Raw genomic sequence first — 55,550 nt, forward strand, 5'->3', positions numbered from 1 at the left:
CATCACCCTCCCACCCCACTCCACTCCACTTCCCACTCCCCCCAACACCATCCACCTCGCCCTCACCGCCGAAACCCACAACGGGTTCCTCCACCTCTTCCTGCCGCCCCTCTTCACGGCCAAAAGCTTTCTAGTTCTGGTTCACGCGATCGAAACCGCCGCTGCCCACCTCCAAAGCCCCATTCACCTCGCAGGCTACGCCCCCCCTAGCAACCAAGGCATCCAAGGCTTCCAAATCACCCCCGACCCCGGCGTTATCGAAGTCAACATCCACCCCGCCACCACCTGGGAAGAACTCATCCACATCAACCAAACCATCTACGAAACCGCCGCAGACTGTCGCCTCGGCACCTGCAAACAAGACTGGGACAACCACCCCATCAGCACCGGCGGCGGCGCACACATCACGATCGGTGGCCACCGTCCCGCCACCAGCCCCCTGTTGCGCCGCCCCGATCTCCTGCGCAGCATCCTCACCTACTGGCAACATCACCCCAGCCTCACCTACCTCTTCTCCGACCAGTTCGTCGGCTCCACCAGCCAAGCTCCCCGCAGCGATGAAGGCCGCCCCGACAACCTAGCCGAACTAGACATCGCCCTCCACCACCTCCAGCCAAACCTCGACCCTGCCGTGATGGATCATCTCCTCAGCCATCTCCTCACCGACCTAACTGGCAACACCCACCGCGCCGAACTCTGCATCGACAAACTCTTTCCCATCGCCAACCCCCGCAGCCAATTCGGCATCCTGGAATTTCGCAGCATTGCCATGCCCCAACACCACCAACTGCGATCGCTGCAAATGCTCCTCATCCGCGCCTGCATCGCCTGGTTCTGGCAACAGCCCTACACCAAACCCCTGATTCCCTGGGGCCATCAACTCCACGATCGCTTCCTCCTGCCCCACTTCCTAGAACAAGACCTAGACCACATTCTCCGTGACCTTCAGCAAGCCGGATTCAGCTTCGATCGCGACTGGTTCCAACCCTTCTTCCAATTCCGCTTCCCCCACTACGCCACCTTCACGATGACTGCTGGTCAGTCGGAAACTAGCACGCAACCCCAACGACTCAATCTCGAATTTCGCCGCGCGATCGAACCCTGGAAAGTCCTCGGTGATGCCAGCGGCGGCGGCACCTCCCGCCCCGTCGATATCTCCCTAGAACGGCTCCAAATCAAACTCACCAGCCCAGACCCTATCGACCCCGATCGCTACCACCTGTACTGCAACCACCACCCCATCCCCTTCCACCCCAGCGACACCCACACCCTCATCGCCGCCATCCGCTTCCGCGCCCGCAAAAACACCTGGCTCGACCATCCCGCCGTCTCATCTCACACACCCCTGCAATTTGATTTAATCGACACCCACACCCACCAACCGATGACCTACGGTCGGTCGAAGACCATCGCCCACTACTGCTACCAAACCTCCCCCGACGGCGTCCAAATTCACCCCACCGTCCCCACCCTCAAACCCCACCATTCATCCCAACCCAAAATTCACACCGGGAAGACTCTCACCCTCGATCTACGACGAATCAGTCATAAAGCCTAAAGGCTTACTAAATGGGCACTACAACACTTCTCACAACAATTGAATAACTAAAAGACAGATTGCTTAAAAGCCCGATCGAACAATCAAATCCCCCATCATCCAAACCAACAACCAGGCAACAACCAGACAACAAGCAATGCATCCCTTAAATCAAAATCTCACCATCTCATACAAGACCTATACAAGACTCAAAGCTAGTCTCAAATAAGACTCAAATAAAACAAAAGTCTCAAATAAGACTCATCTTGATTCTATTAATGAGTCTCAAAAGAGCGAACGAGACGAGATGAGACTGAATTTTAAACTGCAAAATTGAGCCGCAAAAACTTGTCCCTTGCGATCGTTTCGCGATCGTTTTTTCAGCAACGTCGATCGTGATGGCATGCGATCGCCATTTCCCTCCTTCAACAAGTCTCAAATACTCAAAATAGACTCGCCAAAAGACTCACTTCGAGACTCAATCTATTCATATTAGACTAATTATCTCAAAGAAGACTCAATATAAGACCTAGATCAAGTCTTATATAAGACAATGCGACAAATTAAATCTTGAGATCTTATAAGAGTCTCTCTATAAGACTTAAAGTGAGTCCTAAACAAGATAATGAGATGGGATTTTCCACCATCCACCACTGACACCCCAAAAGCATTTACAACAATCCCCATCCCCGGTATCGTACAAACCGAGTTCATCCACCCCAGTCCCACCATGAGAAAGCTCTACTTCCTCCTCCCCGGCACCAGCGGCAAATTTGCCTGCGGAGGACTGTGGGCCGAACTCAAAACCCTGCAATTCGCCCAACAGATTTGCCCCGCCCAAGTCGTCACCTACCGCCAACGGGAACCCCAACACCTCTTCCTCGACGACCTTTTGCAACAACCCCACCACCCCGACAGCATCTTCGTCATCAGTTGGGGCTTCGACATCCCAAAGCTCATCCGCAAACTGCACGGCAACCCCATCCTCTACCACGCCCACAGCGCCGGATACAACTTCCGCCTACCCGCCCACATCCCGATCGTCACCGTCAGCCGCAACACCCTCGGCTACTGGGGCCAACACGCCCCCCACTCCCCCATCTATTACCTACCGAACCAAATCTCCGACAACTTCCAAAACCGCCACCAACCCCGCGACATCGACGTCCTCGTCCAAGCCCGCAAATCCTCCACCTACCTGCTCAAGCAACTCATCCCAGCCCTGCAAAAACAGTGCCGCGTCGAAATTGTGGACTACTACGTCGAAGACCTCTCCATCCTCTTCAACCGCAGCAAAGTCTACCTCTACGACTCCGCCGAATACTGGGCCCAACGCAACGTCACCGAAGGCTTTGGCCTCCAACCCCTAGAAGCCATGGCCTGCGGTTGTCACGTTTTTTCCAGCGTCAACCACGGCCTCTCCGACTACCTCGACCCCGGCTTCAATAGCCAAAAAATCGCTAGCTACTCCACCCACTACGATCGCGATCGCATCCTGCAAACCCTCAACCAACCCCCGATCGAACTTCCGTCCCACTTCCTAGCCGAATACCGCACTGAAAACATCCTCTCCCGCCTCCAGCACATTCTTACTGAAGTCAATACTTTCTTTGATTACATGCAACAGTCCCCTAGCGACATCGCACCCCTCACCCCCAGCCGCATCACCCAACTCCGCCTGCAGAGCTTTTTACAAAAGTTACAGAAAAAGTTAAAACACTAAATTATTAACATCAAAAAAACAGTATAAAAAACAGATTTTTACAGTCAGATATACAGTTAAGAAACTGCTCTAGAAATTGATTAGACAGTTTCTTAATCACCTTACAAACTAACCAACAACAATCATTGGTTCATCAGAGATTCATAAACTCATCCTAAAAAATAAAAATTTATCCTACATGGGAATCCACACACCTTCCGGGGAACACTAAGCCAACCTGAGCCTGTACCACCCATTCTCAGGTCATTTCCCCTGAACCATTCGCCGAGACAGTTGGTGCCATGCATATTCTTGTCCTTGAGAAAGAACCCACCTCCCGCCGAGGAGGCCAAGAACGCAGCCTCTTTGAACTGTCCCGACAACTGCATCAACGGGGGCATCAGATCAGCCTGCTCTACACCCAATCCGGCGATCTTCTCTCTCAATATCAAACCTTCTGTCAATACACCCTCTCCATCACCGCCCTATCCCTTTCCCGTCACCGGCCCCTGCAAACCTTCCTCAACCTTCCCCGCGACCTCAATCGCGCCAAAGCCCTCATTACCCCCAACGAACCTACGCTAATCTACACCAATCAGATCTACGACATTCCCTTCGCAGGGCTGCTGTCCCAATTGACTCAGCTGCCCCTCGTTTGTCACCTCCGCCTACCCGCCCCCGACAAACTTGACTTGCAACGATCGCACTACCTCTCCGCCGTCCATCAATTCATCACCGTCTCCCAACACACCAAACAAACCTGGTTGCAAAAACCCTGGTTCCAACGCTCCGGCCAAACCGCCGCAATTGATGTCGTCTACAACAGCATCGATACCCAATATTTCAGTCCTGCGGCCCCCCAAAATCCATCCCCACGCCAGCAATTACAACAACAGTGGAATATTCCCGCCGATCACACCCTCCTAGGCTACGCAGGCCGTCTCGATCGCCGCAAGGGACTGGAAAACCTGCTCCACGGCTTTGCTAAATTCCACGCCACCCAGCCCAAAACCACCCTCCTAATTGCCGGGAAACCCCTTCTCGATCGACCCGACTATCTCAAAGAACTCCAAGTCCTCACCCAAACCCTCAACATCCAAACCAACGTTCGCTTCCTAGGACACCTCTCCGATACCCAGAGCCTCTACCAAGCCAGTGATCTCGTCATCATCCCCAGCATCTGGCCCGAACCCTTCGGTCGCGTCATCATCGAAGCCATGGCCTGTGGCACCCCCGTCATCGCCAGCCACACCGGCGGCATCCCGGAAATTCTCACCGGGGAATTCGCCCAAGCCCTCTTTCCCCCCCGCAACCCCGCCGCCATCGCCGATCGCATCCAGCACGTCCTAGCCTGGAAACAATCAGACCCCCTCCTCTCCCAACGCTGTCGCCAACACGTCCAAACCCACTTCAGCCTACCAACCAACATCACCCAAATTGAAGCGATCTTCCAGCAGACAATCTCTCCCCAAAAACTCCTCATGCCCCCGCTTCCCATCTCGTCCTAACCCTCCCTACCCTCCTACCCCACTCCCGTCTCCTCAATCCCTACCCAGTTCACTTCCACCATGTCCACCCTCAGCCAAACCATTGCCAAAACCTTCATCATCGCCCACCGCGAAGACACCCAAACCCTTACCCAGTTCCTAACCCAGGAAAACCTCAACCCCGAAGTCTGTCGCCAAGCCCCAGACCCCAACCTGGCTGATGCTTCTCCCAGTTACCGTTGCCTCCTCAATCATCGCAGCACCTGGGAAAAAATCCTCTACCTCGATCGCCCCGCCCTGATCATCGAAGCCGACTTTGTTCCCGTGCAGGGCATTGGCCAACTCCCCCTACCCTGCCCGATCGATCTCTCAAACACAGGCGTTGCATGGCTCTACACCTGCGCGCCGCAAATTTACACCGTTTCCCCCGAAGGCTACGCGGAAGGATTTTCCGTCTCCACCGTCGCCTACCTCGTCACCCCGATCGCCGCCCAACACCTTATCACCCTCGCCGATCGTATTCACAACAACCATGGCCCTCAGCTATACACCTCCTGGGACTCCCAAATCGAAGAAACCCTCCGCAAACAAGGACTAAAAAACTACGTCGCCTTCCGTAACTACGGAGAACACGGCGGACGCCCCAACCTTGAGCATCGCAACCACGGCCTCAGCACCGCCCACCGCGCCGACATCCTCTATGGTCGCCTTGCCTTCCGTCCACCCTACGCCCAAAATACCTTCGACCTCCTGCTAACCCGCAGCCAAGCCCGCCTAAAAGGACTTCTGCGCCTGTTATCCGGTCGTTACCTGCGCGTCCCCGTCCTTCGCCGCTCCAGCATCCCCCTCCGCCTCCTCCGTTTTGCCCTTCAACGACAATTTACCTTAACGCTGTAAATGCAGAGAGATTGGTTCACGCCAAAAAATATAAGCAGCAATTGACACTGATTGCTCCTAACAATGGTTTTTCCGAACAATCAAAAAGGATGAAGAATAATCAGGATTTGTCGAAAGCTTTGTAGCAGAAACCCACCAGCTTAAGGTTATTTTTCTCTTACATCAGGGCACACCCCCTATAGGCTTCCTAATGACTCACCAACCTTAAGCAAATTTTTTTTGCATTACACCCGGTCTTCACCTCACTACTTATGGTTTCATAAACAACTTCTGCATAATCCGGATGGCTAGTATCAAGAATCTGCACAGTCGAATCGGAAGCGAACAGCGAGTTCAGTCTGAAGATTATGACTTCCTGCCGTTGGCTCTCCATATCTTTATGACTACGAAAAACTAAAGATTTTTTAGTGGGATCAAACTGAAAGTTATCAAGGTTTTTTAAGTCATGGTAAAAAGCATTTCCAGACTCTGCTTTCGTATAGGAAACCCGAAATGATTTCAACTCCTCTTTCTCCACCTCTTTACCCACCTGAGTTACATCAAAACTGAATGTGCCTTCTACCACACCACCTTTATCTCTCCAACCTGAAAAGTTCTCCAGACGGAAGGTGTAACTGTCCCCTATCGCCGCCTGGGACGTTAATAGTGTCAAACTCAAGGTCGTCACCAAGACTACGGAGTTCATTAGCATTCTTCTCATGACAATGCCCTCCTCTTGAGGCTGTTGCCGCAAATGCAAGAATGTTACACCTCTAGTGTGGCAAAACCATCCATGATACCTGATGTCTTTTACAGTCTCTTTTCTAAAATTAATCTTTTGTCATTTAATTCACAACATTCAGCATCAAGATTTGACGTTGAGTATTGCTCCAGACAAGGAGGAATGGTACACGGGGCTTTGATTTTACATCAGTAGCCTACTTCAATAGAGATCGCAGTAAAAGACTTTTCAAAGTTATTTTGATGAGCTGTTGAGCAAGCATATGGCCTACATGGAGATAACGATCATCCAACTATCGCCCCTGTACTGCGATCTCTGCATACCATGAAGGGAGACATGCCAACTCTACCATCAAAACTAGCTTAAAATTCTACGCCATTCCTTTAAACGGCCCTTTTTCACCTAATCTTCATACAACAAGTTTTCCCAAACAAAACCGATCGACGCGGGAACAACTTAACCATGCCAATTGACAATTTCAACGACAACTCCAACAAGTGTCACGACACACCATACACGATCGCCATTCCCTGGGGTTCATGACTATACTTGCCACTTTTTTCTGGCTGATAGGTTTCATTGTAGAGACACAGGCTATGGGGATGACGCTGGGTAAACTGCACCATCTCCCGGTGGGCCGCCCCTCGGAAAAACCCCATTAACTGTTCCTCAGACTCCCAATAACTCACCATAATCACTTCCTTCGGGCTGCAAATTCCCGCCTTCACTTGCAGACAGCCCGCAGCCTGGGACGTCGATCGATAAATGGAATTTAAATTGCGCCAAAACCATAAGAATCCCGCCCGATCGCGAGCAATCATCCCATTGACAAACACCACCGCTTCAGGACGCTCCGGCAAGGCCGCCTGATAGAGCTTATATTTCAGCATGGCAATCTTTCTAGATAAAAAATACTCAATAAATTGAGTATGTCAACCAGTGTATACTCAACAAATTGAGTATGTCAACCCGATCGTGCCCTACCTTCCTAACCAAACTTGCAGCAGCAACCAACGAGAAGGCATAAAATCAGACCCCTATGCCCCCAACTGCACTATCAGATGGTCAATCTCGTACTTCAGAATCACTAGCTTCTTAAAGTAATTAACATTACGTTGTACAGACTGTACTGCTCAGCATTCCCTCTAGACTATCTCTACCGTCTTCCCATCAAGATCACAGTAAGATCACAGTAAGATCACAGTCGCAGCAAAATTGCGCCTATAGATAGCTATTTAACTTGACAAAAAACTGTAGACTACAGATTTCCCGTCTGCCATCTTGCGACGATCGGACGATCGTGAGTTCCTATGAATCTTTCTACCCTTATCCTACTAGCGCTAGGACTCGGCATTGCCTTTGGCGCAACCCTCCACGAAGTGCTTCCCACCTGGGTCATCCCCCTAGACCACTACTGCCTTGCCCCCTTGGGACAAGCCTTTCTGCGGCTGATCCAATTCGTCGTCGTTCCGATCGTCTTTTCCTCCCTCATCCTCGGGCTCACCCGCGTCCAAAATGCCGCCCAAGTAGGACGCTACACCGCCAAACTCCTACTGAGCTACTTCCTGACCAGCACGATCGCCGTCGCCCTAGGCATGGGTACCGCCGCCGTCCTACAACCGGGTACAGGCATGACTAGCCTCACCTTAGAAGCAGTCAACACCAGCACCACCGCCCCCAATTTGATTGACTGGATGGTCAGCCTCATTCCTACCAATCCATTGCAAGCCCTCAGCAGTAGCAACCTCTTGCAAACAATCATTTCCGGCGCATTAATCGGCATTGGCATTCAACAAGCAGGTGAACAAGCCAAGCCCTTTGTTGCCTTTGTCGAAAGTATTTATACCATTAGCGAGAAAATCCTATTTTTCATTCTCTATTTAGCACCCATCGGCGTTTTTTCCCTTATGAGTTCTGTCATTGCCATTCAGGGTTTCGGAATTTTAACTCGACTGTTAACCTACATGGTTGGCACAGTATTGGCGATCGGACTAATGATCGGGGTTTATGGATTGTTGTTAGGAATGATTCAGGGCAGACCCATTCACTTCTTTCGCAGCTTTTTTCCCACCCTTTCCCTCGCCTTTGGAACCGCCAGTTCCAACGCAGCCCTACCCATCGCCCTCAAAGATGCCCAGGAAACCTACGGTCTTTCCGCCTCGATCGCCAGCTTTGCCATTCCCCTCGGCACAGCCCTGAAACGAGATGGCATGGCAATTGGGCAGGGATTTAATGCCCTCTTTGTTGCACAGTTATACGATATCCCCATCACAGCTAGCCTTCTATCCGCGATCGCCCTGAGCACCTTACTCGTATCCTTTAGTACCGCAGGTGTGCCCGGTGCAGGCATTGTCATGATGACAACGGTCTTAACCGCAGCAGGTTTACCCGTAGAGGGAGTCGCGATCGTGGCAGGCATCGATCGTTTAATGGACAGCTTTCATACCATTTTAAATGTGGTTGGCAATACAGCAAATGCCATCATTCTAGAACGCTGGGAACAAGACAGTACAAAGGATTCAGTGATTGAGTCTATATCTTCTGTCCCTGACCCTATGGAATAACCACCCCGTTAACTTTAACACTGCCAGAACCACAGGTTTTTCCATCAATAGGTCGATCGATCGATTGAGTCCCAGGCGTTTCTGCCTCACAGATAATGGTTTCGACAGTTTTTTTACCATTGATCTTTCCTTCAATGAAAACTCCTCCCACGTAACTTTTTAGATTTTCTTTCCTAGAAAAGGCATAACTGAATGCACGGGGAAAAGCCGACTCCAAATCAACAGTTTGACAAACCAAGATATACAACCAATCCTGCTGAAAACATTTTTCCCGCTCAAAGCTAGAGATCAGCTTTTTATCGGTTAACAATAAATATTGTTGAGTTTGATTAATCTGGTGAATCCGAGCATTTGCCCATTGGTGATTACGGAGGACTGGATTGAGGCAAATGCTAGACGGACAATTATTGTTCACCAGGACGAAATAGATGACTAGCAATGCAATCCCTAAGATTCCCAACCCCAACCCCAATCTTTTTTTAACTTGATTTGACTGCACAGTTTCCTGAATGCCGAAGAGGCGTAATCGATCGAAAAGAAAGAAGTCATAGAACCGCTATAACGACCTAGATTACTAACAAACTAGCGGCCCAAGCAATTCGTAATTTGAAGTTCCTGGAAGTAGCCTTAGACACCCGTAGGCACAATCGATCGCCATAACACCAATCTTCAGAACAAAATCCCCACGCCGAGACTTAAAACTCAGGTGAGGATTTACGAGATATTTACGAGATATTTAGACGATCGGGTGAAAGCCTATTGAACTAAGGTGGGTTGAGAAGCCGAAGGTTGCCGACGAATCACTTGATCGATCAGCCCATACGTCTTCGCCTCCTCAGCAGACATAAAGAAGTCGCGCTCAGTATCTTCTTGAATTTTGGACAGGGGCTGCCCAGTGTGACCTGCCAAGAGTTCGTTGAGGCGAGACTTGATATAAAGGATTTCCTTAGCCTGGATTTCGATATCAGTCGCCTGACCTTGGGCACCACCGAGGGGTTGGTGAATCATGATCCGCGAGTGGGGCAAGCTCATGCGCTTCCCAGGGGTTCCGGCACTGAGCAGGAAGGCTCCCATGCTAGCTGCAAAGCCCACGCAGATAGTACAAACATCCGGGCGCAGTTGCTTCATGGTGTCGTAGATGCCCATGCCTGCGGAGACAGACCCACCCGGGGAATTGATGTAGAGGTAGATGTCTTTTTCGGGATCCTCAGACTCTAGAAACAGCAGTTGCGCCACAATCAGGTTGGCGACTTCTGCATCTACGGCGGAACCGAGGAAGACAATGCGTTCGCGCAACAGACGCGAGTAAATGTCAAAGGCGCGTTCCCCGCGACCGGATTGTTCAATTACGGTTGGAATCATAGCGTCTCTCTCGCGATCGTTGAACTGTTCTCTATTGTAGCGAGGGAGGGGAATTTGGGGGTATGAAGGAATGCGGGATTCCCGATCCTACGGAGAGAAGGGGGACTAGGGCTGGGTTGGCAGGACAATCGCGCCTTGGCGTAGGACTTCCCAAGTAGTGCCTGTCCAACGAATGACCGTAGAGGGGATGCCGGAAGCCGTGAGATCAGCAGGGGTCGCTTGCAGTTCCCCAAGGGCTTCTGGAGACGGCAGAAAGACTTCAGGAAATTCCTGGGTGATCGTCGCCAGATCCAGTAGAGCCGGTTGACCAGATTTATTGACACTCGTGGTAGCCAGGGGGCCAGACTGGCGCAGAATCGCACGGGCGATCGCATTATCGGGCACTCGCACCCCGATCGTGCCAGGGCTACGGGGATTCATCTGCGGGGGCACACGATCGCTAGCGGGTAGCACCAGGGTGAGGGCACCAGGAAAGTAATGCTCCATTGTTTGCTGCCAAGTCGCGCGATCGGTATCGGAACCTTGCACATAGGGCCAGAGGTCATCAATCTCGCCTGCCATCAGGATCAAAGGCTTGTCAAAGCTCCGTTCCTTAGCTTGGTAGATCAAAGAAGCCGCTTCAGGTTTGGCGGCGAGAGCGGGAACGGTATCCGTGGGAAAGCTGATCAGGTGTTGACCCGATCGGGCAGCTTCTAGGAAAGTGGCAAGAGAGGCTAGGGGCATGGGAAGACAATATCAATGAATAATCTTGAAGAAATTCATTGTAGCGAACACTAGAGGTTATTTTAGATAAATAATTTCAACGGTTAATCATGATTTGAGTTGATAATTACAAAAACTCAAGATCTGAAAATAAGAATAGCTTTGTTCATAAATTACATTCAAACAACAAATTATTTATCTGAGATAGTCACTCAATCAGTATATTTTGAAGAATTTGATTATAGTAACGCAAGTACAATACAAAGAACTTCAACTAAGCAAACAGTAACATCTAAGACAAGCAAAAGATATAAATTTAGAAATTTACTAAAAAATAGGTAACGGTAGATAATATTTTCTAGTGTTTAACACTCTAGCTCACAGAACTATTATTCTGGGTAGAGTTCAGAAATTTGGTTGCGAATTGCTGATGTAACGCGATGGTGCTTGGAATCATACTGTACATATGGCTGATGCATCATAAGGGTTGATTTAGCCGATGAGCTTTCTTTTAACTTTTTTGAGCAAAGTCAATACATCATTTTTTATGGTGGGATGGGATGAAGATTCAAGAGTTGCAGGGGCTACAGCGGTTAATGGAGTAACAGGCGGTAAATCCTGGTTGACGGGAACCACTGGAGCGTGACAAGAGTGGGGGTAAATAGTGTCAAATAAACCTTTCTGAGATTGATAGATTACCAACTCATCAGTTCGTTTTTGCGGCAACATTTTGGCAACGGCTAGGCCGCCATACATCGATCGGGGTTCCGCCGTATCAAAGGGCTCGTAATGATAAACACCGGGAATAAAGTCGATTTCAACGTAATGGATATATTCACACTGCTGCCAGTCTGCGGCTAGGATACCCTGACGGCAGGGAGGATGAAAGCTATCGTGGAAAACAATGTATAACGGTTGAGTCGGAACGTATTGCAGGACAGCATTAATATCTCGACGAACGCCTTCGGTGGAGTGATCGCCATCAATGAGAACAAAGTTAAGGACTTCATTATTCTGTTGAATCTGTTGCAAGAGTTGGGGGAGGAGATCTTGTGAGCTTCCTGTTAGAAATTCGACATTGCTGAAGTGTGGACTCAGTTGAGCTTTGCAGTCGGGAGATATGTCGATCGAGTAGACCTTTTGGGCTTTACGTGAAATAACTTGTAGGCTTCCCCCTTGATAGGTACCAATCTCAATGGCAACATCGGGTTTGGCCGCATCCAGCAGAGAGGCGAGGGCATATCGTTCGCAGCGGGTCATTTGCCAATGGAGGGCAAGGTCGTCAAAGAGAAAGGTGGGAGCGCAGGGATTGGATGCAATCATACTTGCAGTCATATAAAGTTAGCTGGAATGAAGACGCAGGGCTATTCTATCAGGCACAATACCGGAAAGGGGCATTTGAGCCAGTTTAATCCTAAGGTTAACGATGAGGCTATGGAGGCATTGAACTTGGAAAAGCAACGGGGGCGCTTAGTAGTGTTTACCAAGTATCCAACAGCAGGAGCCGTTAAAACTCGCTTAATTCCTGCCCTAGGGGCAGAGGGGGCCACAAAATTACATCAACGGTTAGCGGAATACACGATCGCCCAAGCCCAGGAATTTCTCCAAGCCAGAAAGAATATTGACGTTGATCTAGAAATTCGATTTGCGGGCAGCGATCGCCAGGAAATGGCAGACTGGCTAGGGACAGAATATCGTTATGTCCCCCAAGGAGCCGGAGATTTGGGAGATCGGATGGCCCGATCGATCACCGAGAGTTTTGCCCAAGGATACTCCTTCATCGTTCTGATTGGAACAGATTGCCCTGCCATCACCCCAGATCTACTATCAAATACCTTTTCTAAGCTATCAACCGCTGATGTTGTAATTGGCCCAGCTCGTGATGGAGGCTACTATCTCATTGGTATTCATCAAAGAATTAATGATAGCTTTTCTAGGCTATTTCAAAATATTCAATGGAGTACTAGCAAAGTTTTACTTCAAACATTAGAAATTGCCAGTCGATTTCTATTTAAAACGGAACAATTACCTATACTTTCTGACATCGATCGACCTGAAGATTTACAATACCTTCCCAAATCAATCATTCAATCATCTAACTCAGATATTTTTCATTGACAATGGTATTAGCAAAGTTGCTAAAAAAGTTGCTACGAAAGTTATTATAAAAGTTGCTACAAATGTTTTGCAGCCATAGTCAAAATTGTTAGCAGATCAGAATTTTTAGTCGCTGGTAAAGGTGATCGATCGGCAAAAAACAAATCCCCCATTGCTTTGCGACAGTCTTCGCCAAGCAACAGGGAACCTGAGAAAAAATTGGAAGAAAATAGGAGAAATATCAGAACTATTCTCAAATTCTCTCTGAAACAGCATCACCAACTCATTGAAAGAGATCGGCCATCCTAAAACGTCCCAAACCCCTCCACATTCCGCCGGAAACCTTCCACCTTATCGTTGTACTTAATACTCAAAACCGCCTCCACATTCTCATGGGGACGGGGAATCACCACCCAAGTCACCAAATGGGCACCCGGCGTATTCTGAGCCGCCTCGACCCCCGCTTCCATGGCCCGCGCCACCTCCGACACATCCCCTCGGATGTTAATCGTAAACCGTGCACTCCCGGCCCGCACATAGCTCACCAGCGTCACCCGGCCCGCCTTCACCATCGCATCGGACGCAGCCAGTACCCCCGGCCACCCGATCGTCTCCAAAGACCCAACAGCTTTTTGGCTCATGATTGATTTAACTCCAGCCCCGCTTAAGACGATTGCTGCTGACTCTGCCGAATCAGACTGTAGCCATTCACCGCCTGCCGGAACTCTTCCACCGCCTCGGTGTACTCAATATCCATCACCGCTTCCACATTCTCGTGGGGCCGGGGAATAATCACCCAAGTTTCCAACACGCCACCAGGAGTCGTTTCAACCGCAGCAATGCCCGCTTCCATGGCCCGCTTCACTTCCGACACGTCGCCCCGAATATTGACCGCAAACCGGGCACTTCCCGCCTTGACATAGCTCACCAACGTCACCCGACCCGCCTTAATCATCGCATCCGCCGCAGCGAGAATAGCGGGAAAACCCTTCGTCTCCAGTGATCCAACGGCCTGAGGCATAACCAACTCCTAAAAAGATCCTTCCAATTCAGCATTCCAGTCAAAATCCCGCGTCTCAAATCCGTAGACTTAAATGCGGAAAGGTTCAGCAGCAGCCGTATAGAAAATCGGCAACACTGCCTCAATATTATCCGGGGGATTGGGGATGATTACATGGGTTACCACTTCCGCATCACCGGGCATCTTCTCCACCGTTTCCAGCCCCGCCTCGATCGCCGATCGCACCTCCGAAATAGGCCCCCGAATCGAGACCATATAGCGACCGCTGGCACAGCTTTCGTAGTTGACCAACGCCACCCGACCTGCCTTCAGCATCGCATCCGACGCTGCCAACACAGCCGGATAACCCACAGTTTCAATCATTCCAACGGCCATTGCCATGAGACGACGCTCCCGCGCAACGATAGATTGCAAGGTACAGTTTTACCTGCAATAGATCAATATATCGCGAATAGTCACGATCGATAGCGAGTCCTTATGTTTTCGTTTCTGAACAATGGCATAAGCAAATATTAAGTCTCTGCCGGGTGAACGGAGATTTCCCCATCTGCTGGTGTAGATCAAAGTGGGGTAGCTGGGTAACTGGGTAGCTGGGTAGCTGAGCAATAAAGCCCCCTGTCAATTTTTTGGAGTTATTCTATGCGTCAGGCTTTCGTGGGAACGATCGTGGGTCTCAGTCTTTTACCCGTAGGAATCGCGATCGCCCAGCCCCCTAAACAGCCACTCAAATTAACTGAAGCCTCCCAAGTGGGCACCAACGGCCTCGGCCCGGTACTGGTGGGAATGACCGTTGCAGAAGCTGAAAAAGCTGCCGGACGGAAATTCAACACCGACAAAGAAGGCCCCAACGGAATTGCCTGCCTCTACAGCCAACCCCAAGGGCTACCCGGTGTAGGATTCATGGTGGTGGATGGAAGAATTGCCCGCATTGACGTTTGGAGCAACCGCAAAATCACAACCTTTCGCGGCGCAAAAATCGGCGACAGCGAAGCCCGGATCAAACAACTCTACGGCAAGCAAATCCAAGTCCAGCAGCACGAATATGACCCCAAAGGTCATTACCTAGTCTTCGTACCCAAGGACAAAGCCGATCGCAACTTCCGCGTTGTCTTTGAAACCGACGGTCAAAAAGTCACCCGCTTTCGATCGGGCAAACTCCCAGAAGTCGAATACGTCGAAGGCTGCGCCTAACCCACATCTCTAAACACCTCTACCCTCCCACCCTCCTACCCTCCTACTCTCCTACTCTCCTACCCCTTTCCCAACAACTCCACCAACCGTTCCTGCAACGCCGATCGATCGAACAAATGCAAAGCCTTCTCCCGCAGCATCACCCCATTACAGCGAGGATCCTGCCCCGCTAACATCTCACAACAGGCGATCGCGACAGCCTGCGGATCACGATAGGGCACTCGCCAGCCCAAATGCCCATCCTGCAAGGGATCCGCCGACCCGTCCCCATCCCCCGACAGCACCGGAACGCCGCAGGCCATCGACTCCAGATAAACAATGCCAAACCCTTCCTGGGACGGCATCACGTAGATATCCGCCAAGTTGTAATGCTGGGGTAACTCCGCCGTCGGCACAAATCCTGCAAACACGACCCGATCGGCCACGCCCAATTCCACCGCCAACTGTGCCAACCTCGGCTGATCGTCCCCCCGCCCAATCACCAAATATTTCACATCGGGATACTGCGCCAAAATCTGCGGCAAGGCCCGAATCGTCACATCCACACCCTTGTAGGGATCCCCCGACCACAGCCGCGCCACCGTCATCATGACCCGGCTGTTCGCCAAACCATATTTTTCAATCAGCGATCGCTCTGGCTCCATCGGTCGAAACACCTGCCCATCCACCGCGCAGTAGAGAAACTCCACCCGATCGGGATTCACACCATTGGCCGCGCAGAGACGATCGCGGGAATATCGGCTAATCGTCCAGACCCGATCGGCGCTTTGCAAAGCCTTCTGTTTCTGGGGGGGCAATGGTTCCCAGACTTCCTTCCCGTAGGTCAAAATCGTTAACGGAACCTCCAACGCTTTGCACAATGGCGAAATCAACGGCGCGAGATGGATATGACCACAGAACACCCGCTGCGGACGATAACGGATTAAATACGCTAAAAATTGCACCGCAAGCCGCAGCCGCCCCAAACTTGCAGGCTTCGTTTTCAGGTAATGGAAGCGCAGGCGATCGCTGACAAAGGGATTATCCACCTCCGGCCCATCCCGCAGCAAAAAGACATCCGCTGGCACCGCCCCAGGATAGGCCCGCAGAATATCGCGCACGTAGGACTGGATACCGCCTTCACAGCTCAGAATTTCCAAAAAAACAAAGGCATAGCGTTGCATAGGACGACCAGCAAAAAGCTTGGGGCAGGATGGAATCCCCCTCAGGATACCCATTCCCACCCCAGAACTCGCGGTGACAACGATCGCGCAATTCACGAGCATCGATCGACCTACCGTTAGACGAGTATCCCCCTATCCCTTCTGCCGCGCCTGCTTAATCATGGCAATCAACGTTTGGTGGGCATCTTCCGAATCCGCCAAAGTATGATCAAACGCCACCCGCACAGGTTGCTCCTGACCATTCACCTCTGCGCTGATGTCCATCCCCTCCGGATCGATCGCCAGCATTTTAGCCGCCGTTGCCTCTGATGCATCACCAAAAGCCTTGGCATAGATCAGCACCGCATCCGCATGATCTTCATTCATGTGGGCACAGATACGATCGCTAATCGCAGGGGTAATCACATCTCCAGCCATTTTATCTCTCCTTATCTCGCTCTTTGTGATGATACCAGAGCCCTCTACAGACTGCCACGTTATTGCGAAAATTTGTCAAAGCGTAGAGCAGTTTTTGGGAAATGATCGCCTGATGGGCAGTGATACAAACTTTTTTTGCGGAATTCCTAACCATCCTGCATTAGTTATCCCCAAGCTTGAATTACATAGTGGCAGCATTGCCCCATCTAGTTAGATTCATTCACTCTATGCAAAAATTCAGTCTTCAGTCGTTATGCCTCAGCCTGCTGATCGGGGGTGGATTACTGTTCACGATCGTCGCTCCGGTGCTGGCCATCCCCATCCATGAAGTGCCCAATCCCCGCAAACTCCATAGCGGCTGGGTCGCGGATACGGCTGATCTGCTCACCCCTGCAACCGAAGCCCAACTCAACCAAGCAGTAACTGCCCTAGAAGCCAAAAACGGGAGCGAAATTGCGATCGTCACCGTTGCCGATACTCAACCAAGTCAATCCCCCAAAGCCTTTGCCACCGAACTCTTCAACACCTGGGGAATCGGCAAACAAACAACGAATAATGGAGTGCTGTTTTTAATTTCCAAGGCCGATCGTCGAGTGGAAGTAGAAGTTGGATCGGGCTTACACACCGTACTGCCCGATCGCGCAGTCACGGATTTACTGGCCCAAAAAGTTGCCCCACAGTTTCGTCAAGGCCAATTTGACCAAGGCACGATCGACGGCGTACAAGCCATCCTAGATATGCTAGAACAAAGTCGCTCCGAATCAGGCACAGTTGGGACTGAACGATCGGACATAGTTGGCGGTATTTTTGCATTTTGCATTGCGTCCGGCGGTGCATTGTTGTGGGTATCCCGCAGGCAAAAACGGGCATCCCAGCCAGCAACCTCGATCGGGCCATCTGTCCCCATCTCCCAAACCGTCGCCATCTCTTCCCAAACCTTGACTGCACCGCCACAACCCACTCCAGTGCAAGCAAATCCAGCGCAATCCACGAAAACAAACCGTAAAAAGAAAGCAAAAAAGAACAAGGGAAAAGCATCTAAACAGAAATCTAAGCAAAATCACGAAAATCGATCCCACGCAGAGAGTAACTCCTCGGAGCAACCTAATTACAATAGCTCCCATAGTTCGATCGACAACAGTAATTGGGACACCAATCAATACAATTCTTGGAATACTAGCGATACTAGCAACTATAGCTCTCATGATTACAGCTCTAGCGACTATAGCTCCAGCAGTTCCAGCGATTACAGCTCCAGCGATTTCGGTGGAGGCAGTAGCGACGGTGGGGGTGGCGGTTGCGACTGGTAGACCTTGACTGGTAGAACCCCCAATCCTCTGCTAGCCTGAAGGGGTTGGCAGTTACGCAGGGACTTGGGATAGGTTATGGTTGGGTCAGGGCAGATTGGAACGGGTGGACAGGGCAAAAAGGTCGTAGTCGTGGGGGCGGGCTGGGCTGGACTAGGAGCCACCTACCACCTGGCTAAACAGGGCTACGACGTAACCTTGCTAGAAGCCGGAGCCTATCCCGGTGGCCTAGTGGCCGGCTGGAAAACCCCCGGAGGCCGATCGGTGGAAGCCGGAATCCATGGCTTCTGGTATCCCTACAACAACATCTTCTCCCTGGTTAAGGAATTGGGGCTGGATCCCTTCACGCCCTGGACGAGATCGCACCAGTATTCCCCCGCTGGCTTGGAAGTGACCTCGCCCATTTTCCAGCACATGCCGCGCCTGCCCATGCCTTTGGGCACCTTTGTCTACACGCAATTTGAACGCTTGCCCCTGTGGGATCGGCTGACGGCGTTACCCCTGCTGTACACGATCGTGGACTTTGACAATTCCGACGAAGCTTGGCAACGCTACGACAAAATGACCGCGCGGGAATTATTTCAACAATACGGCGTCTCGGAACGACTGTACAAAGACGCCTTTGAAGCCATGCTGCTGGTGGGTCTGTTTGCACCGGGTGAGCAATGTTCTGCGGCGGCTACCCTGGGAATGCTCTACTACTTCATCCTGGCCCACCAAGCGGACTTCGACGTGGTGTGGTGTCGAGGTACCGTGGGCGATCGCATCTTTCAGCCCTGGGTGGAGAAGATTAAAACTCTCGGCGGCAAAGTGCTTACCCAGAAACGGGTTAGTGACTTAGAACTTGCACCCTCCGGCCAACGGATCAGCGCCGTAATCTGCGGTTCAGAACGGTTTGAAGCCGATGCAGTCATTTTTGCGGTTGGCATTTCGGGTATGCAAAAAATCATTGCCAATAGCAAAACCCTAGCGCAGTTCGCAGAATTTCGTGATGTGATGAATTTAGGGTCGATCGACGTGTTAGCAACGCGCCTGTGGTTCGATCGTAAAATTCCCGTTCCGCTGCCATCTAACGCCTGCTTTGGCTTCACGCCCACTACCGGCTGGACCTTTTTCGACCTCAATGCACTACACGATGAATTCCAGGACGAACCCGGCACCGTGATTGAAGCCGACTTCTACCATGCCAATCAGTTTTTACCCATGGACGATCGGGCCATCGTCGATCGGGTTCACCAAGATTTAATCACCTGCATTCCAGAATTCCAAACCGCAAAAGTCATGGACTACAGCATCGTGCGCCTGCCCAAGGCCGTCACCCATTTCTCCCCCGGCAGCTACCAATACATGCTGCGTGGCAAGACCAGCCTCTCTAACCTGTACATGAGTGGCGATTGGATTATTACCCAGCACGGATCTTGGTCTCAAGAAAAAGCCTACGTCACGGGATTGGAAGCGGCCAACGCGGTGATTCAGCAATGGGGCGGACAACCTGCGCCCATCATTCCCGTAGAAGCCGATGAACCGCATATTCAGGTGTTACGATCGCTCAACCGCCAAGCCAAAACCTGGTTACCTCGGTTCTGAGGATTTACTCGGTTCTGAGGATTGAGAAGATCCAACTGGAATGATTCAGGATCTGTTGAAGTCGCGGCAGAAGTCTGCAGAAGAGTAAGGAGCATCAGGTAACCCGTGAGGATTATTCTCTGCTAGGGAAGCACGGGAAATGGGGGCATCTTAAACTTTGATTCCAATGTCAGCGATTTCTACTTTTTCGTAAGCTAATGTTAGTTCACAAAAAATCTGAGAACTTTACCCTTCTTCAGTCACTTTAGGTAAAGTAAAATCAACTCTAAAAGCTGAAAGCTTTTCACAATGAGCTTTCCAGCATATACGCATTATTGTCAAATGGTTTAAAAACTTGGAAATAGACTGCATATGCTAAAGCGCAAGCTGCGTAAAGATTTCGTCGTTCTTAGCCGATTTCTCCTTTCCCGAAGTGATTCAAGAGGGGTAATTTTCTTGTTAACTGAAAGCGTTCTTCAAACATAGTAATATGCGTTAGCTTCTACAAAAAACTCCTAATCTAATAGATCTAATAGAACCATTTACCCATCCTCCCCGATCGGCACCAACCGACACCCCTCCGGTACCCACTGCCAAAGTGCTTTCAATTCCATCGGTTCCGGCCTCGTCCCCAACCCCAACCGCGCCAAAATCAGCCGAATAATCACCCTACTAAACTGCGGCGGAAACCGAAACTGTTCCTGGGCATGATCCAGAAAAAACGTCTTGTAATACCTCCCTAACCGAAGTTCCAGCGCTGCAATCTCATCTAACAACGGCTCCACCTGATCCAATCGATCGCGGTGTCCCTGTAACAGCAACTCCGCCGCATTATTAAAATGCATCCCCTCATCCTGAATCAAATGCTGCCCAATCTTGCGGATCGCAGGCCCAAAATGACCATAATATTCCCGCAAATCCCGGCGATAGGAATACACCGACCCAATTTCATCAAACATCATCGTCACCAGGATCGTAAACTCATCCTGCAACACCCGCGCGATCGGTTCAATCTCATGCACCCGATCGCCAAACCGCCGATCCATTTCCGCAAAACTCACCCCAGACAACCCATGGTAAACCCGCCGCAACGCTTCATAATGCTTCCTTTCATCGCTCAACCATAGCACCAGCATCCCCAGAAATTCCGACGAAAACTCCGATCGCCGCGCCATCAAATACTCGTATAAAACCCCCGCATCCGCTTCCGAAAACACATCCCGCCCCAACAACCGACAAAAATTCTCCAACACCCCCGGTGGCGCAGTCTGCAAATACGAGTCCGGCACCTCGTAATCGCGGGGCAACACCTGATCTAAATCCCACTGATTCTGGCCAATTTTGCAATCTGCATATTGCCCTATACTCATAGTCTTTAATACCGAATTGGGTTGTAATTGCGCCCCTAAGGAATGTATAGCCCTGCATCCGAAACAATATGCGGAATAATCAAACAATGCCGCCCCGTGATCCGCGACGTATCCCCCCGAATTACAATCCCCGCCGCCGCACCATCGATCGCCCAACTGCCCACCATGTAGTGATACCCAAACGCCTGGGGTAGCTCCACATATTCCTGAATCATAAACCCCTCACCGCCATAGCCCAAACTAGGCCGCGACTCCAACGCCCCAATCCCCGTCTCGATCGAAATTCCCACCCCCTCCATGCCCAACAGCGGCTTTTTCACATACATCCCCATCAACAGACGGGTCGCCTCCACCGAAACATCATCCTCAAAATAAGTCGCCAACAAATACCGTCGATCGGGCGAATCCTTAAAACACTCCCACATCAACGCCAGCGCCCCTTTGTTAGATAAAACCTGCTTCCACAGCGGCTCGATCACCTTAGCCTCCGCCGTTTCCAACTGCCGCACCAGCGCCTCCGTTGCCCCCAGATTGGCCACATCACTTTGCAGATCCGACCAATCGTACATTTTCCACAGCACCGGAATTCGCTGATTCACCGCATCAATAAAATAACCATCCTCATCCAACCCCAGCCCCCGCTGCACCTCATTGCCCTGCTTATTCCGCAACCCTCGCAAATACAGAAGCTGCACATAGATATTCGGATCAACCTCATCGTGCAGAATCTGAATCAACTGCATTGCCATTTCCGAATCCTCTTCCAGATTCTCATCCACCAGAAATGTGATGCCCGTTTTCCTCAGGTCATAACCCTCTACGATGCGTCGCCATTGTCCCGCCACATGATCCCAAAAATCATTAAACTGATTCGCATCCTTCGGTAATGGATAATCACTGTGTTGGTAATTACGTTGATAATCCACATACCAATTCCATTGATACACCGTCTCCGCACCCAACAGCGGCGTTTCCCCATTAATTTCCAGCAACTTAATTTGGCCATCCTCCGTCACCGCCAAATCAAACCGCGTCAACAACGACAAATCCTCCACCGGATCGCACCGATCCCAACTGTCCTTAATCACCTGCCAGTAGGGAGCCGGAATTTTCAACCGTTCTAACCGCCGATCGACCGCGCCATAGACCTCATCCGTGAAAAACCAGTCCAAAAACGTCACACACATTTCCCACAGCCGTTCCGTTGCCGTTGCGATCGCCGTTTCTTCCGTAGTGTGAAACTGAATCGCAAAGGGTTCCGGCAACGCTTCCACCCAATATTTCTGCGCCGCATCACTCAGCACATCCGCCTGGTAAGCATGCTCACGAATATGGTTTTGCCAGCCCGATCGCCGAGCCACCCGAATTGCCTTCACCTACTTGCCCCCCCGTCCCGTGCTCTTAAAGCTTGACCCAAAGCCCGACTGACTTCTCCCCGTAATCGTCCCCCGCGCCGCCGTTCCCGCAGGCCGACTCGGAGCCGAAAACCCCGTATGGGCTGGAACCATCACCGCGCCAGCCGACGATCGGGAAACCGTATCACCATTAGGCGTGACCACTTCCCCCGAAGTTAAACCGCTATAAACCGTGTGGGGCGTATAAATCCGCGACCCCGCCCCCATATTCAGAGGACTTTCGCTAGGCAGATTCGGATTCCCTTCAGGATACAGATAAGCGCCCCCAAAGCGCGGACGATAGCCCAACGAGCTAGAGGTCGAGCTAGTACCGGTGCCCCCACCCCCAGAATACGGTTCACATTGCACCCCATCCGCTTGGCAATCCGCCAGACTTTTGTACACCGGGGCATGGCGATCGTGTTCAATCCGAGCCGCCCGCATCTGCGTCGCACAGTCCTCCGGTTTCAGTGCCGGGGGTTTCAACGGGGGCTGCCCTTGGGGGGAAGGGGTGACTCCTGCGGTGGGCTGAGCTTGGGCCGCCTTCAGTCGAGCCGCATAGAGATCCTGCTGGCGTTTCGCATCCGCCTCACACTGCGCCTTGTTTTCATAGAACAGCGCTGGAACCATCGGGTCATCCGCCTCATCGCCAGCGTTATTACACCCCGTCACCAACTGCGCTGCAATAAAGGCCGAAATCGCGAGATACGTTTGAATCTGTTGCCGCCGAATCGATCGTAATTGCGGCGAGGCTTGGGATTGTGATCGGGGAGATTGAGAATTGTGGGAATTTTGCACATTCATAATGGGCCTAAGCCATCAGCAAATTGTTTATACCTATGTACCCGCCAGCCTATGCACTCCACGATCGCCCCCAACCCCATGAGATCCCCCCTAACCCCCCTTATTAAGGGGGGAACTGGAAATTTAGAGCAAATTAATAATGAGAGTTGAAAGGATGAGCATTTATTCAAACTCCCCCTTTTTAAGGGGGATTTAGGGGGATCTGCGGGATTTAGGGGAATCGATCCATCCTCAGCAAGCGCATTTCAGCAAGATATTGCTAGTATATCCATGCCAATTCAGCCACCGCCAAGATCTCTACCCGCCTTTATTCATCATTCTTCACATCCCAGCCTATCCCACTGCTCCCCTTCACACACCCAGCAACACCCGCCGCACATGGTAGGTCGGAAACGTGCCATAGCGCTTGGCCCAAGGCATTTGCCCCACATAATCGCAGGTGAACTGGCGCAAATCCTCCGACGCCGCGATCGCCGCAAACGCCTGACTCGCATAGACCTTGCCCGGTGGCGTAATCGGCTCAATCCGCGCGGTATGGCTCACATGCATCCCCACGTAATTCAACTGCCCGGTAATGGGGTCAACGGTGCGTTCCACTGGCCCCGCGTGTAGGGCAATGCGCAGATTTAGCCCAGCGGGTAAGCTCTTGGTAGACCAGTCGATCGATTGCACGAGATCACAGAGCGCCAACGCAAATTCTCCGGCCTGTTGCACAGTGGGAAATACAAAATACAATGCATCGCCCCAGGTATTTTTCATCAGAATGGGATATTGTTCCGATAATGCTGCAATCGCACCCCAGAAATACTGAGCGAATGGCCCGTGCTGGTTTTCCTCTAGATGGCTGAAGTTCACCACGTCAGCAAAGAGCAAGGCCCGAATTTCGCGGCTGGAGATATCGCAGGTGGCTATTCCTGCCGTAGCGACGGGTAAGGCGGTTGGGGTCGGGGTTGGGGCAGTGCCCAAGGCAATGGGAGGGGCGCTCTGGTGCTCCCGCAAAATGGCCGCCAAATCAATCACCTCCACATGATCCGTCCAGCGTCGCCAGTTGGCTACGGTGCTGGCGGTGCCCCCCGGCCCATCCCCCGGTTTGCCGTCCCATACGGCTAAGGGAATTAACTCCGTGCCCAGTTGATCGGCTCGAATTTTGGCCAGTCCGTAGAGCAGGCGGTGGGAATATTCGTAGACCACGTCGTTTTCTTCCAACCTATTGCCCGACGCGATCACCAATTCCGTGGCATCCTGCATCAAGCGATCGAAGCGATCGCCCCAGTCCCCGCTGGGTATCAAGTCCACGGAGTCCTGGATAAATTGCTCGCGGTTGCAGGGTAAGACAATGTGCAATTCGCCCTTCAGTTCCCGCATGGCTTCCAGGAACAAAATATCTGCGCCACAGGCGGCAGGCGCATAGCCCAACTGCACTTCCATTTTCTGTAAGCGTTCCAGGATGGCGCGATAGACGACGCTTTCTAAGGCGGCGGGAAAGCGGGGTTGGGGCCGATCGGGCCGATCGAGCATGTGGCCGCAGAAGACGACGACCTTGGGGATTTGGAACCACTGCTTGACCCGATCGGTGTCTAATCCCAATACTTCCGCCAATAGGACTGCGTTGCGCCGACTGGAACTCAAGTCGCCAAAGCGTCCCTGCCCGATCGTGGCGGCCTGTCCATAGAAATCCTCGGCCTCGGCGCAATCGCCTAAAATTAGTGCCGCTTCGCCCAAGGTTGCCAACCGCCAATAGTCTTGGCCGCTGCGTTTTTCGGGGGCGGACAACTGTCCTAGGCAGACCGATCGCACCTGTTGCGCTAAGGTTTGGGCTTGGGTGAGGTCGCCTTTGACGAGGGCTAGGGTGGCGGCGTTAATGCCTGTCCAGACGCTGCGACTTTGTTGGTAGGCTTGCTGGTAGCGCTGGTAGGCTAGGCCCAATTGCAGGGTAGCGATCGTCGGATCGGTGGCCTGTTGCCAGAGGTCTTTGTGGGTGCGGGCGAGGAGGCCGATCGTTTCTTCGTCTTCCTGGCCGGATTCGACTAACTGGACTAGGAGTTGATTGGCGGTGACGGTGCTGCCGCTGCGGGCGAGGGCGAGGGCGAGGAGTTGCTGTAAGCGCAAGTCCTGGGGCCAGTAGCGCAAGCCTTCGGCCAGGGCATCGTAGGCCATGAGGGGTTCGCCCAGTTGCAGGAGGGCATCTCCGAAGGCGCGGTAGATATCGGAACTGCGGGGCTGGATCCGAATGATTTCCCGACGCAGATCTAGGAGGGAACTGAGGTTGAGTTCTGCCGATCGGGTTAAGCCCTGGACCATGACGGCTAGGTCTTGATCTTCTAGGAAGAGGCTGGGGGGGCTGGTGGGATCCCGCACTTCGACGCGATAGCCCAGGGCTAGCAAGGCTTTGAGGGTTTCGGAGACTGTGACTCGTCGGCTTTGTTGTTCCCGATCGGGGAGGTCGTTGTAGTTGACTAGGTAGGGGTGTTGGCGGAGGGTGAGGTCGTACTGTGGCCCATAGTGCCAGCCATCGTCTAACCGTTGCTGCACCCAGATATCGTGGCTATTGCGGGCCAAAATTTCCGCTAACTTCAGATACTCCGCTGTTAGCGTAATGTGTGCAGTTTCGATCGGCTGAGGTTGGTACTGCAAAATCTTTCTCGCTACAGTAAACAGGACTCAAATCAATTAATACACAACTCCCTGACTTCTAGTTGATCCCCTGATCCCCCCTACCCCCCTTAATAAAGGGGGAACTGGAAATTTAGAGAAAATCGACGAGAATGAGGGTAAATCTGAGATTTTTCTCAAAGTCCCCCTTTTTAAGGGGGATTTAGGGGGATCGAATCTTCGCAATGACGAATTCATTAGATACTGCTCCCAATAGATCACAGCTATTACTCCATGTCCCAACGCACATTCTCCAAACTCTCCTGCACACTCAAAATATTTGGGTGTCCCGGCGGAAAAACTTGCTGGTAGATGCTGAGAGCTTGCTCTAGGAGGGGTAAGGCCCGATCGTATTGTCCCTGATTTGCGTAAAACACCGCTAAATTATTCAAACTCATGGCAGTATCTGGATGATGATCTCCCAATTGCTCTTCACTAATTTCCAATGCTTCAAGTAACAACGGCTTTGCATCCTCATAACGCCCCATTGATGAGTACAATCCTGCTAAGTTATTCAAACTGGTGGCAGTGTCTGGATGACGATCGCCCAATTGCTCTTTACTGATTTCCAAAGCTTCGAGATACAACGGTTCTGCATCCCCATGACGCTCCATCGCTTTGTACAATGCTGCTAAGTTATTCAAACTGGTGGCGGTATCTGGATGACGATCTCCCAATTGCTCTTTACTAATTTCCAAAGCTTCGAGATACAACGGTTCCGCATCCCCATAGCACCTCATCGATTCATACAGTGCCGCTAAATTATTCAAGCTCGTGGCGGTATCTGGATGGGAATAGCCCAACTGCTCTTTACGGATGTTCAAGGCTGCACGATACAACGGTTTTGCCAACTTATAACGCCCCATCAATCGATATAATGCCGCTAAATTATTTAAACTCGTAGCGGTATCTGGATGGCAATATCCCAATTGCTCTTTACGGATGTTCAAGGCTGCACGATACAACGATTTTGCTAACCTATAACGCCCCGTCAATCGATACAATTCTGCTAAATTATTCAAACTTGTAGCAGTGGATAGATGGCGTTTACCCAATCGTGCTTTACGGATTTCCAAAGCTTTGAGACACAACGGTTCTGCATCCTTATAACGCCCCATCAATCGATACAATTCTGCTAAATTATTCAAACTTGCAGCAGTGGATAGATGGCAATCGCCCAATTGCTCTTTATAAATTTTCAAGGCTTCGAGATACAACTGTTCTGCATCCTTATAACGCCCCATTGATGAGTATAATGCCGCTAAATTATTCAAACTTGCAGCGGTGTCTGGATGGCGATCACTCAGTTGCTCTTGACTGATTTCTAAGGCTCGAGCCCAGCACCGTTCCGCCTCCTGCCACAAACTCAAACTCCCATAAAACCGCCCTAACCCATTACAGCACCAACACTTATCAAAGCCCTCCAATCCCTCCGTCCACTTTGCTGCCACCTCCTCCATCTGCGGCACCGCACCCTGCACCCGCACCCGCTCCGCCACCGTCACCGTCTGGTCGATCGTCTTCGCAATCTCCGTAATCACCCGCGCAAAGCGTTCCCCAAAATCCCCTGGCCGCCGCACTGCCACAAACTCCCGCACCAGCGCGTGCATCTGGTACCGCCCATCCCCCAACCGACTCAACAAACTCCGCTTCACCAACGTCCGATCGAGCACCTCCTCCACCTCTTCCACCTCCGGCAAGCAATCCCGCACCCAGCCCACCTCGATCGGCCCGATCGCAAACACACTCACCATCCCCAACACCAACCGCGCCCGCTCATCCAACGGCTGCCAACTCAACGCGATCGCCGCCTGCACATTGCGCCCATAATCCATCTCCCCCGGCACCTCATCGATCGCCCGCGCCGCCAACGACTTCGCCCGCAACTCCGCCAACACCCCCGCGATCGTCCCACCCTCCGACAAATACCGCCCCACCAACTCGATCGCCAACGGCAACCGCCCCAACCACTCACACAACTCCCGCGCCGCCCCCAACTCCGCCACAGATTCCCCTAAATTCCGGGCAGATCCCCCTAAATCCCCCTTCAAAAGGGGGAATTTGAGAGAATCTGAGTATTCTCCCGTAATCTCACTAATTTCCTCTAAATTTCCAGTTCCCCCCTTTTGAAGGGGGGCTAGGGGGGATCCAAAGGCTAGGGGGGATCCCATCATCTGCAACAAAAGATCGATCGCATCCTCAATCTCCAACACCCCCAACGCCAAACAACTTACCGGACGCTGCATCTGCACCCGCGTCGTCATCAACACCTGAAACGCTCCCGACAGCGGCAAATATCCCTTCACATCCCGGTACTCACCCACATCATCCAACACCAGCAACTTCCGCCCCGGCAGCACCCCATCCCACCGCGCCAAATAATGCCGCACCACCTCCGTCTCATCCAACTGCGGATCAAGCTCCTCCAACCCGACCGATCGCGCCGCATAACCCAAAATATCCGTCGCCACCGATCGCGCCGACACCCACCAAATCCCCCCCGGATACTCCGCCTCATACGCCTTCGCATACTGCCGCGCCAGCGTCGTCTTACCCACGCCACCCATCCCCACCGCCGCGATCGCCACCCGATCGGCCACCCGCAACCGATCGTGCAACTCTCGCATTTCCCGATCGCGACCCACAAAGATCGCCCCGAAAAAGTCCTTAGGATAGTAATAGGGGGGACTTAACTTTATCGGCTCCCGTTCCGACGCCTCCAGTCAATCCGGTTTCACGCCATAGTTAAAAGTAATCGTCCCAGTATTGTCCTTAATAATGGGCGCTTTATTATCCGTAAACTCATTTTTCTCAGCCTTCCCACCAAACACATTCCAGACCTCGCCGCCATTCATCTCACCAATATTGATCTGTTGATGAATTTCCGCCGCAATCTGCTCCACAGCTTTCTTAAACTCCGCATCCGCCTCCAAAACCTGATTCACACCCTGAACCAAATTCCGGTTCGCATTCTCATCCCCCTGTGCCGCCGCTTCCAACAGCTTCTGCGCTTGCGTTGGGTCACTGGCCCGCTGAAGACACTTCCCCCAAACCATCTGCCCCAGCGTCTGAATCTTCTCCTTAACCGCACCAGGGAGCTTCTCCACCACCATCTCACCCAGCTTCGACCCTACTCCCTCATAGAACTTGTCCAGAATCACCTTCGCGATCGGAGTTGCCAAAAAAAGCGAGATTGTTGCGATTGGTTCCATAGCTAATCTCAGGCAGAACAACTACTCTTACAGTTCTACCGCAGAAAAATCCAACTTTCCGCAAATTTTCGGCCAGATTCAGCAACGCTACAATAGACGGCGTTGCTGAATCTGGCTATGAAACAGTTTCTGAAAGCCTTGAAGCTCTGTTCCCGATCCGGCGAAATCATAGCGTCATTCAGCAACGCCCAGGGCTAGTCCAATTGAACCAAACCCAGCCAAGACAAAATTGCAACACTCAGTGCCAAGAAAATTAGAATACTAGACGCAATACTGTAGGAAGTCTGAATGCTAAAAGCTTTCACGATCGGTTGCAACACGATCGGTGAACAAAACTGACCTAGAAAAATGCAGCTTGTCAGTCCCCCTAAAACCTTTCCTCGGCGAGAGATTGGCGTTTTAGCATTCAGCCAGACATTAAGATTGGGCAGAACTAATCCCACCCCTAACCCGGAAAGCACTAAACCTGCCAAAATCCCACTGTAGCTATGGGCTGTTGCGATGACACTATAGCCTAACCCCATCAATCCATAAAGTAGAATCAAAACTTTGCTAAAACTGAAGTTAGCATTCAGCTTGCCATATCCTACCGCTGAAATTGCGGTTGCCACGCTAGATACTGCAATCGCAATTCCCGCTTCTCGGCTACTCCCCAAAGCCAACTGCTTTAGATAAAACGGCAACTGTACTGGCACCATGTAAAACATCACCATGGTAACGATCGTGAGCCCATAGACTGTTGAAATTGCCGATTGGGATAACCCCACAGGTTCCGAGAAAAAATCTGAAGTCAGCACATCAGTCGGGATAACTTCAGTAGAGGTCGATCGATTGATCATCGAGCTCTTGACGATAGTGGGTCGAATCTTGGGACGATGCACTTCATTAGCATCGGTGAGAATTGAACCTAAGGAATTTGCGTTGGCTAAGGAGTGACGATCGCGATCCTGAGACAGTTGGCTCAAGTGGGACGATCGATTTGCCACCCGGACAGGCTCAGGCAACGTTAGCCACACCAGAGGTAACGCAATAAAAGCCACTAGATAAATCAAAAACGGCATGTGCCAGTTGAATTCAGCTAGAAATCCGCCAAATAGGACAAAAACAACACCGCCTAAGCCCATGGCCGCTGACTGCCAGCCCAGTACCTTCACGCGGGTGGCTCCGGTGTAATAGTCGGCAATTAGCGTGGCGGAAATTGTGGTAATTGCTGCCACTGCAATCCCCAACAAGGCTCGACTGAACAAAAGCAGTGTTAAATCATCAAAAATTAAACCTGCACTGCCCGCTACACCATAAAGCAAGACCGCCCCTAGCATGAATGGTCGGCGACCATATCGATCGATGAGCACCCCCACAGGTGAACCTGCGATCGCAGTAAACAACGAAGGTAGCGCAAGTAATAGCTTGGCCCATAAATCCGCGTTCGAAATATCGGCAAAATGCTCCTGGATTTTCGGCAAAGCGGGCGAAATGGCCGCACCTGCCATGATAGTCATCGTACTGGTCAGCAACAGGGTAAGGATTTTCAACATGAACGATCGGCAGAATCTAGATGCTCCAGTTTAAGGCTTAGGGGGAGCGTCTTGGGATCGACTCCAGGCCAGATCCCTCGCCAAGCAGTCCACCTTATTTGGCATAGATTCCCTGCCCTTCTTGCAACTTGACCGCTAAAACCCTAAACCCATCTCTAGAAACTACTGAAATTTTATGGCAACTATCTTCTAGACAATTTGAACTAAATTATGCTTGAGAGAATACTTGTCGGCCCCTAATCCTGTTTCATCAAGGTTTTCTGATGCGTTGACTTGACATTTATCCAGAGTCCCTATAGCCTCGTTATTGAGAATATTTATGAAAAAAGATGGCATCAGCTTGGGGACTTGAATGTTGTGGCAGTCTTTGGCAATGGCAAATGTATCCCGTTGAAATTCGACCTGCCAGCACATTGCGAGAATTTGAGGCGATGTATGCTCAGCGATGGACTGTCCTGAGATATCCCCTCAAGATGGAAGGTAGTCTGCAATCTAATCAACCTCTCCTGTCACCGGTTCCAACGGCCCATCATCTAATTGCCGTTTGTAATCAAGAGATTGTGGGTTCAGCTCGGCTTTGTCATTTAACGCAGACCTTGGGAAGCCTATCCTATGTTGCAGTGTCGATCGAATTTCAGCGGCAAGGCATCGGCACAAGATTGGTTCAGCAGTTGCTAGGCCAAGCCAAGCTCGCGGGCCTCTCCCACGTACGGGTCATGGCTAAAACTGACACCATTCCTTTCTATCAACGCTTAAATTTTCAAGTTCAAGGTGAGGTTATTTATTACCTAGGGATTGCCCATCAGTTTATGCTGTGCCAGATTTCATCCCCATCCACCGCCCCAATGACATAAAGATTTTGTTAAGTATTCCTTAATCAAGCAATTGTCTGAGAAACCTAATGACGCTTCAATGACGCTTCGTTGGTCGATCAGTTGATTGGATCCAATTAACTGATCCAGAATCTGCTATGGAAAAAAATGTGCTTGATTCTTTAATTTGGCATGAAATCGGGGAAATACCTGGATCCAACGATCGTCCCAATCTTGACGCAATCTCTTAGAGCTTGTTTGAAACCGATGGCTAGAACCTTGACTTCCCAAGCTTTTAGCATGATTCGAGGATTTACCTTGAAATGCATTCCCAGAAGGGATGATGGCAAAGATCCCAAATGGTTTCTATGGGATCTCTGTGCATCAAGAATTTCGTAGCATCTGTAGCCATTAAACCTGCTGTACTATGCATACCCCGTGGGCGGGTGAAGTTGCCGCTGAATGGCTGCATCGATCGCCGATCGTGAAATTTCTGTGCCGTTTTGGCAATTCCCTGGCATCTCAAAGAAAATCATGCTATCACACAGATTAAGCGCCCAAACTTGAAAAAGGAGATCGATAACTGGTATTTCCACAGATCCTAAATGGGGAATATCGTGGCCCAATACTCGGGCCGTAACATCTTTAGGATCAGAAAATCCATAAATGACCGTTTTTTCTACATTAGATTGTGTACGATGGGTAAGAGTTACCTTAACCCAAGCCAAGTTGTCGCGATCCGCGTCAGATGTTTGGGCAATATAGTAACTAAGGTGTCGGAGCTGACCTGCAAACCGTTGCAAAACTGGTCCGACCGTTTTTAAGAGTTGTCGCATCTCCCCGTCATTGGGAGCATCTTGAATCAGGGCATCAATTTGTTGCTCTATACTCATCATCTACCATTCAATTATTGAATACTACGAGTCAGGGATTTCTACCTCAAGATTGACGACAGTTAAAGCAGTCACTGTAAAGACCATCTTGACAGAATTGAGAGTAGTTGCTTGACATACCAGACATTAGACATCACGGGGGAAATCTGCCAGAGCGTGGATGCAACTTTTCAGCTAATCCTAAGCGAACTGAAACAAGCTACCACAGCTTCTGAGCACATTTGCCGAGAAGTAGCCGAACGCTTAAGCCAAGAGGTTTCCCGGATCTGCTCGGAGAGCAAACGCATCCAAGACTCTGGAGAGATTATCGCATGGGCCACGGCCTTAGCTCGCCATCGCTTGCAACAGTGCCTCCACTATTACAAGCTGGGATCTCGCCGGGGCCGAGTCGATTTGCACAGTACCCTGAGTGCTGTGGTGTATCGCTATATCACTCCTTCTAAGAGCCAATACAGCTACCAGGCAAGACTGACGCTGATTGAAGACTTTTTACAAAGTTTTTATATGGAGGCATTGAATGCCTTCCGTCGGGAAATGCAATTGCCCAGTAGTTATTCGCCGCAGAACGTCTTGCAGTTGGCGGAATACATGGCATTCACGGAGCGCTATGCTAAACGGCGGATCCCTTTACCGGGGCGGCGCAATCAGCAATTGATTATCCTACGAGCGCAAACTTTTTCGCAACAGCAGCCTAATGAGGCGCTAGTAGATATCGAGCGTGCGGCGGAAGGCTCCCTGATCGAAGGGGAGGATTCGTGGAATATGGCCTCCATTCAGCAGCTACGGGAACAAATGGTGGCCCAGGAGACGGAGCCTGTGGAGGATACGCTGCGGCAAAATGTGGTGCAGGAGTTGATTAACTACCTGGAAGAGCGCAATCAAAAGGACTGTGTGGATTACTTTGTGCTGCGGCTTCAGGATTTGCCCGCCAATGAAATTGAGCAGATTTTGGGCCTGACGCCCCGTCAGCGGGATTATCTCCAGCAGCGGTTTAAGTACCATTTGGTGCGCTTTACCTTTACCCACCGCTGGGAGTTGGTGCATCAGTGGCTGGAAGTTGATCTCGATCGTAATTTGGGGCTTTCCCTCAAACAGTGGGAAGAGTTTAATAAAGGTCTCACCAACCCGCAGCGGACAATTTTGCAGATGAAAAAAGAAAAAGCACCGGATGCCGACATTGCCCGATCGGTCGGTTGCACAGTCAATCAACTGCAAAAACAGTGGTTTAAGCTGTTGGAGATTGCTTGGGAAATTCGAAATTCCCAAATATCCGGAGCAGGTTTATCTATTGATGAATAAGGGTGTATCAGGATGGATTACGACTCAGAGGCATACCAAGCCGCTTTTATCCGACTTGTCCAAGACCTTAAACTCACCCTTTCGGAGGATGAGATTGAGCACTTTTTGACAACGAAGTCATCTGAAGCCGAAACCCTCCTCCCTCTATTGAATGAGGAATTACCACTGAACTCAGGAGACTTACCTGCTGTGCAAGACCGTTATTATGCGTTGTTAAAACATCGCCTACAGGCTGAAATTCAGCGGAAGCCCCCGTTATTTCCTTGGGAAGATGAGATTCTGGATTACCAGGCTGATTCCCTGGGTGAAGCGGTGATGGCTGGGATGAAGCCAAATTCCCTCTGGCTTGCCCAACTGCGTCGGCTCGCGCTGCCTGTAGCATTACCGGATGAATTGTTAGGTCAACTGTTGGCGCAATGCCAGCAAGTGGCTCAGGCGTCCCTTCGGGAGGGCGCTAAGTTGGTGAAATCCGTTGAATCCCTGTTTCCGGGGGAGTTTTTGGAACTGAACCGATTAGCCGGGGTGGTGATGGTGTCTCCCGCACGATCTGGTTATGCCAGTCTGCAGGAACGCCTTGCCGAATTGGGTGATGATGTGCCCGATAGCTATGCTACAGCGCTGCCTCCGCAACAAATGATTCTCTCCATGCTGGCGGCACGGGAAATTTTAAATTCCTTAAGTTTGTCGGTTGTTCCGAATCAACTTCAGTCCCATCAATGGGTCACCGAAATTGGTGCCCTGACCCTGGAGGTAGATTACCGATCGCAGGATGGTGGGATGACTCTGCGGATTCAAGGACAACTTCCCTGCGGGGGCAGTTTGACGCTACAAGGTGAACAGGGACGATCGATCGCAGAACGGGACGATGCAGGCAATGTAATTGTGGAATTACATGATTTATTACCAGGGCAGTCGGCTCAGTTGGAAGTACGTTTAGGCGAGGATGATGGATTGCTGTTTGTGATCGACCCAGCGTAATTCGTTGCATTCGATCCTAGGCAATTCCAATGACAATCCTGACCGCCTGAATATCCACCGATCGCAACCCGTCACAGAGAGCTTGGGCCATTGGCAACGTTGGTCGCAGGCAACTTTGTCTATGGATAAGTTTGACTGGCTACCTGGATACACCGTTGAACGCAGATAAATATTGAACGCAGAAAATGTTGTTTAAATTTCGTCTAGACAGCTAGTAACTCAATCTACCCCCTTTGGGGGAGAATGCCGTTAGTTTAATCAAAAACGCTTGTGGTGTTGCATATGCTACTGTTCTGTCTCTGCAATCTCCGCAATTAATCGAGGTAGTAGAACGCTGTACTCACTTGTGGGTATGATGATGCACGATCGTTCCTACCATGATTAATCGCAAGTAATCGTAAAAATTGGTTAATCGTAAAAACCGGGGCTCCAGCCTAGATAGGCGGGTTATTGAGAAGCCCCCGGTTTTGGTTGTACGAGGTTTCGCGCTCGAACCAGAAAGCTTTACCCGTCATTAATCGGGAATCTGCAAAACAATCGAACTGTAGATTCGATCATTGCCGACTCCCGATTTTTGCAACTGCGCGATCGCGGCTAGTTTCGATCGCTTGAATCGACTAAGCCTGTTTGAGATAGCGCTTGAAAAAGCCAAACGTCATATCCCACGCTTCTTGAGCCGCAGCAGGCGCATAGGTTTCCCGCTGGTCATTGGCAAACCCGTGTTGAGTATTGGGAAACACACTCAAGGTATAGCGCTTTCGGGCGTTGGTTAATGCCGTTGTAATACGAGCATGTTCCTCCGCATTAATGTACTGATCCTCCGCGCTGTAAATCAGTAATAACGGAGATTTCATTTCAGGAATGCGATCGAGCAACGAAGCCCGTCCCAATGGGTCAGGATTCGAGGCAATGCCACCACCGTAGAAAGCCACCGAAGCTTTGATGCGATCGGGATAGGCTGCGTTGGCGAGAAACGCAAACCGTCCCCCCATACAAAAGCCCACCGTTCCGATCGCCGATGCCTTCACCTCAGGCCGTTTCCCCAGAAAATCTAACGATTGTCCCAGTTCCTTGGTGAACTGCTCATCCTTCATCGTTTTGAGCTTGTCGATCGCCCCTGGTAAATCCTTGTAATCAAACACGTCCCCGTAATAAATATCCGGTGCCAGAGCTGCATAGCCATACTTGGCGCACATGTCGCAAATACCTTTGATTTGGCTATTCAATCCAAAGGCTTCCATAATCACAATCACAGCGGGAAAGGGCTTCTTCGCTTTTGGATCCGATGGAGTGACGTAATAGCCCTGGAGCTTACCCGCGATCGTCACCATTTTTCCCTTGGGGGAATTGGTCATTGATGAATGCTGATGGGGCTCTGTTTTGGCTAAGAGGCTCTGCCCAGATGTCGCGGCTGAAGTGGCTACGGTAGCAGCGATCGCTGAGGTACCCAGTAAAAGATTCCGACGCTTCATGAAACCCAAATCTCCCAAAATCCAACTCTCGATTTCCTTTCTACTATAGGTAATCTCCTCAAGTGTTGGAATTTGCAGCATTCTTCTCCAGCAAAAATTCGACAAGATAAGCGCTCAGAGAATTCTGAACGCTCTCAAAAATTTCTGATGTAAAGACTTCTGCCAACCCCATGGTCAGAGCAATGATTGCCAGAAGAATCAGTACTCGAGAAATCAGTCGCAGTCCCTGAAAATGGGATGTTTAACGGTTGCGATAGGGAACCGTTTTTTCGATATCGATGTTTTGCACCGAAGTTGTGCTGGGTCTGCCTGCAGTCGCGTTGAGGCTTCTGGCCATTCTGAGGAACTCGCTGGGGTCGCCTGTCTTGGGTTGATCTTGATAGGAACGGAAGGTGCGAACCGATTCTTGCCAAATTCCTTGGGGGAAGCCCAACTTGGCGCGATAGTAAGCATCGTAGCGAGGTGTCGTGATGTTGAAGGGGATTTCACCAACGGCACGGCTGGGCAGAGTCCGACGACGGTGGTAAGGAACGGTGTTTTCCCCAAAGTTTTCGATGTACTCATCGCTATTGAGGAGTTCATCTACAAAGCCTTTTACGCCTTTGGTCATGACTATGGCTGACCAAGCAATCTTTTCAGCTTCGTTGTAAACCCGACGGCCTAAAACCTTTTGAACGCAGTGCTCAACAAAACGATAGTTACTGTTCTTGTTGTAGAAACTATCAATGAAAGTGTTCGACAGCAGTAATCCACGAATGAAGTCGCGCACGGTAATCTGTCTGTTACGCAACTGAGATTCCAGGATGATTTCCCGATCCCACTTAAATGCATGGAAGAAAATCTGGCGGTACGCTGCGTTAATCAGATCTCCCATGTCTGTATGAGAAAACTGATCATCTGTTGAATAAATGATAGCTTCATCATCCCGAGCACCTAGCGCATCTACACGCTGATTGGGACAGGATGGCGGATAAGCTAACAGAGGAATAGCCACGTTTACAAAATCTCCCAGTGTTACACAACTTTCAAATTGTCCCCGATTATATAAGTGAGAGGGAAGTGGAATCTGCAAGGAATGAATAAAACGTTACAGATTACATCAGCCACGGCAGCAATCCCTTCAGCGACCTTCAACGGAGGTGTCAAACTGAGAAAATTAACACTATTTTTAGCGGTTTTTAACAATCTGTTACATATTCAACTGCTCAATAATTTGTAACAAAAATGCCTCTCACAGCATTGTATAAACAAATTTATATGGACTGAGTCTCTCAGTTTCGCAACAAAGCTTTACTTAAATCGAACATTTTCTTAGGAGACTGATTCAAATGTTAGACGCCTTTACTAAGGTTGTGACCCAAGCTGATGCTCAAGGACAACTGGTGAGCAACGCTCAGATTGATGCTTTGCTAGCGGTGGTAAAAGATGGTGCGAAGCGTACCGATGTTGTGAACCGGATTACTGGGAACTCTTCCACGATCGTGACCAATGCCGCTCGTGCATTATTTGAAGAGCAGCCCCAACTGATTGCTCCGGGCGGAAATGCTTACACCAACCGTCGGGTGTCTGCTTGCATGCGCGATATGGAAATCATTCTGCGCTATGTTACCTATGCTGTGTACTTAGGCGATGCCAGTGTATTGGACGATCGCTGCTTGAATGGCCTGCGGGAAACCTATGTCGCTTTGGGTGTACCGGGTAACTCCATGGCCACCAGCGTTCTCAAAATGAAAGATGCTGCGATTGCAATCGCGAACGATCGCAACAACATCCAACCTGGGGATTGCAGCTCTTTGATTGCTGAGTTGGCAGGCTACTTCGATCGGGCAGCAGCAGCTGTTAGCTAATTTTTGAACTTGGTTTTTTAGCCCAGCATATCTGAGTTTTAATTCGTTCCGAATTCGGCTTTTTCTAGTTGATTTTTCCAATTTTTCTAGCTAAAGCTTTGTTCCGTTAGACATTTTTCTAAGATCACGTAGGGAGATTTTATTCCAATGAAAACGCAATTAACTGAAGCGGTTGCTGCTGCTGATTCCCAAGGTCGTTTCCTCGGCAACACAGAGCTACAAGTTGCCTTCGGTCGTCTGCGCTTGGCAACGGCTGATCTAGAAGCTGCAAAAGCGATCGGTTCTAAGGCTGCTCAATTGGCAGAAGGCGCAGCTAATGCCGTTTACCAAAAGTTCCCCTACACCACCACCATGACCGGAAGCAACTACGCTTCTGATGCTCGGGGTAAGGCAAAGTGCCTGCGGGACATCGGTTACTATGTGCGGATCATTCAATACTGCTTGATCGCCGGTGGCACTGGCCCCGCAGATGATTTCTTGTTGGCCGGGATTGCTGAAATGCACAGCCGCTTTGAATTGGTACCGAGCTGGTATGTAGAAGCCCTCAAGTACATCAAAGCCAACCATGGTTTGAGTGGTGACCCAGCCCTTGAAGCGAACTCCTACATCGACTACATCATCAACGCACTGAGCTAGTTGTGTGCTTTGCCCGGAAAGGTCAACAATTCTTCTGCAAAAGGAGAGTTGTGGATCATTCCGGGCCGCTTTTTAGCCATCAAGTTAAAAATCTGTAAAACATCGTTTGCTGATTTGGTTTGCTGATTATTTAGTTGATTGGGAGAAACCAATATGGCTGGCTTACAAGAGGCGAGTAGATTAGGAATTAAACCCTTTGAAGAAGCATCCCCGGTTGAATTGCGCTCCAATGCAACCTCCGATGCAATTCAGGGTGTGATTGCTGCAGCCTATCGTCAGGTTTTGGGCAATGAGTATTTGATGAAGAGCGAGCGGTTGACAGGGCCAGAATCTCTGTTGACTCGCGGCGTGATTAATGTGCGGGATTTTGTGCGGGCGATCGCGCAGTCGGAACTTTATCGTAAGAAGTTTTTGTATCCCAATTTCCATGTTCGCTTCATTGAGTTGAACTTTAAGCATTTCCTAGGACGGGCTCCCTACGATCAGTCGGAGATTTCCTATCACTTGGATCTCTTTATTTCTGGAGGGTACGAAGCGGAGATTAACTCTTACTTGGATTCTGCGGAATATCAAGCAAGCTTTGGCGATAATATCGTCCCCTATCACCGGGATTTTCAAGTTGATCATCCAGGGCAACGGGCGGTCGGATTTGGTCGTTTGTTGCAGCTCTATCGGGGCTATGCCAACAGCGATCGGGCCCAAGGGCAAACCCAACCTCGCTTGACCTGGGAAGTCGCACGTAACTTGGCGACTCCTGTCACTGCTCCTGCAACAGGTGCACTTTCTGGTGCGATCGGGGGTCGTCGAGGCGATGTGTATCGGGTGCGCGTGGTTCGTGGGGCTTCAGCGAATGCTCCAGTGGTTCGGCGCAGCACCACTGAGTTTCTAGTGTCCTATGATCAACTGACGCCGAAATTGCAGCAGTTGAGCCGGACTGGGAACAAGGTCGTCAGCGTGACTGCTGTTTAGATCGTTGCGGTTTAAATCACTGCGGTTTAATCCGTAAGCAATCAATCCCCTAGCTATCAGCTATGGGGATTGTCGAGTCATAACGAGTTATTGAAGGAGGATTTGAGGTGGCTATTACAACCGCAGCAGGTCGCCTAGGAACGTCGGCATTTAGTAATGCCGCGCCGGTGGAACTGCGTCCCAATGCAACTCAGGCCGACATTGAAGCTGTTATTCTTGCTGTGTATCAACAGGTGTTGGGAAATCCTCACCTCCTGACATCGGAGCGGTTGGTTCTGCCCGAATCGCTCTTGCGGGATGGCAAAATTACAGTGCAGGAGTTTGTCCGGCAAGTGGCCAAGTCGGGTTTGTATAAGGAAAAGTTTTTCCACAATAATTTCCAAAGCCGGACGATCGAACTGAACTTCAAGCACCTGTTGGGTCGGGCTCCCTACTCCCAGGCGGAAATCACGGAGCACATGGATCGCTACCAATCCAAAGGGTTTGATGCGGACATTGACTCTTACATTGACTCTCCAGAGTACCAAGCCAACTTTGGGGAAAACATTGTGCCCTACTATCGCGATCTGGTGACCACAGGCGTGGGGCAACGGGCTGTGGGATTACCTCGCCTGTTACAACTGTACCGGGGCTATGCCAGCAGCGATCGGGCTCATTTGACCGGTGGTGCACCCCGCTTGGTGAAGGAATTGGCTCGCAACACCGCATCTACAGTCGTGGCTCCGTCTGGCGGTGCAGGTGGATTTGCCTTCCTGCCAGCGGCTAAGGGCGATGCTTCGGTGAGCGCTTTTGGAGGCTCTAAGGCGTTTGGTTCTGGACGGTTGTTCCGGGTGGAAGTTGCCGCCATCAGTGGCCCAGGCTATCCCAAAGTTCGGCGGGTGAACAAAGCGGTCATCATTCCTTACGAAGAGCTAACGCCCCACATGCAGCGGGTTCAGCGGCAAGGTGGAAAGATCGCTAGCATCACCCCCCTGTAATCACTTGGCCAATTGCTATTGTCATCGCCATCACAATCATCGCTAGGATCAACTTGATTCATCCATCAATGAGATCCCTGTGGGAATGGTACGCCAACACACTAGAGCAGACCTATGGATTGACTTGCAGATCTGTAGTTTCACTCTAGTGTTTTTTATGTTGTGTTTTTGATGCCTATCTTTTACCGAGTTAACCTTATTCACACCAGTCAAAATCTTCCAGACCCATCCGGTAAACGCAGCCAAGCTCCAGCTAAACAGCGCTCTTAACCTTCTGCCACCTCTGGCAGCCAAGCCTTGGCCCGAGCCACTTGCACCGCCTGTAATCGATCTCTCACCTCCAACTTATGTAAAATTGAATGGACATGTACCCGCACCGTTCCCGCCGAAATATACAATAATTGGGCAATCTCCGGGTTACTGTGCCCCTGGGCAATTAACGCCAGAATTTCCTGTTCCCGTTGCGTTAATGGATTTTCTGCCAGAGATACTTGAGGGTATTCGATCGTAGGTTCAGCAGATGACTGTGTCGGTGAGCGAACTAGCGTTTGCCGTAACATTTGCGTGGCTGCTGCATCCCACCACGAGGCACCTTTGGCTACCGATCGAATAGCTAAAACTAACGTCTCTGCCGCAACACCCTTTAAGCAATAGCCTTGAGCCCCTGCCTCCAACAATCGGGACAATAGCACCACATCCTGCCGAGAGGTTAGTACGAGGATAGGCAAACTCGGTTGGAGCAGTTTGATCTGACGGCATGCTTCAATCCCCCCAATTCCTGGTAGACCTATATCCAATAACACCACATCCAACGACTGACTGCGGGCAATCTCGATCGCTGTTTCTCCATCTTCTGCCTCTGCCACAATTTCAAATTCTGGTTCTTGCTGGAGCCGCACTTGCAGTCCTAGCCGAAATAACTCGTCATCTTCCACTAACAAAATCCGCATAACCCATTTCGCAATCGCGCAACAACCCGATCGTGCTATTGCAATCACTCGGGCAAATAAACAGGCAAACTAATTCCGAACATAGCACCCTTCGGGGGCAGATAGGGCGATCTATTTTCCGCCCAAATTTTTCCCCCATGGGCCGTAATGATTTGTCGTGCCAAATATAACCCCAAACCCGATCCCTTCGCCTGTCGATCGCTATTCCCTTGGTAAAATCGTTGGAACAGTTGGGAAAATTCCTCCGGTTGAATCCCCGCTCCCATATCTAGTACCTTGACGCAATGGTGCCCGTTGACCGTTTCTAGGATCACTTCTACCCGATCGCCTCGCCGGGAATGATTAATTGCATTGGTTAATAGATTTGTTAACACCCGCTTTAATTGCAACGTATCCCCCCGCACCCAGAGAATTCGCCGAAATTCGGAATCACTATGGTGAACGCTGAGATAGACCTGACGATTTGTCGCCAAAAGGGTCATTTGATTGGCAACTTCTTCCACAAGCTGCGTCAAATCCAGAGGAATTAACGTTAAAGCTAACCCTTCCAAATCATTGCGATAGACATTCAATAATGTTTCCACCAGTTCCAAACTGGTTTGATGACTCCGCACCATTGTCATTAAAATCTTCTGCTGAGGGGCTGACACCGTGTCAAACTGTCCCTGCTGGAAGGCATCCAACGTCGCGATCGCGCCTATCTTCAGATCATGGGTGAGGGTTCCTGCAAAATCCTCTCGTAGACCCACCAGTTTATTGTGGGCCTCTAACTGAGCTTGCTGCTGATCAAGGGCACTGGCATAGGTTGCAATGCGATCGCTCAGAATTCCAGTAACCACTAATGCGAAGACAACAATTATACGGTTAATAACGCTTGAAAAATGAGTGGAGGAATTAGATGGAAACCAAAGATTTAATAAAGTTAGCATTGAAGTTAGAGCAATAAAAAATATAGTTATAGAACACTGAAACCGAATGAGTTAACAAAATAGAACTAATGTAAAAGTATCCTAAGATGTATTCTACTAGAGTTGCCAAATCAATCAAAAAAAAATACTTAATATTAAGCAAATAATTAAAAAGCGATCGCGGGACTCTTGAGGGAATTTAGAAAGACTGGCTTGTAGACTTACCATAGAAGTTCTTCCAGATAGCGTGGAGTTTCAGTTGGAAAAATGAATACAAATCTATCTATTGTCATCCTAAAGGGTGTTGCAAGCCTTGAATAATAAATTCGGGTAGTGCCCTGAAGGGCAGGATAGAATAGTTGAGAGAAACTCAAGGAATTTTGCACGGGAGGCAGTGACAATGACAATGCATACCTGTCCAAGTTGTGGGTCACAAGAGGTCAGTCGCAATGGTATAACCCGTCATGGCAAACAAAATTACAAATGTCGGGACTGTGGTCGTCAGTTTGTCCTCGATCCCGTCTGGAAAGCCATTACTCCAGAGCAGTATGGACTGATTGATCGGATGCTCCTCGAGCGCGTCTCCTTAGCAGGGATTGCCCGGATTCTACAAATTTCTGAAGACACCGTGCAACGCTATGTCAACGCCAAAGCTGCCGTTGTGCCCCAACAAGTGGAGGTGAGTGAGAAACCAAAAAAGCGCCTAAATGTCCAGATGGATGAGTTGTGGTCATTTGTTGATGATAAAGGCAATCAGCAATGGGTTTGGTTGGCGATCGATGCTCAAACGCGAGAGATTGTCGGGGTTCAAGTGGGTGACCGGAGTGCGGCATCGGCTCAAGCGTTATGGGAGTCGATGCCCCTGGTGTATCGGCAATGTGCAGTGATTTACACGGATCATTGGAGTGCCTATGGAGTCGTGCTACCTAAGCAACGGCATTGTAGTGTCGATAAAGACAGTGGGCTGACCAGTTATATTGAACGATTCAACTGCACACTGAGACAACGGGTGTCCCGGCTAGTTAGAAAGAGCTTGTCGTTCTCGAAGAAAATAGACAACCACATTGCAGCCATTTGGAATTTTGTGCATCACTACAATGCGACACGACGACGTAAGCTAGGTCTTGCTTGATGCACTACTTATTTCCCTGTCCTGCCCTTCAGGGCACTACCGTAGCGGATACCGTAGAGGAGGATAGTGCGGGTGGAGATCCCGCTACAATAGCCTGTAATATCCACGAGCGAGTCCTAGTTTGTATTTCAACCTATCCCAACTCTGTGCAGCTCATTCGGCGGGGTGCCCGGATTGCCAGTTACATGAACGCTCAGTTTTACACACTTTTTGTCGATCACCCCGATCGCTTCCTAACTCGTAAAGAAAGCTTGCATGTGGAAACCTGCGAACGCCTCTGTCAGGAATTTGGGGGGATTTTCCTACGAATAAAGCAAACGCAGATCCCTCAGGCGATCGCTCAAGTGGCCGGGGGGCACCGAATTACCCAAATTGTTATCGGCGAAAGCCAGCAATCTCGCTGGAAACGCTGGATTCGCGGATCATTTACTCAGCGCCTAATGAAGCTTATTTGGCAAAAGCACATTGATCTGCACATTATTGCAACCGAAAATTAGGTAGGGCTTTTTATGTATTTATCTATGAATTGACACTAGTGTTTTCAATTTATTTCTAGATCAATTTAAGAACGGTTCGAATCCAGTAATTTTTGAATTGTTTCCAACAATTGCTTCAAGCGTACAGGTTTACTTAGGTAGTCATCGGCTCCGGCGGCGATACATCGTTCAGCATCACCCTGCATTGCTAAGGCAGTCAAGGCAACGATCGGAATATTGGCCACAGTGGCATCGGCTCGTAACTGACGAATTGCCGTTAAACCATCCACTCCTGGCATTTGGATATCCATTAAAATCAGGTCTGGTTGATGCTCTTTTGTTAGGGTTACGGCTTCTGCGCCATTGCCTGCTATGACAAGGTGATAACCTCGGGATTGCAGATAAGCGCTGAAGGTTTCAATGTTATCTTCGTTGTCTTCAGCGAGCAAAATTAAGGGGCAGGTTGCGATCGACGAGCTCTCTTCTACGGGAAGATGTTCTGATTCCGTGGGGGAAGTTGGCAAGGACGCAGGGGACGGTAGCGCTTCGATCGTCGGCATTTGATAGGGTAATGCCACGGTGAAGTAACTCCCTTGGCCGGGTTGACTTTCTACATAAACGGCTCCACCATGTAACTCTGCAATTTGCTTTACGAGGGCGAGTCCTAGGCCAGTCCCCGTCTGCTGCCGATTGAGACTGGTATCCACTTGCACAAAGGGTTGAAACAATCGCACGATATCCTCAGGTGAAATCCCAATTCCGGAATCTTGCACTTGAAAGAGAATGAGCGATTGTGGTGCTTGAGAGGTTTGTGCTTGAGAGGTTTGTGCTTGAGAGACTTGTGCTTGAGAGACTTGTTGAGGAATTTTGACATTGCCAACCCACTGTTGATTCTGGCTAACGGCAACCTTTAAACAAACCTGCCCCCCCTCCGGCGTAAACTTCACTGCATTGGTTAGCAGATTGATTAAAACCTGTCGTATCCGCCGTTCATCGGCCATGATGTGCCCCAAATTTTCAGGAATCTCACTCGCCAAGCGGATTTGCTTCTGGTGAGCCTGTTGTTTAACGAACACTAAACTACTTTCGCATAGCTGTCGAATGGAAATTGAGGTTAAATCTACGTCTAATTTACCGGCGGAAATTTTGGAAAGGTCGAGAATATCGTTAATCAACTCCAATAGGTGACGACCACTTTTGGCAATGGTCGCGATCGATCGTTGCTGACGATCGTTTAACTCCCCCAAAATCTGATCCTGCAATGCTTCTGAGAGGCCAAGAATAGCGTTTAGTGGCGTGCGTAATTCATGGCTCATATTGGCGAGAAATTCGTCCTTGAGGCGGGTGGCCCGTGCTAGCTCTGCATTTACCGTTGAGAGCTGAATATTACTTTGACGCAGTTCGTTCGTTCGCTGTTCAACAATCACTTCCAGATTTTGGTTCAATTGCTGTAAGGCTAACTCCGCCTGTTTGCGATCGGTAATATCTGTCAATGTACCCACATAACCAACAACATTACCCTGAGTGTCATATTCAGCAACGGCTTGACCAAATACCCAAATCGTTTGTCCATCGGAATGGATAAAGCGATATTCTAGTTGAAAAGGTCGTTTTTCCTGACGAGATAGTATTGCTTCCTGTACAACCTTTTCTCGATCGTCAGGATGTAAATTACGTTGCCAATTATCTTCAACAGTAGCCTCTTTAGATAATCCAATTATTTCACAACAGCGTTGATTAACATAAATACTCTCTCCTTGTGCATTTGCCCGAAAAATTCCGACTGGAACTGTTGCTGCAAGGGCTGCATAACGTTGCTCACTTTCCCGCAAACGAACTTCTACTTGCTTACGCTCTATCAGTTCTACTTGCATTTGGTCATAGGTGGTTGCCTGTTGAATCGCGATCGCGAGTTGGGTTGCCAATTGTTGTAGAAAATTGATTTCGTCAGGATGCCATTGGCGAGGGGCTTGAGTTTCAATCATCGTTAATAGACCCCATAGCAAATCTCCATGGGTAATGGGCACTAGCACTTTGGCACGAATGTTTAATTCTTCCAACAATTCTCGATGGCAATTCGCCATTTCAGTTTCGTAAATATCTTCAACCACTCGAACCCGACCTTGGCGGTAGGGTTCTATCCAATTAGCGGCAAAATAAGCATCCTGAACTTGGTGGCCTAAAAAGGTGAGATCCGTTTGTGCTGAGGACTCAGAAACAATGACAGTACTCCAGTCCGGTTGAAACTTCCACACTGCAACGTGATTACATTGAAATAACGATCGCACCTTGTCTACTGTTGTTTGGAGAATATCGGGTAAGTTGAAGGACGATCGAATCTGGCTGGAAATCGTTGCAATTAGGTGTTCTTGTTCCACCTTGGTGCGTAGGGCGGCGGTTCGTTGGGCTACTTGCGCTTCTAGTTCCAGTGTTCGATGTTCCAGCAGTTCTACTTTCTCAGCTTCTAACTGGAGAACTTTTTGTTCTAGTACTTCTGCCAATTTATAGAGCTCCAGCGGATTGAGAGCTTGCAGTAAACTACTTTGAGTCACAATGCCCAAGAGTTGCCCTTGATCATCGGTGACCGCTAAACGGCGAATCAAGTGCTTTTCCATGAGTTGCTGCACCACCCAAAGGGAGTCTTCTTGATGCACCGAGAACATGGGCGTACTCATGACCATCTCAGCGGTACAGCGTTCTAAATCTAATCCCACAGCCTGAAATTGAACCAGATCCCGCTCAGTGACAATTCCGATCGCCTGTTGAAAGGGCGGTTGATTCAAAGTCACCCGAGTTTGCGTAATGACAACCGAGCTGACATGGTGCCGAGTCATCAGACAAGCAATCTCTAATATGCTTGTATCCGCTGTAGCACAAATTACTTCCTTCGTCATGACCTCTGAGACTAGCCGCAACCGTAACAAATCGATCGGGCGGGACGTTTGTCGCAAGCTCTCATGGGTCAAGAGTCCTATCAAATGCTCTTGGTCATCCACAACGGGTAAATGGCGGATGTGGTGAGTCTGGAGCAAATTGATTGCAAGGAAAAGATCGGTGAAGGCCGATTCTTGTAACGTAATGACATCCGTGGTCATCACCTCTCGCAGGGTTAAAGCGTCGATCGGCTGCTGTTGGGCTGTGAGCTTTACCACGTCGCGTTCAGTCAGGATGCCGAGTAATTGTTTGTCCTCAACCACTAATACACAACTGGAGCGAGCTTCTAAGTGCAACTCATCTAGGGTGTGATCATAATCTCTAGTAGTGGCACACCTAGCCCGCACTCCACTCATCTCGCCGATCGCGGCCATGACAGTCATATCAGGCGTAAACACAAGGGGATCGCGAACGATCGCAGACTTCAATTCTGAGGGGGAAAGCGCTGTGGTGTGAATGAACATTATGTTTTTAGCCTAGTTTTTTAGCCCAGAAATCAGCAAATTGAACCCAGCAATCCATTCTTTAGCTTGCCCTAAGATCTGAGAAAAAGTTGAGAATTTTTGTCCTCTCCCACGTCTCAAATCCCAATTAATCAGCTCCTCATTCATTTCTCTAAGTATCACCACGCAAATAGGAAGGCTTCTTGTATCTACTCATCTTATCTATCTAATTTTATTGATCAAGCTTGTTGTAACGATCGAGCCAGAAACGATCGCTATGATGAGTAAGTAAGACTCTATCCTGATGCCGGAATGCAAACTCAAGACCTGCCGACTTCTGTTCGCGATCGCATCCACACCATTGCCCAAAAGCTCGCCCCCCGACTAACTGAAATTCGGCGGCACCTGCACAGTCACCCAGAGCTGAGCGGACAAGAGTATCAAACCGCTGCCTATGTTGCTGGGGTCTTGTCATCGGCGGGATTGCATGTCCAGGAAGGCGTGGGGCGGGTGGGCTTGTTAGGGACTCTCAAGGGGACAGGGCAGGATGGCCGACTGCTTGCCATTCGCGCTGATATGGATGCATTGCCAATTCAGGAACGCGCCCCTATCGACTTTACCTCCCGCAATCCTGGCGTGATGCATGCCTGTGGCCACGATATTCACACCACAGTGGGGCTAGGAACGGCAATGGTTTTGGCAGAATTGGGAGAACTGCCGGGAACGGTACGGTTCCTGTTCCAATCCGCCGAGGAAATTGCCCAAGGGGCAGAGTGGATGGTGCAGGATGGGGCCATGGAAGAGGTGAGTCATATTCTCTCGTTACATGTTTTTCCCTCGATCGTGGCGGGCAAGATTGGCATCCGCTATGGAGCGCTGACCGCCGCTGCCGACGATTTAGAACTTACGATCCTCGGGGAATCCGGCCATGGCGCTCGCCCCCACGAAGCGATCGATGCGATTTGGATTGCGGCCCAAGTAATCGCCTCCCTGCAACAGGCCATCAGCCGTACCCAAAACCCCCTCCGTCCGGTAGTTCTGACGATCGGCCAAATCCAAGGCGGACGTGCCCCCAATGTCATTGCCGATCAAGTCAAACTGACGGGCACGGTTCGATCGCTCCATCCTGAAACCCATGCTTCGCTACCAGCTTGGATTGAGCAAATTGTTGCCAATGTTTGTTCGGCCTATAGGGGGAAGTATCATCTGAGCTATCGGCGGGGGGTTCCATCGGTGCAAAATGACCCTCATCTGACGCAGTTGCTGGAAGCCGCTACGATCGAAGCTTGGGGGCGGGAAGCCTTGCAGATCATTCATGAACCATCCCTCGGGGCAGAGGATTTTGCCGTTTATCTCCGCCATGCACCGGGCAGCATGTTTCGCCTCGGGGTTGGCTTTAGCGATCGAGTGAACCATCCTCTGCATCACCCAGAATTTGAAGCCGATGAGAAATCCATTTTGACGGGTGTCGTTACAATGGCTACGGCGGCCTATCGCTATTGGACAATGGAAGTGTGATTGAGTTTGGGCGATCGTGGTCACTTGATTACCAGTTTGACGCCCAATTTTAGGGTAGAGCCAAGGGCCATCATCCTTGACTCAATTGACTGACTCCAGACAATTTACGGATTGAACTTGCAAGACCTATGCAACTCAAAGTTAGACAGAATACGGTTTTTAAGCAATATACAACGGATTCTTCCCGGCTTTCCCCGAGCGACAAAGTGGACGTTCCAGCGGGGCGCACCTTTGAAGTCCATTCCTGGAAACCGGTGGGGAAGTTTCATTGGAAAGTTGCACTCATTAACCGATTTTTGGGTAACCCCCCCCGTAATACTTGGTATGTGTTTGCGCCCCACGTCGAACTGTTGAGTCAGAAGGGCCAACCTTTACCACTGACTCAATCTCCTTCCAATACAACTGCTTCCCGGCTCAGATTACCCGCTACAAAACAGTTAAATATTCCCCACAAAACGCAGTTAGATAATGCGCTCAATCCTAAGGGGGCTTGTAATGTCACCTGTTTCGCTATGGTGATGCAGTATTTTCAAATTCGTCAAAAGACGCCTGCGATGCAATTGGAAGATGAACTGTATCGCTACATGGATGCTAAGGGACTGAGCCGTCACGAACCGGGAGATTTAGCTGAAATGGCCGCCGCCTATGGGGTCAAAGATGAGTTAACGCTACGAGGAAGTCTAGCGGATATTCGTAAAGCGATCGCGGAAGGCAAACCTTGTATTATCCATGGCTATTTCACCAGTTTTGGCCACATTATTGTAGTGCGTGGCTACGATCGTTCAGGATTTCGCGTCAATGATCCCTTCGGCGAATGGACTTCGCGGGGCTATCACCAAGGCCCCTATGGCAATAACTTGCACTATTCCAACGGTTTAATTCAAAGTAAATGTTCTCCAGAAGGCGTCGATTATATCTGGCTCCATCGGTTGTCGATCGCAAAGTAATAGTGAGAGAGATTTCATTACAGAACCCAGGAATCCAATGTGAATCAACGAATGTTTCAATGGTAATTTTCAAATGACCTGGTCTTATCTTCGGTTTATTTTTGTCGCGTTGTTTGTGCTGTTTGGAAGATGATGACGATAGGCGTTTCTGCCATTGCTACTGCTTCCATTCTGAAGGATTAACCAAATTCCAATGCTGACTCCTACAATGATTCCTAGGGAAACCCCATGGCCAGACCGAAAGAACGGGTAGCCCATCAGTTTGCCCAACAGACCCCAACCCAATAACCCACCAATTGCCCAAATCATACAACGCAGAAGCACGGCATCCCACAGAATGGTTCGCCCCACTTGTCGTTCGGCCCAGACAATTAATAATCGACTCCCCAACCCACCGATCGTGCCTCCCAGCAGGAGAATGGGCATCCAGCCACTGATATCTGCATCCTGGCCTTGACTGAGCCATCCAACGATCGTCCACAACACAATAATTGCAAGGCAAGGCAGGGCAATTTGAGAACTTGTTTTCCAGACCGATCTCATTGAGGGATCGAGTTTTGGAGGCACGTCTCTGGGGGGAAAAGGTAGCGGTTTTGGAGTGGAAGATTGATTAGAAGGCAGGAGTAAACGATTAATATTGTGCTGGATTCCTTCAACAACCTGGAGGAAGGCTTCATCACGATCGGCCCAACTCAGAATCGGTTTTCCATTTTGAGGTAAGGGAGCCAGGTGACCAAAGGGGGTATCACTCCAAAGGGTGGGACGCAGAATGATGGGAATCACTCGCGCAAGACCAGCGGTATGCTGCACCATGGCCTGTTGAAGCTCACGCTGCCACAGCCGATCTGAGGCAATAAAGTCAGGACTAATTAACAATAAAATAATTTGCGCGGTTCGAAGATTGTGATCAATGGCTTCCTGTCGTGCTTCTCCTGGGCTAATACACTGATCATGCCAAGGTGCTATGATTCCCTGTCGTTCTAAGGCCGCAAGGTGCTTGGTCAACTCATTTTTCCAATTCTCATCTTGGTGAGAGTAGGCAATGAATAGCTTGACTCGGTAGCGACTAGAGGGACTCATAGTTAGCCTAATTACAGAATTTTGGTTTTAGAACTATCTCAGAGAAGAAAAAATAGTCTTGTATTGATCCCTCAAGCTTGTAGTGCATTTTTAAAAATTTTATGAAATAAGCTTTCCTGTAAAGAAAAGATGTCCTACTATTCTAGAGTAAGAATTAAAGCCTATGAAAGCTATTAATTCTTAACATCAAGGAATATTTGCAAATTGACCTAAGCCATCTATCAGCACTAATGCTTTTAGCGATTTCGATAGCCTTTCTTCTATTTTTTGGTTTGAGGATGGCTGATAGTTTTTTGTCTTCAGGTTGTTCATGGCATTTTTGATCTTGATCGATCGTTGCCCTGAAGTTATCTGAGATTCGATGTTTTTAACTTTCTGGAGCTTATTCTTTATTATATTGAGTTCATTCTGCCAGCTTATTTGTAAAGAAGATTTTAGAGAGGTATTTCTCTACAGTTTTGACCACTGTCTAAAATATTGTCAGAAAAAGTGAAGAAAGGAGCATATCGTCATGAAGGCTGCAACAATCCCATTACTTGCTTCAACTCTGTGCTTTCTCCCTAGTCCTGTTGTGGCTCAATCTTCCGTATCGGGTGTTGAGGTTAAGGCTAGTCCTGCGGTAGTTAGGCTGTGGACAAGTTGTCAGGGGACTTACTCTTATACCAATTCAAGAAAAGAAAGAACTGATTATGATATTCCAAAGTTTTGGATGACTGGAACTGGCTTTTTTATTAGTCCTGATGGTTATATTGTGACCAACGCCCATCTTGTTGCAAAAGAAACTTGTGAAAAAGATTTATTTCAACAGCTTTTGAAACGTGTTTACAACACAGGGGATATCTCGGCTATCTCTGAAGCTGATAAGGAATCCGTGAGGCAAAAAAGCAAGTTGGAAAAAAGTATACAAGAGGAAAGGCAGGTTATTTTAGCAAATGGCGATACGCGAGATTATGAAGTAAAGTCTGCTGGTAAGCCCTTTGATGGTGATGGGAAGGAAACCAAAGTTGGTAAAGATGTTGCCGTCATTAAAATCAATGGTTTTAAGGATGCCCCTACTTTACGACTAGATAACTCAGGTAATGTCAATGTGGGAGATGGAATCACTGTAATTGGCTATCCAGGTGCAGCCGATATCAGTTTCAAAGGACTGCAAGAGCCATCGATCACGACTGGGAAAGTTTCTGCATCCAAGCCTTTCAGTGATGACTCACCAGCACTTCAAGTGGATGTGCGAGTGGGGACAGGCAATTCAGGAAGTCCTGTACTCAATGCCGGTGGTGAAGTGGTTGGCATTATTGCTTTTGCTCGAACAGATCGAGAAATGGGCACATCCTTTCCCTTCGCAGTTACGAGCAATACTGTTAAAGAATTTATCGCGCCAGCAGGGGCAACGATTAACCAAGAAAGTACGACCGATCGACTGTTTCGCGAAGGTCTAGATTTCTATCAGCAAAAAGATTATGAAACTGCCAAGCTTCGTTTTGAAGAGGTAGCGCGACTTTTTCCATCACACTCCCAAGCTAAAGCATGGTTAGCAAAAGCTGGAGAAGAACGTAATAAGCAAGTAATGAGTTGGCGGAAAATTGCCCCATGGTTTGCCTTTGGTGGCATTGCAGGCGTACTGGGGGTCTTGTTGATTGGGTATTTCCTACTGCGTCGATCGTTGCTTGCTCAGGTCAATGTTAATAATGGTGGTGAAGCAGGCGATATGCCAGGTAATTCCCCCAATGAGTCCTTTGAGCGCTCTCCCAAAATGACTCAGGTTAATCGCATGACCAACTTCTTGCGGCGATCGACCGTCATGAGTAACCAGCCTTTTCTCACATTAAAAAACCAAAATGGGCAAGAGAAACGCTTTTATCTACAAAAAGCACGGCACCGCTTGGGCCGCGATCGAGCTTGGGCAGATTTAGTGCTACCCGATGATGGATGGGAAGTCATCTCTAGGCAACATGCCACGCTAGAAAAAGTTGGGGAGGATTATCGAATTTATGATGAGCATAGTGCCAATAAATTGATGGAAAATGGTCAGCCCATTCCTACTGAAGGTCGCCTATTGAGTGATGGCATCAACCTTGTGGTAGGCTTTAATCCTCAGTCCCAGGTCACGATTACCTACTTTCACCCCAGCGCCCATCCTTCTCCCTCCAATGCAAGATAGCCTTTACTGGCGGATCATCTCTCTGTTCCTTTAGGGCAATGTAATCTTAGTGCTATGCAATCTCCCGGACTGATCGGTACAGTACTCAGAGGCCGCTATCAAGTGGTTTCAGCCTTAGCACGGGGCGGCTTCGGAGAAACCTATGTGGTTGAGGATATCGATTTACCGGGCCATCCTCGCTGTGTTTTAAAGCACTTAGCACCTGCTAGTCGGGATACGTTCTTTTTAGATCATGCAAGGCGGTTATTTCAGGCAGAGGCTGAAACCTTAATGCGGCTTGGTAAACATAATCAAATTCCGCAATTAATGGCTTATTTTGAAGAAAATAAGGAGTTTTATCTCGTTCAGGAACTGGTGGAAGGGCATCCCCTGAGCGATGAAATGAAACCGGGCGATCGCTGGGCTGAACTGGATGTGCAGAACTTGTTAGCAGATGTGTTGAATGTGCTCCAATTCATTCACAGTGAAGGCGTGATTCACCGGGATATTAAACCGGATAACTTGATTCGTCGGCATCAGGATAACAAGCTGGTTCTGGTGGACTTTGGGACGGTCAAGGAAATTCGGCAACCGGGCTTTACTCGACGAACCAGCAGTGGAGGTTCAGCGCTAACAGTGGGAGTGGGAACCCCAGGCTACATGCCGAACGAACAATCCAATGGGAGACCCCGCCCTAATAGTGATATCTACGCACTGGGGATCATTGGGATTCAAGCAGTAACAGGATTGTATCCCGATCAATTTCAGGAGGATTCGGCAACGGGCGAGATTATCTGGAAACCTTGGGCCAATATTAGTGACAAGTTTGCAGAGATCTTGACCCAAATGGTGCGGTACTATTTTCGCGATCGCTATCAATCTGTTGAGGAGGTTTTGCAGGATCTAGAAAATTTACCAGGAGCCATTCTCAGAGATTCCAGTCCCAGCCCCGAATCGCTTCCACCGCAACCGACTGTTATTAGTGCTCAAGACTCAAATTCTGGATCGTTGGTGAATCCGCCCCATGAAACGCTGGTTTCCTTGCCACCGAATGATGATCACGCTCATCGTCCGGCAGCTATTGAGCCGATCGAACAAGCTGATTCCACGAGTAATGCTGCTGCAAACGCGAGTGCCTCCCAGGTCGATCGCCCACCGATGCCGACTTGGGTTGATCCCCAACCTACTCCACAGGCCGCTTCATCGCAATCATCGCAATCTACCTCTGCGAACTCTCACCTGAACTCGCCTCAGTCAATTCCGCCCATTCCGACTTGGGTTGATACTTCATCATCCCCCACTCCGTCCCACCCTTCATCGAGTGCTCGCCCCCAGGAGACTCCAAGTCGAGTTCGGTCTAATTGGCCTCCTCAAGTCCTTTGGTTAGGCTTAGGGGGAGCAGCTGTGGGGTTATTGGTCGTTAGCGCGATCGGGCTTAACCAACTCCTGCAATCCTCATCTACAACCCCAGCACAATCGTCACAGTCCCCACAGCCGATTCAATCACTACCAACCTCATCCAGTATTCCTATTAACACTGCGGCACAGGATCAGAGCACCTTTGATCAAGCTTTATCCACTTCAAAAGATGGAAAAAGTGATAGCTTAGAGCAAGCGATGAAAATCATCCAAGCTATCCCAGCAAGTTCTGATTTATATGCCAAAGCCCAGGAACAAAAACTGAAATGGCAAACTCAAGTTTTGGATGATTATATTAATAAAGTGATTCCAGAAAAACATCCCAAGAAATCCAAATTGATTAATACTGCAAAACCTGTAGTCACTCAAGTAAGTGATCAAAAAGTAATCATTACTTGTGAAGTAAACACAGATGATCCAGTGCAGAGAGAAACATTGTTGCGCGTTTATACACTAGGCTTTATGGAGATGCTTAGAGGGAATCCCGTTGAGTCTTTTCCACCTAAATATGCGGAGTTTCAGGAACTCGTTATTCGCATGAAAGCAGGTGAGATGAGAGCTTTATTAGATGCTAAATCGTGGGATCAGTCCGTTCGAGATCCGACGTATGAACCCAATGCAGTTTTAGCTAAGGTCAAGATTGAAGGACAATAAAGATTCTCTTCACTTTGGAATTTTACCATCGTCCATTGATGTCTGTTTTTCTGCTTTTCGGACTTACTGAGGTTTGATGATGAATCTATCTAAAGCTCTTTTAAACGTAAAGTTGTTGTTCAATCCAAAGTTATTCCTCCTTAATTACAACTTAGCTGGAATTATCCTAGTGGGCGGATTAACTTTAGCAGGCACTATTATTGCCACTTCAACTGATGATTTAATCAACAATACAATTAAAAATAACCAAAGCCAGTCCAGTCCAGTTCCTACAGAACCGCCGCCGCCGCCCCCGATCGCGCCCCCCCCGCGCACAGAACTTCCCCCCGCCCCACCACCGGATAATCAACCCCCCTCGGTTTTTT

At 49.7% G+C, this 55,550-nt stretch carries 48 protein-coding genes; 23 read left to right on the forward strand and 25 right to left on the reverse strand.

The window, feature by feature from the left end; all coding sequences use genetic code 11:
- From ACN4EG_RS13405 to ACN4EG_RS13420, 4 genes are all read left to right on the forward strand, one after another.
- Positions 1–1,558 (forward strand): transglutaminase family protein (locus ACN4EG_RS13405; RefSeq protein WP_431630091.1); only part of this gene is annotated, 1,558 nt, incomplete at its 5' end.
- Between the two features lie 709 nt (positions 1,559–2,267).
- Positions 2,268–3,260 (forward strand): glycosyltransferase, encoded by a 993-nt coding sequence (locus ACN4EG_RS13410; protein WP_431630092.1) that lies wholly within the window; start codon positions 2,268–2,270, stop codon positions 3,258–3,260.
- A gap of 281 nt (positions 3,261–3,541) precedes the next feature.
- A complete protein-coding gene (locus ACN4EG_RS13415; RefSeq protein WP_431630093.1) occupies positions 3,542–4,747 on the forward strand; it encodes a glycosyltransferase family 4 protein in 1,206 nt (401 codons plus the stop codon).
- Between the two features lie 60 nt (positions 4,748–4,807).
- Positions 4,808–5,623, forward strand: a complete 816-nt coding sequence (locus ACN4EG_RS13420; protein ID WP_431630095.1) for an LPS biosynthesis glycosyltransferase — start codon at positions 4,808–4,810, stop codon at positions 5,621–5,623.
- Between the two features lie 187 nt (positions 5,624–5,810).
- Here ACN4EG_RS13420 and ACN4EG_RS13425 read toward each other — a convergent pair whose 3' ends face one another.
- Together ACN4EG_RS13425 and ACN4EG_RS13430 are read right to left on the reverse strand one after the other, a co-directional pair.
- Positions 5,811–6,362 carry a hypothetical protein gene (locus tag ACN4EG_RS13425; protein WP_431630097.1) on the reverse strand — a complete coding sequence of 184 codons (552 nt, stop codon included), beginning with the start codon at positions 6,360–6,362 and terminating at the stop codon, positions 5,811–5,813.
- A gap of 482 nt (positions 6,363–6,844) precedes the next feature.
- Positions 6,845–7,234 carry a monooxygenase family protein gene (locus tag ACN4EG_RS13430; RefSeq protein WP_431630098.1) on the reverse strand — a complete coding sequence of 130 codons (390 nt, stop codon included), beginning with the start codon at positions 7,232–7,234 and terminating at the stop codon, positions 6,845–6,847.
- Between the two features lie 420 nt (positions 7,235–7,654).
- Between ACN4EG_RS13430 and ACN4EG_RS13435 the strand changes: the two genes are divergently transcribed.
- The gene (locus ACN4EG_RS13435; protein WP_431630099.1) at positions 7,655–8,908 is read left to right on the forward strand and encodes a dicarboxylate/amino acid:cation symporter; all 1,254 of its coding nucleotides are present in this window, start codon (positions 7,655–7,657) and stop codon (positions 8,906–8,908) included.
- On the opposite strand, the gene ACN4EG_RS13440 is transcribed toward ACN4EG_RS13435, so the two are convergent.
- The 4 genes from ACN4EG_RS13440 to ACN4EG_RS13455 form a co-directional block, all read right to left on the reverse strand.
- On the reverse strand, positions 8,898–9,407 hold the full coding sequence (locus ACN4EG_RS13440) for a type IV pilin-like G/H family protein (protein ID WP_431630100.1): 510 nt from the start codon (positions 9,405–9,407) through the stop codon (positions 8,898–8,900). The two genes, ACN4EG_RS13435 and ACN4EG_RS13440, sit on opposite strands and share 11 nt — an antisense overlap.
- A 257-nt stretch (positions 9,408–9,664) precedes the next feature.
- Complete coding sequence (clpP, locus tag ACN4EG_RS13445) at positions 9,665–10,324, reverse strand: ATP-dependent Clp endopeptidase proteolytic subunit ClpP (RefSeq protein ID WP_431630155.1); 660 nt, start codon at positions 10,322–10,324, stop codon at positions 9,665–9,667.
- A 51-nt stretch (positions 10,325–10,375) separates the two neighbouring features.
- Positions 10,376–10,993, reverse strand: coding sequence for an L-threonylcarbamoyladenylate synthase (locus ACN4EG_RS13450; RefSeq protein ID WP_431630101.1), 618 nt, complete (start codon positions 10,991–10,993; stop codon positions 10,376–10,378).
- A 471-nt stretch (positions 10,994–11,464) separates the two neighbouring features.
- Complete coding sequence (locus tag ACN4EG_RS13455) at positions 11,465–12,307, reverse strand: class I SAM-dependent methyltransferase (protein WP_431630102.1); 843 nt, start codon at positions 12,305–12,307, stop codon at positions 11,465–11,467.
- Between the two features lie 63 nt (positions 12,308–12,370).
- Here ACN4EG_RS13455 and ACN4EG_RS13460 point away from each other — a divergent pair, with 63 nt between their 5' ends.
- Positions 12,371–13,090 (forward strand): TIGR04282 family arsenosugar biosynthesis glycosyltransferase, encoded by a 720-nt coding sequence (locus tag ACN4EG_RS13460; RefSeq protein ID WP_431630104.1) that lies wholly within the window; start codon positions 12,371–12,373, stop codon positions 13,088–13,090.
- 284 nt (positions 13,091–13,374) lie between these two features.
- On the opposite strand, the gene ACN4EG_RS13465 is transcribed toward ACN4EG_RS13460, so the two are convergent.
- From ACN4EG_RS13465 to ACN4EG_RS13475, 3 genes are all read right to left on the reverse strand, one after another.
- Complete coding sequence (locus ACN4EG_RS13465) at positions 13,375–13,710, reverse strand: carbon dioxide-concentrating mechanism protein CcmK (protein WP_190573691.1); 336 nt, start codon at positions 13,708–13,710, stop codon at positions 13,375–13,377.
- A gap of 23 nt (positions 13,711–13,733) precedes the next feature.
- Positions 13,734–14,090 (reverse strand): carbon dioxide-concentrating mechanism protein CcmK, encoded by a 357-nt coding sequence (locus tag ACN4EG_RS13470; protein WP_190573690.1) that lies wholly within the window; start codon positions 14,088–14,090, stop codon positions 13,734–13,736.
- A 69-nt stretch (positions 14,091–14,159) separates the two neighbouring features.
- Positions 14,160–14,504 (reverse strand): carbon dioxide-concentrating mechanism protein CcmK, encoded by a 345-nt coding sequence (locus tag ACN4EG_RS13475; protein WP_431630107.1) that lies wholly within the window; start codon positions 14,502–14,504, stop codon positions 14,160–14,162.
- A 225-nt stretch (positions 14,505–14,729) separates the two neighbouring features.
- Here ACN4EG_RS13475 and ACN4EG_RS13480 point away from each other — a divergent pair, with 225 nt between their 5' ends.
- Entirely contained in the window at positions 14,730–15,281 is a 552-nt protein-coding gene (locus ACN4EG_RS13480; protein ID WP_431630108.1) for a hypothetical protein, read from the forward strand.
- 59 nt (positions 15,282–15,340) lie between these two features.
- Here the strand turns inward: ACN4EG_RS13480 and ACN4EG_RS13485 are convergent, their stop codons facing one another.
- Together ACN4EG_RS13485 and ACN4EG_RS13490 are read right to left on the reverse strand one after the other, a co-directional pair.
- Positions 15,341–16,546 carry a glycosyltransferase family 4 protein gene (locus ACN4EG_RS13485; protein WP_431630109.1) on the reverse strand — a complete coding sequence of 402 codons (1,206 nt, stop codon included), beginning with the start codon at positions 16,544–16,546 and terminating at the stop codon, positions 15,341–15,343.
- A 30-nt stretch (positions 16,547–16,576) separates the two neighbouring features.
- Positions 16,577–16,861: a DUF2470 domain-containing protein gene (locus ACN4EG_RS13490; RefSeq protein ID WP_431630111.1), complete on the reverse strand. Its 285-nt coding sequence runs from the start codon at positions 16,859–16,861 to the stop codon at positions 16,577–16,579.
- Positions 16,862–17,088: 227 nt separating this feature from the next.
- Here ACN4EG_RS13490 and ACN4EG_RS13495 point away from each other — a divergent pair, with 227 nt between their 5' ends.
- A complete protein-coding gene (locus ACN4EG_RS13495; RefSeq protein WP_431630112.1) occupies positions 17,089–18,171 on the forward strand; it encodes a TPM domain-containing protein in 1,083 nt (360 codons plus the stop codon).
- A 75-nt stretch (positions 18,172–18,246) separates the two neighbouring features.
- Positions 18,247–19,755: a hydroxysqualene dehydroxylase gene (locus ACN4EG_RS13500; RefSeq protein ID WP_431630114.1), complete on the forward strand. Its 1,509-nt coding sequence runs from the start codon at positions 18,247–18,249 to the stop codon at positions 19,753–19,755.
- Between the two features lie 521 nt (positions 19,756–20,276).
- Here the strand turns inward: ACN4EG_RS13500 and ACN4EG_RS13505 are convergent.
- From ACN4EG_RS13505 to ACN4EG_RS13535, 7 genes are all read right to left on the reverse strand, one after another.
- Positions 20,277–21,104: a hypothetical protein gene (locus ACN4EG_RS13505; RefSeq protein WP_431630115.1), complete on the reverse strand. Its 828-nt coding sequence runs from the start codon at positions 21,102–21,104 to the stop codon at positions 20,277–20,279.
- Between the two features lie 35 nt (positions 21,105–21,139).
- Positions 21,140–22,480: a glutathionylspermidine synthase family protein gene (locus ACN4EG_RS13510; RefSeq protein ID WP_431630116.1), complete on the reverse strand. Its 1,341-nt coding sequence runs from the start codon at positions 22,478–22,480 to the stop codon at positions 21,140–21,142.
- A complete protein-coding gene (locus ACN4EG_RS13515; RefSeq protein ID WP_431630117.1) occupies positions 22,481–23,302 on the reverse strand; it encodes a DUF1190 domain-containing protein in 822 nt (273 codons plus the stop codon).
- Positions 23,303–23,653: 351 nt separating this feature from the next.
- Positions 23,654–25,936: a TRAFs-binding domain-containing protein gene (locus ACN4EG_RS13520; protein WP_431630119.1), complete on the reverse strand. Its 2,283-nt coding sequence runs from the start codon at positions 25,934–25,936 to the stop codon at positions 23,654–23,656.
- Positions 25,937–26,181: 245 nt separating this feature from the next.
- Positions 26,182–28,599 (reverse strand): tetratricopeptide repeat protein, encoded by a 2,418-nt coding sequence (locus tag ACN4EG_RS13525; protein ID WP_431630121.1) that lies wholly within the window; start codon positions 28,597–28,599, stop codon positions 26,182–26,184.
- A 78-nt stretch (positions 28,600–28,677) separates the two neighbouring features.
- Positions 28,678–29,166 (reverse strand): hypothetical protein, encoded by a 489-nt coding sequence (locus ACN4EG_RS13530; protein ID WP_431630123.1) that lies wholly within the window; start codon positions 29,164–29,166, stop codon positions 28,678–28,680.
- A 194-nt stretch (positions 29,167–29,360) separates the two neighbouring features.
- Complete coding sequence (locus ACN4EG_RS13535) at positions 29,361–30,701, reverse strand: MFS transporter (protein WP_431630124.1); 1,341 nt, start codon at positions 30,699–30,701, stop codon at positions 29,361–29,363.
- 329 nt (positions 30,702–31,030) lie between these two features.
- Between ACN4EG_RS13535 and ACN4EG_RS13540 the strand changes: the two genes are divergently transcribed.
- The gene (locus ACN4EG_RS13540) at positions 31,031–31,555 is read left to right on the forward strand and encodes a GNAT family N-acetyltransferase (protein WP_431630126.1); all 525 of its coding nucleotides are present in this window, start codon (positions 31,031–31,033) and stop codon (positions 31,553–31,555) included.
- A gap of 383 nt (positions 31,556–31,938) precedes the next feature.
- Here the strand turns inward: ACN4EG_RS13540 and ACN4EG_RS13545 are convergent, their stop codons facing one another.
- A complete protein-coding gene (locus tag ACN4EG_RS13545; RefSeq protein ID WP_431630128.1) occupies positions 31,939–32,406 on the reverse strand; it encodes a hypothetical protein in 468 nt (155 codons plus the stop codon).
- A gap of 111 nt (positions 32,407–32,517) precedes the next feature.
- Here ACN4EG_RS13545 and hetZ point away from each other — a divergent pair, with 111 nt between their 5' ends.
- Genes hetZ through ACN4EG_RS13560 form a run of 3 tightly spaced genes read left to right on the forward strand, consistent with a single transcriptional unit; the run spans position 32,518 to position 34,852 of the window.
- Positions 32,518–33,705: a heterocyst differentiation protein HetZ gene (gene hetZ, locus ACN4EG_RS13550; RefSeq protein WP_431630129.1), complete on the forward strand. Its 1,188-nt coding sequence runs from the start codon at positions 32,518–32,520 to the stop codon at positions 33,703–33,705.
- 12 nt (positions 33,706–33,717) lie between these two features.
- A complete protein-coding gene (locus tag ACN4EG_RS13555; RefSeq protein ID WP_431630130.1) occupies positions 33,718–34,683 on the forward strand; it encodes a hypothetical protein in 966 nt (321 codons plus the stop codon).
- A gap of 4 nt (positions 34,684–34,687) precedes the next feature.
- On the forward strand, positions 34,688–34,852 hold the full coding sequence (locus ACN4EG_RS13560) for a hypothetical protein (protein ID WP_431630132.1): 165 nt from the start codon (positions 34,688–34,690) through the stop codon (positions 34,850–34,852).
- A 448-nt stretch (positions 34,853–35,300) separates the two neighbouring features.
- On the opposite strand, the gene ACN4EG_RS13565 is transcribed toward ACN4EG_RS13560, so the two are convergent.
- Positions 35,301–36,155, reverse strand: coding sequence for a dienelactone hydrolase family protein (locus ACN4EG_RS13565; RefSeq protein ID WP_431630133.1), 855 nt, complete (start codon positions 36,153–36,155; stop codon positions 35,301–35,303).
- A 241-nt stretch (positions 36,156–36,396) separates the two neighbouring features.
- The gene (locus ACN4EG_RS13570; RefSeq protein ID WP_431630134.1) at positions 36,397–37,149 is read right to left on the reverse strand and encodes a phycobilisome rod-core linker polypeptide; all 753 of its coding nucleotides are present in this window, start codon (positions 37,147–37,149) and stop codon (positions 36,397–36,399) included.
- A gap of 334 nt (positions 37,150–37,483) precedes the next feature.
- On the opposite strand from ACN4EG_RS13570, the gene ACN4EG_RS13575 reads away from it, so the two are divergent.
- The 4 genes from ACN4EG_RS13575 to ACN4EG_RS13590 all read left to right on the forward strand — a co-directional run bounded on the left by ACN4EG_RS13575 (position 37,484) and on the right by ACN4EG_RS13590 (position 40,584).
- Complete coding sequence (locus tag ACN4EG_RS13575; protein ID WP_431630135.1) at positions 37,484–38,002, forward strand: phycocyanin subunit beta; 519 nt, start codon at positions 37,484–37,486, stop codon at positions 38,000–38,002.
- A gap of 147 nt (positions 38,003–38,149) precedes the next feature.
- Positions 38,150–38,638, forward strand: a complete 489-nt coding sequence (locus tag ACN4EG_RS13580; RefSeq protein ID WP_431630136.1) for a phycocyanin subunit alpha — start codon at positions 38,150–38,152, stop codon at positions 38,636–38,638.
- 153 nt (positions 38,639–38,791) lie between these two features.
- Positions 38,792–39,607, forward strand: a complete 816-nt coding sequence (locus ACN4EG_RS13585) for a phycobilisome rod-core linker polypeptide (protein WP_431630137.1) — start codon at positions 38,792–38,794, stop codon at positions 39,605–39,607.
- Positions 39,608–39,714: 107 nt separating this feature from the next.
- Positions 39,715–40,584 (forward strand): phycobilisome rod-core linker polypeptide, encoded by an 870-nt coding sequence (locus ACN4EG_RS13590; protein WP_431630138.1) that lies wholly within the window; start codon positions 39,715–39,717, stop codon positions 40,582–40,584.
- A 266-nt stretch (positions 40,585–40,850) separates the two neighbouring features.
- On the opposite strand, the gene ACN4EG_RS13595 is transcribed toward ACN4EG_RS13590, so the two are convergent.
- Positions 40,851–41,534 (reverse strand): response regulator, encoded by a 684-nt coding sequence (locus tag ACN4EG_RS13595; RefSeq protein ID WP_431630139.1) that lies wholly within the window; start codon positions 41,532–41,534, stop codon positions 40,851–40,853.
- Between the two features lie 44 nt (positions 41,535–41,578).
- Entirely contained in the window at positions 41,579–42,373 is a 795-nt protein-coding gene (locus tag ACN4EG_RS13600; RefSeq protein ID WP_431630140.1) for a sensor histidine kinase, read from the reverse strand.
- Between the two features lie 475 nt (positions 42,374–42,848).
- Here ACN4EG_RS13600 and ACN4EG_RS13605 point away from each other — a divergent pair, with 475 nt between their 5' ends.
- Both ACN4EG_RS13605 and ACN4EG_RS13610 read left to right on the forward strand, forming a co-directional pair.
- The gene (locus ACN4EG_RS13605; protein WP_431630157.1) at positions 42,849–43,574 is read left to right on the forward strand and encodes an IS1 family transposase; all 726 of its coding nucleotides are present in this window, start codon (positions 42,849–42,851) and stop codon (positions 43,572–43,574) included.
- On the forward strand, positions 43,574–44,071 hold the full coding sequence (locus tag ACN4EG_RS13610; protein WP_431630141.1) for an adenine nucleotide alpha hydrolase family protein: 498 nt from the start codon (positions 43,574–43,576) through the stop codon (positions 44,069–44,071). Before ACN4EG_RS13605 ends, ACN4EG_RS13610 begins: the two co-directional genes overlap by 1 nt.
- A gap of 65 nt (positions 44,072–44,136) precedes the next feature.
- On the opposite strand, the gene ACN4EG_RS13615 is transcribed toward ACN4EG_RS13610, so the two are convergent.
- On the reverse strand, positions 44,137–47,448 hold the full coding sequence (locus ACN4EG_RS13615; protein ID WP_431630144.1) for a CBS domain-containing protein: 3,312 nt from the start codon (positions 47,446–47,448) through the stop codon (positions 44,137–44,139).
- A gap of 291 nt (positions 47,449–47,739) precedes the next feature.
- Between ACN4EG_RS13615 and ACN4EG_RS13620 the strand changes: the two genes are divergently transcribed.
- Together ACN4EG_RS13620 and ACN4EG_RS13625 are read left to right on the forward strand one after the other, a co-directional pair.
- A complete protein-coding gene (locus tag ACN4EG_RS13620) occupies positions 47,740–48,945 on the forward strand; it encodes a M20 family metallopeptidase (protein WP_431630146.1) in 1,206 nt (401 codons plus the stop codon).
- Positions 48,946–49,073: 128 nt separating this feature from the next.
- The gene (locus tag ACN4EG_RS13625; RefSeq protein ID WP_431630148.1) at positions 49,074–49,892 is read left to right on the forward strand and encodes a C39 family peptidase; all 819 of its coding nucleotides are present in this window, start codon (positions 49,074–49,076) and stop codon (positions 49,890–49,892) included.
- An 84-nt stretch (positions 49,893–49,976) separates the two neighbouring features.
- On the opposite strand, the gene ACN4EG_RS13630 is transcribed toward ACN4EG_RS13625, so the two are convergent.
- On the reverse strand, positions 49,977–50,972 hold the full coding sequence (locus ACN4EG_RS13630) for a toll/interleukin-1 receptor domain-containing protein (protein ID WP_431630150.1): 996 nt from the start codon (positions 50,970–50,972) through the stop codon (positions 49,977–49,979).
- A 511-nt stretch (positions 50,973–51,483) separates the two neighbouring features.
- On the opposite strand from ACN4EG_RS13630, the gene ACN4EG_RS13635 reads away from it, so the two are divergent.
- Together ACN4EG_RS13635 and ACN4EG_RS13640 are read left to right on the forward strand one after the other, a co-directional pair.
- On the forward strand, positions 51,484–53,133 hold the full coding sequence (locus ACN4EG_RS13635) for a trypsin-like peptidase domain-containing protein (RefSeq protein ID WP_431630151.1): 1,650 nt from the start codon (positions 51,484–51,486) through the stop codon (positions 53,131–53,133).
- Positions 53,134–53,187: 54 nt separating this feature from the next.
- A complete protein-coding gene (locus ACN4EG_RS13640) occupies positions 53,188–55,185 on the forward strand; it encodes a protein kinase domain-containing protein (protein WP_431630153.1) in 1,998 nt (665 codons plus the stop codon).
- Positions 55,186–55,550: the final 365 nt, after the last annotated feature.

The organism is Alkalinema pantanalense CENA528 (assembly GCF_050753345.1).
GTDB classification, from domain to species: domain Bacteria; phylum Cyanobacteriota; class Cyanobacteriia; order Leptolyngbyales; family Leptolyngbyaceae; genus Alkalinema; species Alkalinema pantanalense.

Bases quoted from the DNA above. Each gene is read 5' to 3' on its own strand.
- ACN4EG_RS13630 (WP_431630150.1), bottom strand. From the start codon at position 50,972: ATGAGTCCCTCTAGTCGCTACCGAGTCAAGCTATTCATTGCCTACTCT.
- ACN4EG_RS13585 (WP_431630137.1), top strand. From the start codon at position 38,792: ATGGCTGGCTTACAAGAGGCGAGTAGATTAGGAATTAAACCCTTTGAA.
- ACN4EG_RS13615 (WP_431630144.1), bottom strand. From the start codon at position 47,448: ATGTTCATTCACACCACAGCGCTTTCCCCCTCAGAATTGAAGTCTGCG.
- ACN4EG_RS13515 (WP_431630117.1), bottom strand. From the start codon at position 23,302: ATGAATGTGCAAAATTCCCACAATTCTCAATCTCCCCGATCACAATCC.
- ACN4EG_RS13480 (WP_431630108.1), top strand. From the start codon at position 14,730: ATGCGTCAGGCTTTCGTGGGAACGATCGTGGGTCTCAGTCTTTTACCC.
- ACN4EG_RS13535 (WP_431630124.1), bottom strand. From the start codon at position 30,701: ATGTTGAAAATCCTTACCCTGTTGCTGACCAGTACGATGACTATCATG.
- ACN4EG_RS13545 (WP_431630128.1), bottom strand. From the start codon at position 32,406: ATGAGTATAGAGCAACAAATTGATGCCCTGATTCAAGATGCTCCCAAT.
- ACN4EG_RS13490 (WP_431630111.1), bottom strand. From the start codon at position 16,861: ATGGCTGGAGATGTGATTACCCCTGCGATTAGCGATCGTATCTGTGCC.
- ACN4EG_RS13455 (WP_431630102.1), bottom strand. From the start codon at position 12,307: ATGACTGCAAGTATGATTGCATCCAATCCCTGCGCTCCCACCTTTCTC.
- ACN4EG_RS13575 (WP_431630135.1), top strand. From the start codon at position 37,484: ATGTTAGACGCCTTTACTAAGGTTGTGACCCAAGCTGATGCTCAAGGA.
- ACN4EG_RS13415 (WP_431630093.1), top strand. From the start codon at position 3,542: ATGCATATTCTTGTCCTTGAGAAAGAACCCACCTCCCGCCGAGGAGGC.
- ACN4EG_RS13625 (WP_431630148.1), top strand. From the start codon at position 49,074: ATGCAACTCAAAGTTAGACAGAATACGGTTTTTAAGCAATATACAACG.
- ACN4EG_RS13620 (WP_431630146.1), top strand. From the start codon at position 47,740: ATGCAAACTCAAGACCTGCCGACTTCTGTTCGCGATCGCATCCACACC.
- ACN4EG_RS13420 (WP_431630095.1), top strand. From the start codon at position 4,808: ATGTCCACCCTCAGCCAAACCATTGCCAAAACCTTCATCATCGCCCAC.
- ACN4EG_RS13555 (WP_431630130.1), top strand. From the start codon at position 33,718: ATGGATTACGACTCAGAGGCATACCAAGCCGCTTTTATCCGACTTGTC.
- ACN4EG_RS13635 (WP_431630151.1), top strand. From the start codon at position 51,484: ATGAAGGCTGCAACAATCCCATTACTTGCTTCAACTCTGTGCTTTCTC.
- ACN4EG_RS13470 (WP_190573690.1), bottom strand. From the start codon at position 14,090: ATGCCTCAGGCCGTTGGATCACTGGAGACGAAGGGTTTTCCCGCTATT.
- ACN4EG_RS13640 (WP_431630153.1), top strand. From the start codon at position 53,188: ATGCAATCTCCCGGACTGATCGGTACAGTACTCAGAGGCCGCTATCAA.
- ACN4EG_RS13485 (WP_431630109.1), bottom strand. From the start codon at position 16,546: ATGCTCGTGAATTGCGCGATCGTTGTCACCGCGAGTTCTGGGGTGGGA.
- ACN4EG_RS13505 (WP_431630115.1), bottom strand. From the start codon at position 21,104: ATGAGTATAGGGCAATATGCAGATTGCAAAATTGGCCAGAATCAGTGG.
- ACN4EG_RS13530 (WP_431630123.1), bottom strand. From the start codon at position 29,166: ATGGAACCAATCGCAACAATCTCGCTTTTTTTGGCAACTCCGATCGCG.
- ACN4EG_RS13610 (WP_431630141.1), top strand. From the start codon at position 43,574: ATGCACTACTTATTTCCCTGTCCTGCCCTTCAGGGCACTACCGTAGCG.
- ACN4EG_RS13410 (WP_431630092.1), top strand. From the start codon at position 2,268: ATGAGAAAGCTCTACTTCCTCCTCCCCGGCACCAGCGGCAAATTTGCC.
- ACN4EG_RS13595 (WP_431630139.1), bottom strand. From the start codon at position 41,534: ATGCGGATTTTGTTAGTGGAAGATGACGAGTTATTTCGGCTAGGACTG.
- ACN4EG_RS13500 (WP_431630114.1), top strand. From the start codon at position 18,247: ATGGTTGGGTCAGGGCAGATTGGAACGGGTGGACAGGGCAAAAAGGTC.
- ACN4EG_RS13435 (WP_431630099.1), top strand. From the start codon at position 7,655: ATGAATCTTTCTACCCTTATCCTACTAGCGCTAGGACTCGGCATTGCC.
- ACN4EG_RS13540 (WP_431630126.1), top strand. From the start codon at position 31,031: ATGGCATCAGCTTGGGGACTTGAATGTTGTGGCAGTCTTTGGCAATGG.
- ACN4EG_RS13580 (WP_431630136.1), top strand. From the start codon at position 38,150: ATGAAAACGCAATTAACTGAAGCGGTTGCTGCTGCTGATTCCCAAGGT.
- ACN4EG_RS13605 (WP_431630157.1), top strand. From the start codon at position 42,849: ATGCATACCTGTCCAAGTTGTGGGTCACAAGAGGTCAGTCGCAATGGT.
- ACN4EG_RS13450 (WP_431630101.1), bottom strand. From the start codon at position 10,993: ATGCCCCTAGCCTCTCTTGCCACTTTCCTAGAAGCTGCCCGATCGGGT.
- ACN4EG_RS13495 (WP_431630112.1), top strand. From the start codon at position 17,089: ATGCAAAAATTCAGTCTTCAGTCGTTATGCCTCAGCCTGCTGATCGGG.
- ACN4EG_RS13430 (WP_431630098.1), bottom strand. From the start codon at position 7,234: ATGCTGAAATATAAGCTCTATCAGGCGGCCTTGCCGGAGCGTCCTGAA.
- ACN4EG_RS13465 (WP_190573691.1), bottom strand. From the start codon at position 13,710: ATGAGCCAAAAAGCTGTTGGGTCTTTGGAGACGATCGGGTGGCCGGGG.
- ACN4EG_RS13565 (WP_431630133.1), bottom strand. From the start codon at position 36,155: ATGAAGCGTCGGAATCTTTTACTGGGTACCTCAGCGATCGCTGCTACC.